The sequence below is a fragment of the Sphingopyxis sp. sgz302558 genome (assembly GCF_057220455.1).
Map to the genome: position 1 here is coordinate 355738 of NZ_JBXPUZ010000003.1, position 55477 is coordinate 411214.

At 63.4% G+C, this 55477-nt stretch carries 52 protein-coding genes and 1 pseudogene (2 of these 53 running past the window's edge); 26 read left to right on the forward strand and 27 right to left on the reverse strand.

The features are described 5' to 3' along the window. Positions 1–64, reverse strand: partial view of a prephenate dehydratase gene (locus AC2TC0_RS12375; protein ID WP_484717827.1) — the start only. Its footprint begins 824 nt before the window's first position; 64 of the gene's 888 nt are visible here — the first part of the coding sequence; its start codon is at positions 62–64; the stop codon falls past the left edge of the window. A 142-nt stretch (positions 65–206) separates the two neighbouring features. Here AC2TC0_RS12375 and AC2TC0_RS12380 point away from each other — a divergent pair, with 142 nt between their 5' ends. Continuing rightward, positions 207–824: a c-type cytochrome gene (locus tag AC2TC0_RS12380; protein ID WP_484718127.1), complete on the forward strand. Its 618-nt coding sequence runs from the start codon at positions 207–209 to the stop codon at positions 822–824. A 114-nt stretch (positions 825–938) separates the two neighbouring features. On the opposite strand, the gene AC2TC0_RS12385 is transcribed toward AC2TC0_RS12380, so the two are convergent. Both AC2TC0_RS12385 and AC2TC0_RS12390 read right to left on the reverse strand, forming a co-directional pair. Further along, positions 939–1802 (reverse strand): LOG family protein, encoded by an 864-nt coding sequence (locus tag AC2TC0_RS12385; RefSeq protein ID WP_484717828.1) that lies wholly within the window; start codon positions 1800–1802, stop codon positions 939–941. A 58-nt stretch (positions 1803–1860) separates the two neighbouring features. Then, positions 1861–2529 (reverse strand): extensin family protein, encoded by a 669-nt coding sequence (locus AC2TC0_RS12390; RefSeq protein WP_484717829.1) that lies wholly within the window; start codon positions 2527–2529, stop codon positions 1861–1863. 192 nt (positions 2530–2721) lie between these two features. On the opposite strand from AC2TC0_RS12390, the gene AC2TC0_RS12395 reads away from it, so the two are divergent. Both AC2TC0_RS12395 and AC2TC0_RS12400 read left to right on the forward strand, forming a co-directional pair. After that, a complete protein-coding gene (locus AC2TC0_RS12395) occupies positions 2722–3327 on the forward strand; it encodes a ferric reductase-like transmembrane domain-containing protein (RefSeq protein ID WP_484717830.1) in 606 nt (201 codons plus the stop codon). A gap of 3 nt (positions 3328–3330) precedes the next feature. Continuing rightward, the gene (locus AC2TC0_RS12400) at positions 3331–3651 is read left to right on the forward strand and encodes a PepSY domain-containing protein (RefSeq protein WP_484717831.1); all 321 of its coding nucleotides are present in this window, start codon (positions 3331–3333) and stop codon (positions 3649–3651) included. Between the two features lie 226 nt (positions 3652–3877). Here the strand turns inward: AC2TC0_RS12400 and AC2TC0_RS12405 are convergent, their stop codons facing one another. After that, complete coding sequence (locus AC2TC0_RS12405) at positions 3878–4600, reverse strand: cistern family PEP-CTERM protein (RefSeq protein WP_484717832.1); 723 nt, start codon at positions 4598–4600, stop codon at positions 3878–3880. Between the two features lie 319 nt (positions 4601–4919). Between AC2TC0_RS12405 and AC2TC0_RS12410 the strand changes: the two genes are divergently transcribed. The 3 genes from AC2TC0_RS12410 to AC2TC0_RS12420 all read left to right on the forward strand — a co-directional run bounded on the left by AC2TC0_RS12410 (position 4920) and on the right by AC2TC0_RS12420 (position 8922). Beyond that, a complete protein-coding gene (locus AC2TC0_RS12410; RefSeq protein ID WP_484717833.1) occupies positions 4920–6044 on the forward strand; it encodes a phosphoserine transaminase in 1125 nt (374 codons plus the stop codon). Positions 6045–6169: 125 nt separating this feature from the next. After that, positions 6170–7750, forward strand: coding sequence for a phosphoglycerate dehydrogenase (serA, locus tag AC2TC0_RS12415; protein WP_484717834.1), 1581 nt, complete (start codon positions 6170–6172; stop codon positions 7748–7750). Positions 7751–7815: 65 nt separating this feature from the next. Further along, positions 7816–8922, forward strand: coding sequence for an ATP phosphoribosyltransferase regulatory subunit (locus AC2TC0_RS12420; RefSeq protein ID WP_484717835.1), 1107 nt, complete (start codon positions 7816–7818; stop codon positions 8920–8922). Positions 8923–9008: 86 nt separating this feature from the next. Here AC2TC0_RS12420 and AC2TC0_RS12425 read toward each other — a convergent pair whose 3' ends face one another. The 3 genes from AC2TC0_RS12425 to AC2TC0_RS12435 form a co-directional block, all read right to left on the reverse strand. Beyond that, complete coding sequence (locus AC2TC0_RS12425; protein WP_484717836.1) at positions 9009–9920, reverse strand: alpha/beta hydrolase; 912 nt, start codon at positions 9918–9920, stop codon at positions 9009–9011. A gap of 115 nt (positions 9921–10035) precedes the next feature. Continuing rightward, complete coding sequence (locus AC2TC0_RS12430; RefSeq protein WP_484717837.1) at positions 10036–10248, reverse strand: hypothetical protein; 213 nt, start codon at positions 10246–10248, stop codon at positions 10036–10038. 39 nt (positions 10249–10287) lie between these two features. Further along, a complete protein-coding gene (locus AC2TC0_RS12435; RefSeq protein WP_484717838.1) occupies positions 10288–10902 on the reverse strand; it encodes an alpha/beta hydrolase in 615 nt (204 codons plus the stop codon). Between the two features lie 117 nt (positions 10903–11019). Here AC2TC0_RS12435 and AC2TC0_RS12440 point away from each other — a divergent pair, with 117 nt between their 5' ends. Next, on the forward strand, positions 11020–12309 hold the full coding sequence (locus tag AC2TC0_RS12440) for an adenylosuccinate synthase (protein WP_484718128.1): 1290 nt from the start codon (positions 11020–11022) through the stop codon (positions 12307–12309). Here AC2TC0_RS12440 and AC2TC0_RS12445 read toward each other — a convergent pair. From AC2TC0_RS12445 to AC2TC0_RS12455, 3 genes are all read right to left on the reverse strand, one after another. Continuing rightward, positions 12306–13601: a spinster family MFS transporter gene (locus AC2TC0_RS12445; protein WP_484718129.1), complete on the reverse strand. Its 1296-nt coding sequence runs from the start codon at positions 13599–13601 to the stop codon at positions 12306–12308. The genes AC2TC0_RS12440 and AC2TC0_RS12445 overlap by 4 nt on opposite strands. Positions 13602–13664: 63 nt before the next feature. Then, positions 13665–15815: a hypothetical protein gene (locus tag AC2TC0_RS12450; protein ID WP_484717839.1), complete on the reverse strand. Its 2151-nt coding sequence runs from the start codon at positions 15813–15815 to the stop codon at positions 13665–13667. Positions 15816–15921: 106 nt separating this feature from the next. Beyond that, positions 15922–18090 carry a hypothetical protein gene (locus AC2TC0_RS12455; RefSeq protein ID WP_484717840.1) on the reverse strand — a complete coding sequence of 723 codons (2169 nt, stop codon included), beginning with the start codon at positions 18088–18090 and terminating at the stop codon, positions 15922–15924. 155 nt (positions 18091–18245) lie between these two features. Between AC2TC0_RS12455 and AC2TC0_RS12460 the strand changes: the two genes are divergently transcribed. After that, entirely contained in the window at positions 18246–19814 is a 1569-nt protein-coding gene (locus AC2TC0_RS12460; RefSeq protein WP_484717841.1) for an amidase, read from the forward strand. Between the two features lie 79 nt (positions 19815–19893). On the opposite strand, the gene AC2TC0_RS12465 is transcribed toward AC2TC0_RS12460, so the two are convergent. Then, positions 19894–20388 carry a DUF2721 domain-containing protein gene (locus tag AC2TC0_RS12465; protein ID WP_484717842.1) on the reverse strand — a complete coding sequence of 165 codons (495 nt, stop codon included), beginning with the start codon at positions 20386–20388 and terminating at the stop codon, positions 19894–19896. Further along, positions 20385–21596, reverse strand: coding sequence for an LL-diaminopimelate aminotransferase (locus AC2TC0_RS12470; RefSeq protein WP_484717843.1), 1212 nt, complete (start codon positions 21594–21596; stop codon positions 20385–20387). The genes AC2TC0_RS12465 and AC2TC0_RS12470 overlap by 4 nt, the downstream gene beginning before the upstream one ends. 104 nt (positions 21597–21700) lie before the next feature. Here AC2TC0_RS12470 and AC2TC0_RS12475 point away from each other — a divergent pair, with 104 nt between their 5' ends. The 4 genes from AC2TC0_RS12475 to AC2TC0_RS12490 all read left to right on the forward strand — a co-directional run bounded on the left by AC2TC0_RS12475 (position 21701) and on the right by AC2TC0_RS12490 (position 26009). Next, entirely contained in the window at positions 21701–23473 is a 1773-nt protein-coding gene (locus AC2TC0_RS12475; RefSeq protein WP_484717844.1) for a PHA/PHB synthase family protein, read from the forward strand. Positions 23474–23669: 196 nt separating this feature from the next. Beyond that, a complete protein-coding gene (locus tag AC2TC0_RS12480; protein WP_484717845.1) occupies positions 23670–24494 on the forward strand; it encodes a phasin family protein in 825 nt (274 codons plus the stop codon). Positions 24495–24922: 428 nt separating this feature from the next. Continuing rightward, positions 24923–25279: an ATP-dependent Clp protease adapter ClpS gene (gene clpS, locus AC2TC0_RS12485; RefSeq protein ID WP_484718130.1), complete on the forward strand. Its 357-nt coding sequence runs from the start codon at positions 24923–24925 to the stop codon at positions 25277–25279. A gap of 16 nt (positions 25280–25295) precedes the next feature. Further along, the gene (locus AC2TC0_RS12490; protein WP_484717846.1) at positions 25296–26009 is read left to right on the forward strand and encodes an SDR family NAD(P)-dependent oxidoreductase; all 714 of its coding nucleotides are present in this window, start codon (positions 25296–25298) and stop codon (positions 26007–26009) included. Between the two features lie 39 nt (positions 26010–26048). Here AC2TC0_RS12490 and AC2TC0_RS12495 read toward each other — a convergent pair whose 3' ends face one another. Next, a complete protein-coding gene (locus AC2TC0_RS12495) occupies positions 26049–27275 on the reverse strand; it encodes a sensor histidine kinase (protein WP_484717847.1) in 1227 nt (408 codons plus the stop codon). 181 nt (positions 27276–27456) lie between these two features. Between AC2TC0_RS12495 and AC2TC0_RS12500 the strand changes: the two genes are divergently transcribed. Beyond that, on the forward strand, positions 27457–28053 hold the full coding sequence (locus AC2TC0_RS12500; protein ID WP_484717848.1) for a DsbA family protein: 597 nt from the start codon (positions 27457–27459) through the stop codon (positions 28051–28053). A gap of 7 nt (positions 28054–28060) precedes the next feature. Here AC2TC0_RS12500 and AC2TC0_RS12505 read toward each other — a convergent pair whose 3' ends face one another. Beyond that, on the reverse strand, positions 28061–28849 hold the full coding sequence (locus tag AC2TC0_RS12505) for an energy transducer TonB (RefSeq protein ID WP_484717849.1): 789 nt from the start codon (positions 28847–28849) through the stop codon (positions 28061–28063). Positions 28850–28929: 80 nt separating this feature from the next. On the opposite strand from AC2TC0_RS12505, the gene murA reads away from it, so the two are divergent. Continuing rightward, on the forward strand, positions 28930–30213 hold the full coding sequence (gene murA, locus AC2TC0_RS12510; protein ID WP_484717850.1) for a UDP-N-acetylglucosamine 1-carboxyvinyltransferase: 1284 nt from the start codon (positions 28930–28932) through the stop codon (positions 30211–30213). A gap of 93 nt (positions 30214–30306) precedes the next feature. On the opposite strand, the gene msrA is transcribed toward murA, so the two are convergent. From msrA to AC2TC0_RS12530, 4 genes are all read right to left on the reverse strand, one after another. Next, positions 30307–30972 (reverse strand): peptide-methionine (S)-S-oxide reductase MsrA, encoded by a 666-nt coding sequence (gene msrA / locus AC2TC0_RS12515; protein ID WP_484717851.1) that lies wholly within the window; start codon positions 30970–30972, stop codon positions 30307–30309. A 299-nt stretch (positions 30973–31271) separates the two neighbouring features. Next, complete coding sequence (locus AC2TC0_RS12520; protein WP_484717852.1) at positions 31272–32480, reverse strand: pyridoxal phosphate-dependent aminotransferase; 1209 nt, start codon at positions 32478–32480, stop codon at positions 31272–31274. Between the two features lie 93 nt (positions 32481–32573). Next, a complete protein-coding gene (gene pabB, locus AC2TC0_RS12525; protein WP_484717853.1) occupies positions 32574–34376 on the reverse strand; it encodes an aminodeoxychorismate synthase component I in 1803 nt (600 codons plus the stop codon). Between the two features lie 13 nt (positions 34377–34389). Next, positions 34390–34926, reverse strand: a complete 537-nt coding sequence (locus AC2TC0_RS12530) for a hypothetical protein (protein ID WP_484717854.1) — start codon at positions 34924–34926, stop codon at positions 34390–34392. 143 nt (positions 34927–35069) lie between these two features. On the opposite strand from AC2TC0_RS12530, the pseudogene AC2TC0_RS12535 reads away from it, so the two are divergent. Continuing rightward, positions 35070–36787: pseudogene (locus AC2TC0_RS12535) on the forward strand (long-chain-fatty-acid--CoA ligase). An 84-nt stretch (positions 36788–36871) separates the two neighbouring features. Here the strand turns inward: AC2TC0_RS12535 and AC2TC0_RS12540 are convergent. After that, positions 36872–38167 (reverse strand): NADH:flavin oxidoreductase/NADH oxidase family protein, encoded by a 1296-nt coding sequence (locus AC2TC0_RS12540; protein WP_484717855.1) that lies wholly within the window; start codon positions 38165–38167, stop codon positions 36872–36874. A 119-nt stretch (positions 38168–38286) separates the two neighbouring features. Between AC2TC0_RS12540 and AC2TC0_RS12545 the strand changes: the two genes are divergently transcribed. From AC2TC0_RS12545 to AC2TC0_RS12565, 5 genes are all read left to right on the forward strand, one after another. Further along, positions 38287–38700: a MerC domain-containing protein gene (locus tag AC2TC0_RS12545; protein ID WP_484717856.1), complete on the forward strand. Its 414-nt coding sequence runs from the start codon at positions 38287–38289 to the stop codon at positions 38698–38700. 46 nt (positions 38701–38746) lie between these two features. After that, complete coding sequence (locus AC2TC0_RS12550) at positions 38747–39211, forward strand: Fur family transcriptional regulator (RefSeq protein WP_484717857.1); 465 nt, start codon at positions 38747–38749, stop codon at positions 39209–39211. A gap of 87 nt (positions 39212–39298) precedes the next feature. After that, positions 39299–39973, forward strand: coding sequence for a lysoplasmalogenase family protein (locus AC2TC0_RS12555; protein ID WP_484717858.1), 675 nt, complete (start codon positions 39299–39301; stop codon positions 39971–39973). Between the two features lie 59 nt (positions 39974–40032). Continuing rightward, on the forward strand, positions 40033–41553 hold the full coding sequence (locus AC2TC0_RS12560) for a fumarate hydratase (RefSeq protein ID WP_484717859.1): 1521 nt from the start codon (positions 40033–40035) through the stop codon (positions 41551–41553). Then, entirely contained in the window at positions 41550–42014 is a 465-nt protein-coding gene (locus AC2TC0_RS12565) for an SAM-dependent methyltransferase (protein ID WP_484717860.1), read from the forward strand. Before AC2TC0_RS12560 ends, AC2TC0_RS12565 begins: the two co-directional genes overlap by 4 nt. On the opposite strand, the gene AC2TC0_RS12570 is transcribed toward AC2TC0_RS12565, so the two are convergent. Both AC2TC0_RS12570 and AC2TC0_RS12575 read right to left on the reverse strand, forming a co-directional pair. Then, positions 42002–42826, reverse strand: a complete 825-nt coding sequence (locus AC2TC0_RS12570) for an SDR family NAD(P)-dependent oxidoreductase (protein ID WP_484717861.1) — start codon at positions 42824–42826, stop codon at positions 42002–42004. The two genes, AC2TC0_RS12565 and AC2TC0_RS12570, sit on opposite strands and share 13 nt — an antisense overlap. Positions 42827–43001: 175 nt before the next feature. Beyond that, on the reverse strand, positions 43002–44129 hold the full coding sequence (locus AC2TC0_RS12575) for an aminotransferase class V-fold PLP-dependent enzyme (RefSeq protein ID WP_484717862.1): 1128 nt from the start codon (positions 44127–44129) through the stop codon (positions 43002–43004). 64 nt (positions 44130–44193) lie between these two features. On the opposite strand from AC2TC0_RS12575, the gene AC2TC0_RS12580 reads away from it, so the two are divergent. Then, a complete protein-coding gene (locus tag AC2TC0_RS12580; RefSeq protein WP_484717863.1) occupies positions 44194–44469 on the forward strand; it encodes a hypothetical protein in 276 nt (91 codons plus the stop codon). Positions 44470–44586: 117 nt separating this feature from the next. Here the strand turns inward: AC2TC0_RS12580 and AC2TC0_RS12585 are convergent, their stop codons facing one another. From AC2TC0_RS12585 to AC2TC0_RS12605, 5 genes are all read right to left on the reverse strand, one after another. Beyond that, the gene (locus AC2TC0_RS12585) at positions 44587–45717 is read right to left on the reverse strand and encodes an MBL fold metallo-hydrolase (RefSeq protein WP_484717864.1); all 1131 of its coding nucleotides are present in this window, start codon (positions 45715–45717) and stop codon (positions 44587–44589) included. Further along, positions 45714–46373: a DUF1013 domain-containing protein gene (locus AC2TC0_RS12590; RefSeq protein WP_484717865.1), complete on the reverse strand. Its 660-nt coding sequence runs from the start codon at positions 46371–46373 to the stop codon at positions 45714–45716. The genes AC2TC0_RS12585 and AC2TC0_RS12590 overlap by 4 nt, the downstream gene beginning before the upstream one ends. A 110-nt stretch (positions 46374–46483) precedes the next feature. Continuing rightward, positions 46484–47494 carry a glycosyltransferase family 4 protein gene (locus tag AC2TC0_RS12595; protein ID WP_484717866.1) on the reverse strand — a complete coding sequence of 337 codons (1011 nt, stop codon included), beginning with the start codon at positions 47492–47494 and terminating at the stop codon, positions 46484–46486. After that, entirely contained in the window at positions 47494–48366 is an 873-nt protein-coding gene (locus AC2TC0_RS12600) for a UDP-2,3-diacylglucosamine diphosphatase (RefSeq protein ID WP_484717867.1), read from the reverse strand. The genes AC2TC0_RS12595 and AC2TC0_RS12600 overlap by 1 nt, the downstream gene beginning before the upstream one ends. Before the next feature lie 259 nt (positions 48367–48625). Then, positions 48626–49603 carry an NAD(P)H-quinone oxidoreductase gene (locus AC2TC0_RS12605; protein ID WP_484717868.1) on the reverse strand — a complete coding sequence of 326 codons (978 nt, stop codon included), beginning with the start codon at positions 49601–49603 and terminating at the stop codon, positions 48626–48628. A gap of 92 nt (positions 49604–49695) precedes the next feature. Between AC2TC0_RS12605 and AC2TC0_RS12610 the strand changes: the two genes are divergently transcribed. The 4 genes from AC2TC0_RS12610 (at position 49696) to AC2TC0_RS12625 (ending at position 53551) form a co-directional block, all read left to right on the forward strand. Continuing rightward, positions 49696–49893, forward strand: a complete 198-nt coding sequence (locus tag AC2TC0_RS12610; protein ID WP_484717869.1) for a DUF1192 domain-containing protein — start codon at positions 49696–49698, stop codon at positions 49891–49893. 231 nt (positions 49894–50124) lie between these two features. Further along, positions 50125–52470 (forward strand): ATP-dependent Clp protease ATP-binding subunit ClpA, encoded by a 2346-nt coding sequence (clpA, locus tag AC2TC0_RS12615; RefSeq protein ID WP_484717870.1) that lies wholly within the window; start codon positions 50125–50127, stop codon positions 52468–52470. A 458-nt stretch (positions 52471–52928) separates the two neighbouring features. After that, the gene (locus tag AC2TC0_RS12620) at positions 52929–53156 is read left to right on the forward strand and encodes an AbrB/MazE/SpoVT family DNA-binding domain-containing protein (RefSeq protein ID WP_484717871.1); all 228 of its coding nucleotides are present in this window, start codon (positions 52929–52931) and stop codon (positions 53154–53156) included. After that, positions 53153–53551, forward strand: a complete 399-nt coding sequence (locus AC2TC0_RS12625) for a type II toxin-antitoxin system death-on-curing family toxin (protein WP_484717872.1) — start codon at positions 53153–53155, stop codon at positions 53549–53551. Before AC2TC0_RS12620 ends, AC2TC0_RS12625 begins: the two co-directional genes overlap by 4 nt. A gap of 369 nt (positions 53552–53920) precedes the next feature. Here AC2TC0_RS12625 and AC2TC0_RS12630 read toward each other — a convergent pair whose 3' ends face one another. Next, positions 53921–54520: a thermonuclease family protein gene (locus tag AC2TC0_RS12630; protein WP_484717873.1), complete on the reverse strand. Its 600-nt coding sequence runs from the start codon at positions 54518–54520 to the stop codon at positions 53921–53923. Positions 54521–54749: 229 nt separating this feature from the next. Here AC2TC0_RS12630 and nhaA point away from each other — a divergent pair, with 229 nt between their 5' ends. Then, positions 54750–55477: the 5' portion of a Na+/H+ antiporter NhaA gene (nhaA, locus tag AC2TC0_RS12635; RefSeq protein ID WP_484717874.1), read on the forward strand. The gene runs 553 nt beyond the window's last position; the window shows 728 of its 1281 coding nt (coding positions 1–728); its start codon is at positions 54750–54752; its stop codon lies off the right edge, out of view.

A 55477-nucleotide genomic window follows, 5' to 3' on the forward strand; every position in this document is an offset into this window, starting at 1 on the left:
CGGCCAGCGCCGCCGCCGCCATGCTGTCCACCAGTCGCTGCGCCGATGCCGAATAGCTGGCCATAATCCCATGTTCCGCCCGATTAAGAGCCTGCGCGTTAGCGGGGCGTGGATTAACGCGCAACCGCGCTTGCGCGGGGGTGGCTAGGCCTTTATGGGGGCGCGAAATTGCCTAAAGGAACACAAGCGTGAGCGACGACAATCGCATGAACACCATCGCGGGCTGGGTACTGGGCGCAGGCATTGCCGCGCTGGGCCTGTCCATTGTGACCGGCATGGCCGCCAAGAGCCATGCGCCCGAAAAGCCTGGCTTTGCGATTGTTGGTGAAGCCGCCGGTCCGGTCGAATCAGGTCCGCCGCTGGAAGCGTTGCTTGCCGCCGCCGATCTGGCGAAGGGCGAAGCGACATTTGCAAAATGTGCGACCTGTCACACGATCAATGCAGGCGGCGCCAATGGCATTGGGCCCAATTTGCACGCCAAGTTCGGCAAGCCGTTGGCCAGCAAGCCAGGGTTCAATTATTCAGCGGCGCTGAAAGAAGCAGGCGGCACATGGGATTTTGCCAGGATGGACGCCTGGCTCTCCAGCCCGCGTAAATTTGCCAATGGCACGACCATGTCGTTCGCGGGCCTTTCCGACCCGCAAGATCGCGCCAATCTGATCGCATGGATGAACACGCAGGGGTCGAACCTGCCCTTGCCTGCGGTACCGGCAGCACCGGCGGCTGATGCGGCGGCGGCGCCGGCGGATGGTGCGGCAGCGCCTGCGGCAGATGCAGCAGCACCGGCCGCTGCGCCTGATGCTGCCGCTCCGGCGGCGAAGTAAGCCTAAATCTCTTCATCCCGGGCTTGATCCGGGATGACAAGCAACGCGGCCTGTTATCCCGGATCAAGTCCGGGATGACTATAAATTGTCCGTATGGGCGGCGGGTTCGCTGCGTTAGCCCTCGACCCCGTAAAATTCGGTCACGATTGCCCACGCTTCTTCCGCGGTTTCGACAAAGCGGAAGAGATCGAGGTCGGGCGCGCTGATGACGCCTTCTTCGACCAGCGCCTCGAAATTGACGACGCGGGTCCAGAAATCCTTGCCGAACAATATGACCGGAATGGGCTTGATCTTGCCGGTCTGGATCAGCGTCAGCAGTTCGAACATTTCATCGAAGGTGCCGAAGCCCCCGGGGAAGACGCACACCGCCCGCGCGCGCAACAGGAAGTGCATTTTGCGCAGCGCGAAATAGTGGAACTGAAAGCTGAGATCGGGCGTGACGAAGCGGTTGGGCGCCTGTTCGTGCGGCAGGACGATGTTGAGCCCGACCGAATCGACGCCGACATCGTGCGCGCCGCGATTGGCCGCCTCCATGATCGACGGACCGCCGCCCGAGCAGACGACGAAGTGGCGCTTGCCATTGGCGTCGGGCGGGAAGGCGCTGGCGAGCTGCGCGAGTTTGCGCGCTTCGTTATAGTAGCGCGCCTTGGCCTTTAAGCTGCGCGCAATGTTGCGCGCGGTGTCGTCGGTGGCCGCGGCCTCGAGCGCGTCGGCAGCCTCGGGCTCCGGGATGCGTGCCGAACCGTAGATGACGAGCATCGATTCAATCTTGGCCTCGTCAAGCAGCAATTCGGGCTTGAGCAATTCAAGCTGGAAGCGCACCGGGCGCAGATCCTCGCGCAGCAGGAAGTCGGTGTCCTGGAAGGCGAGCTTATAGGCCTCGCTCTGCGTTTGCGGGGTTGAGACGTTAAATTTGGCGAATTCGCGGCTTTCCTGCGCTTTGTGGAAAGCCGAGCGGTGGGGCATTTTGTCGGTCATAAGGGTGCGCTAGCCGCGCGATGCGAAAAAGCCAAGACGGGGAGGCAAAGCACCGCAATCAGCGGCAATAGCCCTGACCGCTCATGTCAAAGTGGAAATGATTGTGATGCGCGGCATTGTAATCGGGACCAAGCACCGTGCCGAAGCGTTTGCAGGCCGAGGCGTGGAGCGCACGCAGAAATTCGCGCTCATCCTCGGCGCCCTTCCACCCGTCGAGCAGCGTGATGCGGCGGCCATCGTCGAGCACGAACGCCGCGACATCGACGGCATTGGCAGTGGCATGCTGTGACAGACGGCCCGACCGGCCGCCATAGATGTTACGGCAGCTGTATGTGCCGAAGGTTTCGATGCGAACGACCTCGCGCCCCAGAAATTTGCGCGCGGCGGGGCGGACGGCATGCTGCGCCCAGGCGGCAAAATTGCGCGCCAACGGACAGGTCATCGCACCCAAATTGCTGGTGGGTGTGCCGATGTCGAGCAGCTTCACGCTGTCCATCGCGCTGCACCCGCCGCCGAATTCCTGGTTGGCAAGCGGGGTGAAGCGCACGCCCGATTTGCCGAGGTCGGCGATGCATTGCCTGGATTCGGGCGAGGTAAAGGCGGGGACGGCGCTGGTTTGCGGCTTGGCCGCCGGACGCTGCGCTGGCCGGTCCGCACCGCCAACGCACGCCGCGAGGAGCAGCGGCGCTGCAAGCGCGAGGAGGCGGATGGCGCGGGTTGCGAACATGGTGAAGCTGAGGCTGTCAAATCATGGTTAACAGATGGTTAAGGGCGAGTCGGTAACGCGGCGAGCTGTGCAGCAATTGCTTTGCCTATCGTCGTCCCGGACTTGATCCGGGACGACGATAGGGATGGATATTATTGCGAACGATTATCAACAAGCTTGACCGCCCCGACCCCCTGCCCTATCGCCGCCGCCATGAATTCGCTCCGGTCCTTGCGTGATTCCCTGCCGCTGTTCTGGCTGCTGCTGGCGCTGCCCGGGCTGTGGCTGGCGGCGCAGTGGGCGCGCGGGGCCATTGAGCCCATCGATCTGATCGCCCCAAGTGGCGAATGGAGCGCGCGCGCGATGATTGCGGCGATGCTGATCGGGCCGCTCGCTGGCGTCATTGGCCAGCGTGGCTGGCTCCGCTGGCTGCTGGCGCGGCGGCGCGCGCTGGGGGTGGCGGCATTCGGCTATGCGGCGCTGCACCTGATATTCTACGGGCTTGATATGGGCGAGTTGGCCGCAATCATTGACGAGCTGGTGTTGCCTGCAATCTGGACCGGCTGGGCCGCGCTGGCGTTGATGTTGCCAATGGCGCTGACCAGCAACCAGACGGCGATGCGCGCGCTGAAACGCGCGTGGAAGGCCGTGCAGCGGCTAGCCTATCCGGCGGCGCTGCTGACGCTGCTCCACTGGCTGTGGGTCCATGATGGCGCGACTGTCGCGCTGGTTCATTTCGCGCCGCTGACGTTCGTCTGGCTCAGCCTCGCGGCGAAGCGGCTCTTTTCCTCGCCTCCCCTCAAACAAGCAGGAGCTTAACCCATGAAAACCCTCTCCCTCTCGCTCGCCGTGGCGCTGGCCGCCGGTATTGCCGCCGTCAGCGCGACGCCCGCCGCCGCAACCGGCAAGATTACCTGCAAGGCCGGGCCGCAGTCGGGCTGGAAAAGCATGGACGCACTGACCGCGCAGCTCACCAAGGATGGGTGGACCGTGCGCAAGGCCAAGGTCGATGGCGGCTGTTATGAAGTATATGCCACGCTGCCCACCGGCGAACGGGTCGAGGCCTATTTCCACCCGGTGACGTTCGAGAAGCTGTATGTCGAACAGCGCGGCAAGGTGCTGTTCCGCAAGGACGGGTATTGAGCGAGACCGCCCTCCCCTTCAGGGGAGGGCTTGCGAGACTTGGCAGCTTGCTGCCTAGTCGCAGCGGGTGGGGATTGTCGGTCGGACACTGCGCAAGGCCGACAGACCCCACCCCAACCCCTCCCCTGAAGGGGAGGGGCTTTATGCAACTGGTCGCGCCGTCCAAGCATGAAAAAGGGCGGAGGGAGCGAACTGCTTCCCCCGCCCTTTTTTTGTTCGTTGCCGATCAGGCGTAGGTGACGCGCACGCCCTGTGCCTTGCGGCTGCGAAGCGCGCCGCCGATCAGGCCAAAGCCGAGGATCATCATCGCCCAGGTGGCGGGTTCGGGGACGAGGCCAAAGGGAACGCCGCTGGCCGACGTAGCGCCACCTGGCTCTACCAAGCTTTGATAGCGGACGCTAAAGTCCGACAACGCAATTGATGACTGGGGTTGGCTAAAGTTCAAAGTGAACAAGCCCGCGGTCGATTGGCCATTTGTGAGACCATTGCTGCCGTTGTTGCAATTATTGGTTTGCCCAGAATCCTTGAGGCAGAATGCGATATTGGGAAGCGCATTCGGCTGATTGCCAGATGCCAAAGTGTCAAAGACACCCGAGATCCCGCTGACACTCGAAAATCCCGGATTGGCATTAAAGCCAAACACAGAAAGCCGCGACGAGACAGGTGCCACCGACGTGTTTTTCAAAATGTAGCTAAAATTGTAACTATTTCCGACAACGCTTACCAACGTCAGTGCAAGTTCAGCAGTTAAGCCAGTGATCGCCGGAGAACCATTACCGCTGAATCCGTTGAAGTTGAAAACAGCCGTGTTCGTGCCCGGTGCAGGCGTGAAGGTGGCGGTGGTCGTTCCCGGCGTCGGGCCGCTCACGACGGTCACGGCGGCGTGCGCGGAAGGAATCGCGAGCAGGAGTGCGCCAGCTGCGGCGGATTTAATCAATTTGTTCAACATTTTCTGCCCTTTGCAACACGGAGCGGCCGTTTACGACTCTGCAACCGAATGTTGCGACCCATTTGGTAAGGAATTGTTTACCTTGCTGAACAGTCAGAGTCGAATCCTCGATCGGGAATACATGTGTTATTTTGAAACATAATGGCCAAGCGGGCTGAGCGGCAGAAAAGTTCGGGTCACCCCGCCAGAACGCCGCGATCAGCCCGATTGTGATCGGCGGTAGACGCATTTCGTTTGACAAGCGCGGGGCTGCCCCTAGACGCGGCGACGGGCCACGCGGTCCCAACGCCGCGCGAGCTCTCTGCAAGGAGAGATACTAGTGACGAATATCGTGAAGCCGCAGGTGCGCCCTGCGCGCCCGTTTTTTTCCTCCGGTCCCTGCGCCAAGCCGCCGGGCTGGTCCCCTGACAAGCTAGCCACACAATCGCTCGGCCGGTCGCACCGTGCCAAGATTGGTAAGTCGCGCCTGGGCCTGGCCATCGACCTGATGCGCGACGTGCTGCAGGTGCCCGACACGCACCGCATCGGTATCGTGCCAGCGTCCGACACCGGCGCCTATGAAATGGCGATGTGGACGATGCTGGGTGCCCGGCCCGTGACCACGCTGGCGTGGGAAAGCTTTGGCGAGGGCTGGGTTACCGATGCCGCCAAGCAACTGAAGCTCGATCCCAATATCATTCGCGCCGATTATGGCGCACTGCCCGATCTGGGCGCGGTTGATTGGTCGCATGATGTGCTGTTCACCTGGAACGGCACGACGAGCGGCGTGCGCGTGCCCGATGGCGACTGGATTGCCGATGACCGCGCGGGCCTGTCGTTCAACGACGCGACCAGCGCGGTGTTCGCCTATCCGATGCCGTGGGACAAATTGGATGTCACCACCTTCAGCTGGCAGAAAGTGCTGGGCGGCGAAGGCGGACATGGGGTCATCATCCTGGGCCCACGCGCGGTCGAACGACTGGAGACGCACACCCCCGCATGGCCGCTGCCCAAGATTTTCCGCCTGATGGCGAAAGGCAAGCTGGCCGAGGGCGTATTCAAGGGCGAAACAATCAACACGCCGTCGATGCTGGCGGTCGAGGATGTGATCTTTGCGCTGGAATGGGCGAAGTCGCTCGGCGGCCTTGAGGCGCTGATGGCACGCAGCGATGCCAATGCGGCGGCGCTGGACGCGATCGTCGCCGAACGCGATTGGTTGGGGCACTTGGCGGCCGATCCGACGACACGCTCACGCACCTCGGTGTGCCTGACGGTCGAGGGGGCGGACGAAGATTATATCAAGCGCTTCGCCGCGTTGCTGGAGGCTGAAGGCGCGGCATTCGACATCGCCGGTTACCGCGATGCGCCGCCGGGCCTGCGCATCTGGTGCGGGGCGACGGTGGATACCGCCGATATCGTCGCGCTGGGCCCATGGCTCGACTGGGCGCGCGCTTCGCTCAGCTAAACCCCTACCCCGCCTGCCCTGGCTCCCGACGGGTCGCTGTCGAAGGGCCGTTCTTTCTTTCACCGTTCAAGGCAAGGACAGGGCTTCGACAAGCTCAGCCCGGACGGAAAATGAGGTAATTGAAAATGCCAAAAGTTCTCATCTCCGACAAAATGGACCCCAAAGCGGCGGCAATTTTCCGCGAACGCGGGGTCGAGGTCGACGAAATCACCGGCAAGACCAAGGACGAGTTGATCGCCATCATCGGCGATTATGATGGCCTCGCCATCCGTTCGGCCACCAAGGTGACCGCCGAGGTGCTGGCCGCCGCGACGAACCTGAAGGTCGTTGGGCGCGCCGGGATCGGCGTTGACAATGTCGACATTCCCGAGGCGTCAAAAAAAGGCGTCATCGTGATGAACACGCCGTTCGGCAACAGCATCACCACCGCCGAGCACGCCATCGCGATGATGTTCGCGCTGGCCCGCCAAATCCCCGAGGCCAATGCGCTGACCCAGGCGGGCAAATGGCCCAAGAATGACTTCATGGGGGTCGAGCTGACGTCGAAAGTGCTGGGTCTGATCGGGTGCGGCAACATCGGCAGCATCGTCGCCGAGCGCGCTATCGGCCTCAAAATGAAGGTCATCGCGTATGACCCCTTCCTGACGCCCGATCGCGCCGTCGAACTGGGCGTCGAGAAGGTCGATCTCGACGCGCTGCTCGCGCGCGCCGATTTCATCACGCTGCACACGCCGTTGACCGAGCAGACGCGCAATGTGCTGTCGGCGGCGAACATTGCCAAATGCAAAAAGGGCGTGCGCATCATCAACTGTGCGCGCGGCGGATTGGTGGACGAGGACGCGCTGAAGGCGGCGCTCGACAGCGGCCATGTCGCAGGCGCGGCGCTGGATGTGTTTGCGACCGAACCTCCGGCGGCTGACCACCCCTTATTTGGCACGCCCAATTTCATCTGCACGCCGCACCTTGGCGCATCTACCGACGAAGCGCAGGTCAATGTCGCCATACAGGTCGCCGAGCAGATTTCGGACTATCTGCTGACCGGCGGAATCACCAACGCGCTCAATGTGCCCAGCCTGTCGGCGGAAGAGGCGCCCAAGCTGAAACCCTATATGGCGCTGGCCGAACAGCTGGGCAGCCTGGTGGGCCAGCTGGCGCACGACAATTTGACCAATATTTCGATCGAGGTCGAAGGCGCGGCCGCCGAGCTGAACATGAAGCCGATTACTGCCGCCGTGCTTGCCGGGCTGATGCGGCAATATTCGGACGCGGTGAACATGGTCAACGCGCCGCACATGGCGCGCGATCGCGGGCTGGATGTGCGCGAGGTGCGTCACGATGTGCGCGGCGATTACCAGACGCTGCTGCGCGTCACGGTGGCAACGTCGAAGGGCAATCGTTCGGTTGCCGGTACCTTGTTCAGCAATGGCGCGCCGCGGCTGGTCGAGCTGTTCGGTATCAAGGTGGAGGCCGATCTGGACGGCCATATGTTGTATATAGTGAACGAAGATGCGCCGGGCTTTATCGGGCGGCTGGGCACACGGCTGGGCGAAGCGGGGATCAACATCGGCACCTTCCACCTGGGCCGCCGTACTGCGGGCGGCGAGGCGGTACTATTGCTGTCGGTTGATGAGCCGCTGCCGGAGCCGTTGCTGTGGGAGCTGTGCAACGTCCCTGGCGTAAAGACCGTCAAGGCGCTGCGGTTTTAGCTTTGTCCCCTCCCCTTTGGGGGAGGGGCTTATCAGGCCGCCAGACAGTCGCTAAGTCCCGCAATATGACCAACCCTCTCTCCCTCCTGCCCGAAGGTCTGCGCGACCGGTTGCCGCCGCAGGCGGAGGCCGCGTCGCGGGTGACGCGCGCGATGATCGATGCGCTGCGCAGCCATGGCTATGCGCGGGTATCGCCGCCGCTGGCGGAGTATCGCGAGACGCTAAGCGGTGGTGACGGCGCAGAAAGTGGCCAAGATTTGTTGCGCTTCACCGACCCAGTATCGCAGCGCACGCTGGCGTTCCGGCCCGACATCACGCGGCAGGTGGGGCGGATTGCCGCAACGCTGTTGGCCGGGACACCGCGCCCCCTCCGGCTCTGCTATGCCGGGCAGGTCGTCAAGCTGCGCGCCAGTCAGTTACGCCCGGCGCGCGAGATGCTGCAGATCGGTGCCGAGCTGGTCGGCAGCGAAAGCGTGGCAGCTGCGGCCGAAATTGTGGCGATCGCCATCGACGCACTCGAGGCAGCGGGGATCGGGCCGGTGACGGTCGATTTTACCTTGCCCGACGCGCTCGAGCGGCTGGCCGGGCCGAACATTGACCGGGACCGGCTGTCAGCGATTGCGACGGCGCTGGACGGCAAGGATGCGGGCGCGCTGACGGCGCTGGATGCCGCCGAGTGGTTGCCGCTCCTCGCCGCTACCGGCAATTTTGCGAGTGCCCTGACGGCACTTGGCGCGTTCGATACGCGCGGCGTGTTGGCCGACCAGATTGCGGCACTCGAAACCATCGCCGCGCGCATTGATGGGCGCGCCCGATTAATGCTGGATCCGACCGAACGGCATGGCTTTGCCTATCAAAGCTGGTTCGGCTTTTCGCTGTTTGTGCCGGGACAAGGTGATGCCATCGGACGCGGCGGTACCTATCGCATCGACGGCAGCGGCGAGCCTGCGGTGGGATTCTCGCTTTATCCCGATCCGCTAATCGATACCGGGCTGGGTGCGGAAACCGGAGCAGCGCGGCGGGTGTTTCTGCCGCTGGGATATGATGCGGCAGCAGCGGCAAAGTTGCGCGCCGAGGGGTGGGAAACGGTGGCCGCCTTGTCCGATACCGATAATGCGGCGGAGCTGGGCTGTTCGCATGTGTTGGGTGCTGATGGACCTGTTCCCCTGTAGCATCGCCCCTGCAAAGGCCGGGGTCGCTCGAAACAATGTGCAACGTCGCCAGAGGCCCCTGCCTGCGCAAGGGCGATGAAGATTGTTTACCCCACCACCGCCCGCACCAACGCATCAACCTCGGCCTGCGCTGGATAGTCGGTTTTGCCGAAATCGCGGTTGGCAGTCATATGATTGCCCGCGATGCCCTTGACGCTGGCCTGGGCCCCGCCGCGGGTTAACGTCGCAGCCAGAGCGTTTGATTGTGCGCGCGCGTCGTCGCGGCTGTTGACATAAATCATCAACCAGCGCGGCGCATCGCGGCCTCCGGCATGGGTGATGGGAGACAGCGCCTTTTGCCGTTCGGGATCGGAACCGAAAGCCGGAATGTAGGTGCGCTTGGCCATGAACGGCGCAGCCTTAATCTGTGCGGGCACGTCGTAGCAGGCGCCGTCGATTGGGATGACCGCCTTGATCGCGGTAAAGGCGTCGCCCGCATATTGGGGGTCGCTCGCCACCAATGCCGCCAGGTGCGCGCCCGCGCTGTGGCCCATGAGGATGATGCGGTTTGGATCATAGCCGTGCTTGGCCGCTTCGGCGCGCGCCTTGCGGATCGCCGCGCCGACGTCTGCGGCCTGCGTTTCCACGGGCGCTTCGGGCAGATAGCGATAGCCGATGGAGCCGAACCACAAGCCCATACGGCTGGCCCAGGCGGGTTTTTCCGCGACCTGTTTGTGGCTGCCCATCGCCCAGCCGCCGCCGTGGACATAAAGAACGAGGGGTTGGCCTTTGCCACCGCTGGCGGGGCGATAGAGATCGACGCGCTGTTTGTCAGCGCTGCCATAGCTGAGCGTCGCATCGACTTTGGCGCTGCCCATTGTTTGGCCCATGCGCCGTTCGACCAGACGTTCGCGCATTCCTTCGCGGCCGTCGCGGTCGCGCAACCGTTCGCGCTCCTGCGCCGCCGCTGTGCCCAGTGTCAAAGCCGTCAGCGATACCAGCAACACCCATTTGCGCATCGATTGTCCTCCAGCGCGCGGCCCCGATTCGGGGCTCTTGTGTCGCCAAGGAGTGAACTCGCTTTGTCGCAACGCTTTGCCGCCACGCGCGGCAATTGTCGCAGAATGTCGCATCCTATCGGACGGCGGCAGCACGGACGATAGCATCCACCTCTGCCAGGGCCGGGTAATCCGATGCTCCGAATGTGCGGATCAGGCCCATATGATCGCCCGGCACAGCTTTTGTCACGACATTCAGTTTGGCCTGTTCCAGCGCCGCGCCCAGCAGCACCGCTTGCGCCGCCGCGCCGCCGCGCCCGCGGACATGGATGAGCAGCCAGCGGGGCACATCGCCAGGACCCGCTTGCAACGCTGGCGATAGCGCGGCCTACCGCTTGGCATCGGCGCCAAAGGCATTGCGGAACAGGCGCATCACCTCGCCCTGCCCGCTCGCCAGTTGGACCGGCACATGAAAGGCGCTGCCATCAACAGTGATGACGGCGCGGATCGCGCTAAAGGCTGTTCCGGCATAACGCGGGTCGGTCGCGACGAGCGCCGCAAGGTGCGCGCCCGAGCTGTGGCCCATCAGGATGATGCGGTCCGCGGCATAGCCGTGGCTGCGCGCCTCGCCCTGCGCCTTGCGGATGGCGGCGCCGATATCGGCGGCCTGCGTTTCCACGGGGGCCTGCGGCAAATAGCGATAGCCCACCGAGCCGAACCAGATGTTGGTCCGGTTCGCCCAGTCGGGCAGGCCATAGACCGATTTGTGGCTGCCCGCCGCCCAGCCGCCGCCATGGACATAGAGCACAAGCGGCCGGCCGCGCCCGCCGCGAACTGGGCGATAGAGGGTTATCTGCTGGCGGGCGGCAGGGCCATAGCTTAGCGTGGCCGAAGGCGCAGGGGCCGTTTCCTGATAGCCCGTGGGGGCTGGTGCGGCAGGCGCGCCTCGCGATGCGGCTGGACCGGCGGCCAGCGCGAACAACATCAAGGCGAGCAATCGCATTATCATGGCTCGGCAATAGCATGGCATTGCTGGATGCCGACAGCCCCCTTGCCCTTGCTCCGCAATCCGCTAAAGCCGCGCGCGGCCCGATGAGGCCAGCGCAAGCAGGACAATATGATGGCGAATGTCGCGGTGATCGGTGCCCAATGGGGTGACGAGGGCAAGGGCAAGATTGTCGACTGGCTGGCCAGCCGCGCCGATGCGGTGGTGCGCTTTCAGGGCGGCCACAATGCCGGGCATACGCTGGTGGTGGGCGAGCAGGTGTATAAGCTGTCGCTGCTGCCGTCGGGGATCGTCACCGGCACGCTGTCGATCATCGGCAATGGCGTGGTGCTGGACCCATGGCACCTGCGCGACGAAGTCGCCAAGCTGCGGGGTCAGGGCGTCGAGATTACGCCGGAGAATTTTGCCATTGCCGACAATTGCGCATTGATCCTGCCCATTCACCGCGACCTGGACGCGCTGCGCGAAACCGCGGCCGGCGCGGGCAAGATTGGCACCACGGGGCGCGGCATAGGCCCCGCCTATGAGGATAAGGTCGGGCGCCGCGCGCTGCGCGTGTGCGATCTGGCGCACCTCGACCAGCTTGATGCCCAGCTCGACCGGCTGACCGCGCATCATGACGCGCTGCGCGCCGGGTTCGGCCAGCCGCCGATTGATCGCGCGGCGCTGGTCGCCGAGCTCGCCGAAATTGCCGATTTCGTCCTGCAATTCGCCCAGCCGGTGTGGAAACGGCTGAAAAAGGTGCGCAAGGCGGGCGCACGGATATTGTTCGAGGGCGCGCAGGGCGTGCTGCTCGACATTGACCATGGCACTTATCCGTTCGTGACCAGCAGCAACACGGTGAGCGGCACAGCGGCCAGCGGGTCAGGCCTTGGCCCGGGCGCGGTGGGCTTTGTGCTGGGCATTGCCAAGGCCTATACGACGCGGGTGGGCAGCGGCCCCTTTCCCACCGAGCTGGCTGATGACACGGGCGAGCGACTGGGCCAGCGCGGGCATGAATTCGGCACGGTGACGGGGCGCAAACGGCGCTGCGGCTGGTTCGACGCGGTGCTGGTGCGCCAGGCGTGCGCGGTGGCGGGCGTGACGGGCATTGCGCTGACCAAATTGGATGTGCTCGACGGGTTCGAGACGATCCGCATCTGCACCGGATACCGGCTGCGCGGCAAAGTGCTCGATTACTTCCCCGCGCACGCCGCCGATCAGGCCGCCGTCGAGCCGATTTACGAGGAAATGGCGGGCTGGCAGGAAACGACCGCGGGCGCGCGCAGCTATGCCGACCTGCCGGCGCAGGCGATTAAATATATCCAGCGCGTGCAGGAACTGATCGAAACGCCGATTGCGCTGGTGTCGACCAGTCCGGAACGCGAGGATACGATTTTGATCCGCGATCCGTTCAGCGATTAACCCGTCTTCAGCTCCGCATTCAGCCGCAAGCTGGCACGCCAGAAGAAATAGGCGGGGATGAAGCCCAGCCAGGCCGCGCCGAACAGCACCCAGCGCACGCTTTCGGTGCCCGCCATCGGGGTGAACAGGTCGGACAATGCGCCGAAGATGAAGGGGCCAAGACCGAGGCCGATGAGGTTCTGGCCGAACAGCATCACCGACGCGGCGACGGCGCGCAATTCCTTGCGCACCAGCCCCTGTACGCAGGCGTAGGCGGGGCCATAATAGGCCGCGTTGAGGATGGTCGGCACGAGGATGAGCAAGCCCGCCACCCACCAGATTGGCGCGCCATAGCCGAGGAACTGGATCGGCGCGGCGACCGCCATACCGATGGCGGGCAGCGTCAGGATATGGCGCCGGTTGACCTGGCCAAAACGGTCCGCTGCCCAGCCGCCGAGCCAGGTGCCGAACACGCCGGCGAGACCGAGCGAGGCGGCCCCGATCAGCCCGACCTCGGTCGTCGACATGCCGTGGCTGCGAATGAACAGCGACAGCGTCCACAGGCCTTTGCCATAGGACAGGAAGGCCGCGAACGAGGCCGCGACGAGCAGCAGCACATAGGCACGCGACCGGAAGATTTCGGCCACCGCCTGACGGACCGGTACCTGCGGCGGACCGGCAGGGGCAGCGTCGCCGCGCACCAACCCCAGACGGCGCGGCTCGCGCATGAGCAGCGGCAGGAGCAACGCTAGCAAAATGCCGGGCACGCCGACCAACATCAGCGCATAGCGCCAGCCCCAGATGTCGTTGACCACCCCTCCAATCACCAGCCCTAGCAGCGTGCCGATGGGTACCCCCATGCCATAAAAGGCAATCGCCGAGGCCCGCTTTTCGGGCGCAACCGCGTCGCTGATCAGGCTGTGCGCGGCGGGGGTGCAGCCTGCCTCCCCCACGCCCACGCCGATGCGCGCCAAGGCCATTTGCCAGAAATTCTGGGCAAAGCCGCACAGCACCGTCATGCCCGACCAGACCGCCAGCGAGACCGAAATCAGCGAAACCCGGTTGGTGCTGCCGCGATCGGCATAGCGCGCGATGGGGATGCCCAGCACGGCGTAGAACACCGCAAAGGCTGGCCCTGCGAGCAGGCCGAGCTGCGTGTCGCTAAGCTGCAAATCCGCCTTGATCGGTTCGGCAAGGATGTTGAGTATCTGGCGGTCGAGGAAGTTCAATATATAAACCAGCAACAGCACCCACATCATCGTGCGGACCTGCGCCGGGGCCAGCCCGCCACCTGCTGTCTGCGTTGTCATCATCATCTCTCCCGCCCGCCAAGTTGGCGGGCGGGAGTGGCGGTGTCAAAGGGCTTTGTTGGAGAGCTAGATTACTTCGTCGATGCTGAAGGCGAAGGGCTTGCCAGCCAGCACACGGCCGGTGCCGTACTGGAACGGCTGGCGCGCCGGATCATCGGGGCCAGCAAAGGGCCATTGTTCGAGCCAGAAGCTATCGAGCCGCCCGGGCTGATAGGTCGCAGGGTAATTCGGGATGTACATGCCGTAGACGTGGACGGTCTTGCCCTCGTAATCGAGCACGGTCAGTCCCTGTGCCTGCAGCGCGCGGTCCTTGCCGGCCCCGAAGAAGCCCGCGCCTTGCTGGGTGATGACCAGAGCGACCGGATCGCGCAGACGGCTGTCCCTGAGCACCGCATGGCGATCGCCCTTGTAGCTGTACACCCCGACCTCGCGGGCGCCGCGGCTGACGATGTAGAGATCGTCAGTACGGACCGCTCCGGCGATTGGCGTGGTGATCTGGACCGGGTTGCGGCCCACTTGCCATTGGCGCACCGTTGCAGTCGGCATAGCGGGGCTGCTTGCCGGATCGATCAGGGATCGGACGTCGTACTGACGGATGGTGCCGTCGAGCGATCCCACGGTGAGCAGCGTCGAGAGGTGGTTCCAGCTCAGCCGATCCCAGCCCGACAGCGTGTTGGTTCCCGTGCGGATCTGGCGCGCGAACACCGCGGTCGGCTGCACCACATTGAGCGTGCCGAGCACCGTGGGGCGCTGTTCGGGCTTGTGCGCGAAGCTATAGGGCCACTGGTTGTCGCCTGGACCCTGGTTGCTGTTGGCGGTCTCGTTCCACTTGGCCTGCGTGGTCAGGTACTGGTCGCGGTAGAAGCGCAGCAGCGGGCGCAGATCGACAATCGCCACCTTGTTCTCCGCGCGCGAGCCAACCACGGCATAGCCGGCCGAAGCGAGCAGCCGCCAATATTCGGTCTGCGGAATGAAGGCGTCGAAGGCCAGATTGCTGCGCGCGAACCACTTATCGCGCTCGGCTTGGGTGTTGAGCCCCGTGCCGCGCCACTCGTTGAAGCCGCGGAACTTCATGGTGCCGGTCGAAAGCGTCACCGACAATGTATTGGGTGCAGCCATCGGCAGGTCGACAAAGCCGAGCAGCTTCAGCGAACGGACATTCGGCCAGCTCTGAACGCCCCAGCCGTAGCGACCGGTGTCCTGCGGGCCGATGTTGGCAGGGTCCTCCGGGTTGACGGCGATCACCCCCAGCTGTCCCTTGCGTGCCGTCGCATCCCACACGGTGACGAACAGAAATTCGTTCATCGCCGACAGCGCCAGCGCGGTCGGCACCTTGCCCGCGGGCAGACGCAGCGTCGGTTCGACGAGATTGCCGATCCCGCTGTAGGAATCGTTACCCGTCCCAGCCGCCGCGATCAGGCCATTCTGGAATGCGAGGAAGCCGGTCACCGAGTTCTGGATATCCCCGCGCGCCACCGCCACGGCCGGGAGCGGCAGCGTGGCATCGCGGCGGCGCAGGTTGGCGACCGCAGGAGTGGTTGGCGCGGAGATGTTGTTGCGGTTCCACCAGTCGCCATACCATGAAGCATTCATGCGCATGCAGAGCGCCTGGGTCGAACCGTCGCTGGCCCGGGTCGCCATCGCGCCGTCCAAGGCGCGGGCATTGGCGACCCCGGCGGACAGCTCGGCGGGTGCATTGGCATCGGGGCTGAACAGCATCTGGCCCGACCAGATCCAGCCGCCGCCGCCGCCAAAGCCATTGCCGTAGCCATCCGGGGCGTCGCTCTGGATTAGCTTGTCGGAGGTCTGGCAGAACCTGTCGGCGAGAGCGCGGTTGAGCCCTCCCTTCCAAAGTCCATTGGGTTCGGGCTGGTAAATCGTCGCGGCAGACTGCACTTCGTTGAAATCGATGGCGTTCGGCCCAAGGCGATACTTGACCATTTCCTCGGTGTGATAGGCGTTGGCAACGCGCGCATATTCGCTCCAGTTGATGGTGCCATCATTGTTGAGGATCAGCTCGCGCCAGCTGCCGATGGGCGCGACCGCTTGGCCCGTGGCCGCGGGAGTGGTGGTTGTGGGCGGCGGTGTCGGCAGCGCGATCGCTGCAGCGCCATCATCGCCGCCGCCGCCGCCGCATCCGGCGAGCAAGGCTGCGCATCCCGTCATGGCTGCGACCCGGAGGCTTTGCAGCAATTTGCTCACGCTAACGTTACGCATCTTCGGTCCTTCCTGTGTCATTATCAATTGCATGGCTGCGATATTCCGAACCGGGGCAGGCAAGGGATGGCCCCGCCTGCCCCGGACGCCCCGGGGATGCGTGGCGTCAGATGATTTCCTCTTGATCGACCGCAAAGGGCTTGCCGGGGAAGGCGCGCCTCGAGCCAAACAGGGCATCGACCGGACCGGAGGGTGCGCGGAACGGATAGAGTTCCCCGTTGGATCGCGCCGGCCGGGGATTGACCGCATAGGTCAGGATCGCCTTGCCGTTGTAGTCCATGATCGAGATGAAGGGCGCATTGACCGCGCGGCCCGCGCCGTTGCCGCCGAAACCGCCCTGATTGAACGACACCGATCCCGTGACCGGATCGACCAGACGGCTGTCGGTAAAGCTGTATTGCACATCGCCAGTCGGCCAGGCGAAGGTGATACGGCGGTCGCCCCGGCTCACCAGCCACAGATCATCCGAAGCCGTTGACGTCGCGTTGACCTGCGCGAAGTTGGGATTGCGGCCCGCAGCGAAGCTGAAAAGCGGGGTCGCCGACACGGTCTTGCCCACCGGCGAGGTCGGGAAGGTCAGCCCCTGCACATTGAACCCGCGCACCGTCCCGTCCATCGTCGCAACATAGGCGCGGCTGCGGGCGAGGTAGCGCTCGGGCTCTACCCCCGACCAGTCCTCGCGCGGGGAGCGCCGGACATATTCAAAGTAATCAAGGCTGCGGGTGTTGATATAGCCATTGGCCATGATCCCTGCGCTGACGCCGGTCGGCTGTGCCATGCTGAGCGTGGTTGTCACCACCGGGCGCTGTGCGGGCTCGGCAGTGAAACTGAACGGGAACTTCGCGCCGTCAGTGAGTGAAGCGTCGAGCGTGCGGTTGAAGTTCGCCTGCGTGGTCAGATAAAGATCGCGGTAATGTTGGTAGAGCGGCGTCATGTCGACGAAGCTCACCCGGCCTTCCGCGCGCGAGGCCACCACAGCATAGCCGCCCGAGGCCAGCTGGTGCCACATCACATCGCCAGCCGGATAGACCGGATTTACGCCCCGCCACAGATCGCGAACTGACTGCCGCGACAGATCCCCGCGCGCGGGATCGTCATTGTCCCCGAAGCCGCGCGTATTCTGGAGATAGAGGTTGTTCGACACGTCGAGGCTTGTCGGCGCGGCGAAGGGCAGGTCGACGAAGCCTAGCAGTTTCATACCGCGGTTCGTCCATGCCCCCGGGGTGCCCCAATACCAACGCGTGTTCTGCGTCTGGCTCGGACTGCCGACCGCCATCTGCCGCGGCCGCAGCGCGATGAAGGCGAGCTTGCCGGTAACCGTGTTGGTGTCCCAGATGCTCACCACAAGGAACTCGTTGTAGGGCGTCACCGCCATCGCCGTCGGAACCATGCCTGCAGGCAAGCGGATGCCGGCCGGGTCGAAGAATTCGGGTGCCGAATTGCCCACGACGGTCGGCAAGATGGTCCCGTCGCGGAAGGCAGCAAAGCCAACCTGGCTCGAATTGGCGCGACCGCGAGCGATCGCGGTGGGCACCAGCGGCAGGTCAGGGCGACGGGTGGCGACCGCCTCGCGCACCTGCGGGTTGGCGCGCGCGGCAATGTTGTTGCGCACCCAGAAGTCGCCGTCCCACTGGCCGAACATCCGCATGCAAAGCCCGCCAGAGGGTTCGAAGACAAGGCCGTCCGCCCCCTTGAAGTTGCCGATGCCGAAGCGGAAATCGGCGTCCTGCGGATTGTCCGGAAGATAGGCGAAGGCACCGCCTACCAGCCACGCGGGTCCTTCCATGCCGCGCGCCCGTGCTTCCTGGTCGCTGCGCGGCAGATCGGCGGGCGCGGCGCATTTGGCGCGCTCGGCGGCGTTGTTTTCGGCAAAGGTGCCGAACGGCCACAGCCCGAACCCGCTGGTCTGGTCCGGCCCCCACAGTGTCGCGGCGCTGTTGGCGCTGTTGCCAAAATCCGCCGCCGTCGGCCCGAGGCGATAGTCCATGATTTCGGGCGTGTTGTAATTATTGGCGACCCGGCGGTATTCGCTGGGGATGATGGCACCAGCGCTGTCGATGATCAGCTCGCGCCAGCTGCCGATGGGCGCGACGGCCTGACCGGTGGCCGCGGGCGTTGATACTGGCGCTGGCGTCGAGGATGTTGGCGGCGGCAGCGCTATAACCGCTTCGCCATCACCCCCGCCCCCGCCGCCGCATCCGGTGAGGAGCAGGGCCAAGGCGAACGGCAACGCGCGCCGCCAATTGTATGAAATTGCTGTGGTTTCGATACGCATTTGCTGGTCCTCCGCGCTGCGAACGGCGCAACGAGGAAACGTCCGAATCCGTTAATGAAACGTAGCGGACGCTTCAAAATGGCAAGATGGGAAAAGTCGCGGCGCTTGTGCAATTTGCGCTTTCCACCTTGGATTGCGCGTGCCAGCTTGGGTGGATGCTCCGCTTCCTGACCTTGCTCGCCGCTGCCCTGATGCTGACCACCGCCCACGCGAAGCCGTCATTGCCCAATGTTGAAGGGCGCGATGCCGCCGGTTTGCAGGCCGCCATGGCCGCAGGCGAGGTGACAAGCGAAGCGCTGGTCGCCGCCTATCTCGATCGCATCGCGCAGATCGACGACGCCGGGCCGCAGATCGATGCGGTCATTGCGCTGTTCCCCGATGCCTTGGAACAGGCACGCCGCCTTGATGCCGAGCGCGCGGCGGGCAAGGTGCGCGGGCCGCTGCACGGCATCCCGGTGTTGATCAAGGACAATATCGAAGTGGCGGGGCCAGTGCCCACTACGGCGGGATCGCTCGCGCTGAAGGACAATGTCACGGGGCGCGACGCGTTTCTGGTGGCGCGGTTGCGGCTGGCGGGCGCAGTGATCCTGGGCAAGACCAACCTGTCCGAATGGGCCAATATCCGGTCGGGCGATTCGACCAGCGGGTGGAGCGCGGTCGGCGGCCTGACGCGCAATCCGCATGACCTGACGCGCAGCGCATGCGGGTCGTCATCGGGCAGCGGTGCGGCGGTCGCGGCGTTTCTTGCCCCGCTGGCGATTGGCACCGAAACCGACGGGTCGATTGTCTGTCCAGCCGGAACCAATGGCGTTGTCGGGTTCAAACCGACGGTCGGGCTGGTCAGCCGCACCCACATCGTGCCGATCAGTTCCAGCCAAGACACGGCAGGGCCGATGACGCTGACCGTCGCCGATGCCGCCGCGGTGCTCACAATAATCGCTGGTACTGACCGCGCCGACAAGGCGACCGCCATGGCGCGCGAGGTGCAGCAGGATTATGTCCGCGCGCTGCGCCCCGACGCGCTGAAAGGGCGGCGGCTGGGCGTGATGATGGACCGGATCGGCGGGCGGCCGGATGTGCGCGCGCTGCTGGAGGCGGCACTGGCCACGCTGGAGGCTGAAGGCGCGGTGATCGTGCGCATCGCCGACACGCGCACCGGGCTAGAGGAACTGGGCGGCGCGGAATTCGAAGTGCTGTTGACCGAGCTGAAAGCCGATATGGCGACCTATCTGGCGAGCCTGCCCGGCGCGGGATTGCCCAAAACGCTGGCCGATTTGATCGCGTTCAACAAGGCCAACCCTGCGGAGCTCAAATGGTTCGGGCAAGAGACCTTCGAACTGGCTGAGACGAAAGGCGGGCTGGACAGCGAGGCCTATCGCACCGCGAAGGAAAAGGCCGCGCGACTGGCGGGGCCGGAGGGGATCGATCAGCTGCTCAAGGAGCATAAGGTCGATTTCCTGGTCGGCGTAACCAATGGCCCGGCGTGGACGATGGATCTGGTCAATGGCGACGCATTTTCAGGACCTTCGTCAAGTCAATTGCCGGCGGTGGCGGGATATCCGCACCTGACCGTGCCGATGGGCGCGGTCGAGGGGCTGCCCATCGGGATTTCGTTCATTGGCGAAAAGTGGAGTGATGGCGAAGTGCTGGCGGTCGGACACCGCTATGAACTGGCGAGCAAAAAGCGGGTGACGCCGGGGTATCGGCTGGGGGTGGGTCCTTAAGCCTGTGCTCCAAGTACCCTTATTGTCGCAATCCCGGATCAAGTCCGGGATGACGAACCATTGGGTAGAGTGAGCATGCCTAACGCTGTCCTTTCCTTCGCTGCCAGCCCATCTCTTCCAGTTCGAGCAGCTCAATCGGCACATGGATGGTGCGGATGGCAAGGCGGACCTCAATGAGGAACAGGATCAGCGAGGCGAGCAGGAGGAGCATCGCCAGCGCGAACACCGCCGATACGGCGAGGCCCAGATCCAAGCCCAACAATTCCTGAACGAACAGCAGCGCGACCAGCAAGCAGACGGTGATGCCGCAGCCCACCGCCGACAAGATGCTGTTGTTGATAATGTCCATGCGCCGGTCGGCTGCGCGCAGTTCGAACACCAACCGTTCATGCTCCTTACCCTCGGTCTCTGCCCAGCGGGTGATGAGGTCGCGGCTCCGGTCGACGACGCGCGCCAACCGTCCGGTGAGCACGTTCAAAAGCGCGCCGGTGGCAACGAGCAGGAACACCGGGGCGACCGACAGTTGGATGGTCTGGGCGATGACTTCGCCCTCGATCACCGGGGTCATCGTCATCCGTTCATCACCGACGGCGTATTGACCCCGCGCGCGGCCAGGAATTTGCGGATGTTGCGCGCGGCTTGGCGAATGCGTTGTTCATTTTCGACCATCGCGATGCGGACAAAGCCCTCACCATCTTCGCCATAGCCGACGCCGGGGGCGACCGCGACATGGGCTTCGGTGAGGAGTTGTTTGGCGAATTCCAGGCTGCCCATGTCCTTCAGCGCCGGCGGCAGCGGCGCCCAGCAGAACATCGAAGCGCGCGGCTTGGGGATGTCCCAGCCGGCGCGGCCAAAGCTTTCGACAAGCACATCGCGGCGCTTTTGATAAAGCTCGCGGTTGGCAGCGACAATGTCTTGCGGGCCGTTTAATGCCGCACAGGCAGCGGCCTGAATCGGGGTGAAGGCGCCATAGTCGAGGTAGGATTTGACGCGGGTCAGCGCAGCAATCAGCCGTTTATTGCCGACAGCGAAACCCATCCGCCAACCCGCCATCGAATAGGTTTTCGACATGGAGGTAAATTCAATCGCGACGTCCTTCGCCCCCGCCACTTGCAGGATCGACGGGGTTGGTTGGCCGTCGAAATAAAGTTCGGAATAGGCAAGGTCGGAAATGACCCACACTTTGTTGGCCTTCGCCCAGGCGACCAGTCGTTCGTAAAAGGCCAGATCGACCGTCTCGGCCGTCGGGTTCGATGGATAGCCTACCACCAAAATGCTGGGGCGCGGAACGGTGAACGCCATGGCGCGGTCAAGCGCGCGCCAGTAATTTTCGTCCGGAGTCGTCGGAACGCTGCGGATCGTCGCGCCGGCGATGATGAAGCCAAAGGTGTGGATGGGATAGGCCGGGTTGGGCGCGAGCACGACGTCGCCGGGGCCGGTGATGGCGGTGGCGAGGCTGGCGAGCCCCTCCTTCGACCCCATGGTGACGACGACTTCGCTCTCGGGATCAAGCTCTACCCCGAAACGGCGTGCGTAATAATTGGCCTGGGCCCGGCGTAGGCCGGGAATGCCCTTGGACTGCGAATAGCCGTGGGCGTCGGGCTTGGCGGCGACTTCGCATAGCTTTTCGATGACGTGCGGCGGCGGCGGCAGATCGGGGTTGCCCATACCGAGGTCGATGATGTCTTCGCCGCTGGCGCGGGCGGCCGCGCGCATCGCATTGACTTCGGCGATGACATAGGGCGGCAGGCGCTTGATGCGGTAAAATTCATCGTCGGACATGGTGCGGTCCAATTTTCCTTTGCTGGCGACCCGCGTATCCCTCGCACGTGGGTGTGGCTTGCGCTATAGGCAGCACGGGGTCAGCTTGCCAGCGGGAACGACATATGGCCGACGAGCGGAAAGATAGCCCGTTTCCGGGAATGGAGGCCTTGCCGACGGCCGAGGATGTCCAGCACTGGACGGAAGTGATGATCCGCGCGCAAACGATGTTGGCCGAACATGCCGTGCGCATGACGCGTGCGCCGACGCAGGCGCCCGACCTTGGCGCGCTGTTTGATCCCGCGCGCTGGCAAACCTTGCCCGGCGTGGCGGCGATGACACAGGTTGCCGCGCAAAGCTGGGCGCAGGGCATGGAAAATTGGCAGAAGTTACTGGGCGGCGATTTTGCCGCTTTTGTGCCCGCCCCACCCGCCGACAAACGCTTCGCCGCGCCTGAATGGACCGACAATCCCGTCTTTGCCGTGCTGCGCCAAAGCTATGCGGCGGTTGCCGAACAGATGCTGTCGGCAACCGAAGCATTGGACGGCATCGACGCGCAGGCCAAGGCCAAGCTGCGCTTTGCGACGCAAAATCTGGTCGATGCAATGGCGCCGACCAACGCCGCGCTGACCAACCCGCAAGTGATGGAACGCGCCGTGGCGACGCGCGGCGAAAGCCTGCTCAAGGGGCTGGAGCATCTGCTGGACGACATGGCGCGTGGGCAATTGACGCACGTCGACCGCAGCGCATTTCGTGTCGGCGAGAATATCGCGGCGACACCCGGCAAGGTGGTGCATGAAACGCCGCTGTACCAACTGATCCATTATGCACCGACGACGCCGGAGGTGCTGAGCATCCCGCTGGTCGTCTTCCCGCCGTGGATCAACCGCTTCTATATTCTTGACCTTAACCCGGCGAAAAGCTTCGTCAAATGGTGCGTCGACAACGGCATTTCGCTGTTCATGGTATCGTGGAAGTCGGCCGACGCCAGCATGGCCGATGTGGTGTGGGACGATTATATTGCGGCGCAGATCGACGCGATTGACGCGGTGCGCGCGCGGCTTGACGTTCCCGCGGTGCACACGATCGGCTATTGCGTCGCCGGAACCACGCTGGCCGCGACGCTGGCGGTGCTGGCGGCAAAGGGCGACGCGGACAAGTTGGCGTCGGTCACCTTCTTTACCGCGCAGGTCGATTTCGAGCTGGCGGGTGACCTCAAACTGTTCGTCGATGACGCGCAGCTAGCGCTGCTCGAACAGCTCTCAGCACCGGGATTCCTCGACGGGCGCTATATGGCTGCGACCTTTAACCTGCTGCGCGGGCGCGACCTCATTTGGAATTATGTCGTCAACAATTACCTGCTGGGCAACGACTATCCCGCGTTTGATCTGCTTTACTGGAACGGCGACACCACGAACCTGCCAGCGAAGTGGCACCGCCAATATCTGACCGAGCTGTACCGCGACAACCGGCTGGTGGTGCCGGGGTCGCTGTCCGCGCAGGGCGTACCCATCGACCTGCGGAAAATTGAAACGCCCGCTTTTGTTCAGGCGGGGCGCGAGGACCATATTGCCCCGGCGGAGAGCGTGTGGCGCATCATGCACCATTTGTCCGGCCCAAAGACTTTTCTGCTCGCGGGATCGGGACACATTGCCGGGGTGGTCAATCCGCCCGCTGCACAGAAATATCAGTTTTGGACCGGCGACAGCGATGCGGCGAGCTTTGCCGACTTTGTTGCCGGAGCAAGCGAGACCAAGGGAAGCTGGTGGCCATACTGGCTGGACTGGTTGCGCCGGCATGGTACGGTCACCGTTCCGTCAAAGGGTGCGCGTATTCCTGGCGGTAAGGGCAATCCGGCAATCGATGATGCCCCGGGACGCTATGTGCGGATGCCGTAGCTCCTCAATCGTCATCCCGGACTTGAACCGGGATAACAAACGGACGTGGGCGCGTTGTCCCGGATCAAGTCCGGGGCGACGAAGTCGTTGAAAAGTTGAGGCCGCAGCATTTTTTTGTGCAGTGCACCAATTTGTGCTTGAAAAGTCCGAAACGCTCCTATATTGTGCACTGCAGCATTTAAGGAGTTTGTGACCCATGGCCACGAAAATTGACACCGCCGAAAAGGCCTTTGAAGCCGCCAGCGCAGAAGCCGCCGCCGTGACCAAGGCCGTTGTTGAAACCGCCAAAGAAACCACCAGCGACGCCGCTGCGGTGGTTACCAAGGCTGCCGCGCCTGCCGTCAAGGCAGTGAAGGCCCCCGCCAAGAAGGCCGCTCCGGCCAAGGCCAAGACCGCCGCCGTCAAGGCCAAGCCGGTCGTCGCCAAGAAACCCGCAGTGGTGAAGGCCGCTGCCAAGAAGGCCGCCCCCGTCAAGGCGAAGATTGCCAAGGCTGCCCCCGCCAAAAAGACCGCCACCCCGAAGCTGGCCGTGACCTCGCCGGTCGCCGCCGCCAAAGAAGGACTGAAAACCATGAACGACACCGTCAAGAAGTTCGCCGACGAAGCCAAAACCCGCTTCGAAACCCTGACCGCCGACATGAACGGCCGTTCGAAGGAAGCGATGGAAAAGGCCAGCAAGCTGGCTGAAGAAGCCGTCGAATTCCAGAAGGCCAACATCGAAGCGCTGGTCGAATCGGGCAAGATTGCTGCCAAGGGCATGCAGGCGCTGGGCGAAGAAGGCGTTGCCTTCGGCCGCAAGAGCATCGAAGAAGTCACCGCGTCGCTGAAGGGCTACACCGCTGTCAAGACCCCGGTCGAATTCTTCCAGCTCTATGCTGAAAACAGCAAGAAGGCCTTTGACACTGCCGTCGCGCAGACCTCGAAGACCAGCGAAATGGTCGTGAAGCTGGCCAATGACAGCTTTGCCCCGATTTCGAACCGCGTTTCGGAAATCACCGCAAAGGTGAAGGCGGCCGCGTAAACCGCGCTGCTTTCCCCCGTCGGCGCGCGCTCCTCTCCCTCCCAAAGCGCGCCGGCCTTGATCGAGCCGTCCGTCCCCACCGGGGCCGGGCGGCTCTTTCTTTTTGTCCTAGGGTCAGGACCCATTAAATACGCGTTCGAGGTTTGAGGCCATTTTGCTCAGGGCTAGAAGGAAAGGCGAAGGGATATGAAGATATCTCAAGACTTTCCGACGCCGCCATGGGCAAAATGGGTCAAATCCGAAGGACGCCGAAATGGCTTCGACCTCGAAGCGAAATGCCCTTGCGGGTAGCGATGCTAGCCGACGGCGGGCACTTCCCTCCGATGCCTTCGCCATTTCGACGCCTCGAACGCGTATTTAATGGGTCCTGACCCTAGCAGCCCCTTGATTGCAACCATGCGCATGCGATATCCATTGCTGCTTCGATGATGCACTATCCCTCCCTCTTTCCACGCGGCATGGCCGATAAGCGTGACAACGATGTCGGCGCGCCCGGCGTTGGCGTTGCCACGCGTACGCGGACGAAGGCGAAAAAGCCGTCGATGTACAAGGTGTTGCTGCTGAACGACGATTATACGCCGATGGAATTTGTCGTCGGCGTGCTGCAGCGCTTCTTCAACATGGACATTGAAACCGCGACGCGGGTGATGCTGCACGTCCACCAGCAAGGGTTCGGCGTGTGCGGCGTGTTTACCTATGAAGTCGCCGAAACCAAGGTCAACCAGGTGATGGACGCCGCGCGCGCGAGCCAACATCCCCTGCAATGCACGCTGGAAAAGGCCTGAGGCCGTTAGCGCCGCGGTGATCATCGGCGCCGGCGATGCCACCGGGGGCGCGATAGCGCGGGCCTTTGCCGCCGAAGGCTATGTGGCCTGCGTCAACCGTCGCCCCAAGAGCGCCGTGGCGCTCGAGGCGCTGGCTGCCGACATTCGCGCCAGCGGCCATCAGGCGCGTGCCTTTCCCGGCGATGCGCGTGTCGAAGAGGACATGGTGGCGCTGTTCGATGCTGTCGAAGCCGAGGTCGGCCCGGTCGAGGTCGCAGTGTTCAACATCGGTGCAAACGTGAACTTCCCCATCGCCGAGACGACCACGCGGGTTTACACCAAAGTTTGGGAAATGGCCTGCCTGTCGGGCTTTCTGATGGGGCGCGAGGCAGCGAAGCGCATGACCCCGCGCGGTCGCGGCACCATCATCTTCACCGGCGCCACCGCGAGTTTGCGCGGCGGCGCGGGCTATGCCGCCTTTTCGGGCGCGAAAGGCGCACTGCGCATGCTGGCGCAGAGCATGGCACGCGAGCTGGGACCGCAGGGCATCCATGTGGCGCATGCGATTATCGACGGCGCGATCGACACCGAATTCATCCGCGAGCGCCATCCCGATTTTGACAACGCCCGCGCGGCGGACCTGATCTTGTCGCCAGATGCGATCGCCGCGCAATATGTGATGCTCCACAAGCAGCCCAAGAGCGCCTGGACACATGAGCTGGATTTGCGCCCGTGGGGCGAGAGGTGGTAGTCCCGCAAAGGGAATTCGACCTGGCGCGTCATCACCGCGCTAGAAGCGCACCCGGAAAGTCGCGCCCGGTCCAGCGATCGACTCAATCTCGCCATCGATGCTTTCGGTCAGCGCAGCGATAAGGCTCATGCCGAGCTGGTCGCTGGCGTCGTTGCTGATGGTGAAGTCTTGCGCAAGGCCGACGCCTTCGTCCTGAACTTCCAGCACGCGCACGTCTCCATCACGGATCAGTCGCACCTGGATCAATCCGCCCCCCGTACCATAGGCATGTTTCGCCGCGTTGCTGATAAGTTCGGTTACGAGCAGCGCCAGCGATGCAGCATGATCCGTGGCAATGTCCATTGATGTGGTCGAACAGTCGATCACCACATGGTCGAGCTCCGCGCCGACCGTTTCGCAAACATCGGTGACCAGCGCGCCAAGATCAATCGTGTCCCCTCCAGCATCGCGCCAAAGGCGATCATGCGTGCGTGCGACAGCGATGACGCGGTCGGACGCATCGCCCAGCGCATCTGCCTCAGCCGCTGACTTGCTTGACCGCGCCTTCATGGTGAGCAAGCTGGACAATATGGCGAGGCTGTTTTTGACGCGGTGGCTGGCTTCCTGAACCAGCATCTTTTGGTAATCGAGCGCCTGAGACAGACGGTCTTCAGCGACCTGCCGATCGAGGGCCACGCCGATGAAATTGGCGAGTCCCTGCAGAAAGGCCAAATCGGCGGCCTCAAACTCGCCCGCTGAGGAACTGTCGACTTCCAGCACCCCCCAGCGCCCACCACCATATGTGATTAGTACATTGATCGCGCGCTTGACCCCATGTTCGAGCATCAATGCAGGGGTGCGGAAATTTTCTTCGCGGTCCAAATGGTTGGAAATGACCGGCGACCCGGTCTGAAAAGCATAACCTGCTGGCGATTCAAGATCGGCGCTGAAGGTAGCCACGCCAACCACGCCATCGCGCCAGCCTTCGCCGGCACGGACAATTAGGTCGCCTTCGGCTTTCCGATATTCGAGGATCTTTGACAGGCTGGCGCGCATCCCAAGCGCAGCGGCGTGGACGGCGCTTTCGAGCAATTCGGGGATGCTGGAGGATTGCAGCGCTTGCATGCCGAAGTTGGAAAGTGCCGCCTGTTGTTCGAGCCGATAGGCCAGCATCGCACCCGCGTCCTCGACCGCTTCGGCGAAGGTTTGCGGCGCTTGTGGATTGTTGCCGGCATTTTCGACGACTTCGTCGCCATCCATCTGCAATTCCACCTTTTCTCCCACCATGTTTGCGCGCCTTCTGCATTACAAATCAGCGACGAACAACGGCGTGATCGATGCTTTCCTTGCTTAAAGCAATCCGGCATTAGCTGCAAATGAACCACTGCCCGGTTTGGCCAGTTCGTGCAAAATGAAGGCTATTGGGATAGGATCACAACGTCAGCATATTCGATAGGGCTTCTTGATAATGAAAAGCTTCCAATTCCTGTTCGATGTCGGCGGCCCAAACGGCTATCTGGTCCACCGCGTGCTTCCCGCCTTTTGCGCCGAACATGGCGCGCGCGCGGAATATGTGCCGGTACTGCTGGGCGGGCTGTTCAAGGCGACCGGCAACCGCCCGCCGCTGATGCGTTATGCCGATGCGCCCGCCAAATGGGCCTATGAGCAGCTGGAGTTTGACCGCTTTATTCAGGCGCATGGCATCGACAGATTCCGCATGAACCCCAATTTCCCGCCCAACAGCTTGCAAGCGATGCGCGCGATTGTTGGTGCCAAGGCACTCAACTGCCAGGAGGAGGCGATCGAGGCGTTCATGGTCGGGGTGTGGGAGACCGAACTCAACTTGGGCGACCGCGATGCGGTGGAAGCGCACCTAAACGCCGCAGGTCTCGATGGCGCAGCGCTGCTCGCGCGGGCCGATGAACCCGAGGTCAAGGCCGAGCTGATCGCCAACACCGAAGCGGCCGTGGCGCGCGGTGCGTTTGGCATCCCGACATTTTTCGTCGGCGACGAGATGTTTTTCGGCAAGGAACGGCTCGCGCAGGTCGCGGCTGCGATGGGATGAAACGCGGCTATTCGCCCATTTTCCAAACTAGATTTTGCTCGGCCTTGAATTCCACCGGTTCGCCATTGGCATCGGTTGCAGGCAGATAAGTCGACCGGCGCGCGACGCGGCACGATGCCGCATCAAGGTCGGCATGGCCGCTGCTAACGATTACGACACAATCGTCGATGCGACCGTCGGTTCCGATCGTCACCCCCACCCGGCTGGTGCCCTCACGCGCCTCGCTGAGAGCCTTCGGCGGATAATCGAAGCTGGGATTCCCACGTGAGCGAATGCTGACCGGCTGGTTGGGTAGAAGCGGCACAAAGGTCCAGCTCCGCTGCATGAACGGCGCATTGGCCGGGGCAAAGGGCTGGGGGCTTTCGGCTAGGCAGGTTACAAGCGGTGCGGCGTCCGCCGGCGACAGTGACAGTTTCAGCCCGGGGCCACCCCGTTCAACCAATTCCAACGTGCCGCCCTGCGCGAGTATCGCGAGCTGGTCCGGGGTGAACGCCAGCCGAAAGCTGATCACCCCCTTTTCATCGACCGGGCGCTCCAGCCTTCCGCCTGCGAGCGGTGATCCGGCGACGCGGATGAAGGCGAGCTTGCCGAAAGCCTGCGCCTCGTCCCCCGTTACGGCGATACTGAGCTCGATCACCGGTCCACGCCAATTCTCGATGTCGCTGGCCTGCAGTGTCACCTCGCGCGGCGGCATCGCCGCAAGCGCTACCGAAGGACATTGTACCGACGGCTGAGGCAGCGGCTGGGCCATTTCGGCTTGTGCAGCTGCAACAGCGAGGATGAGGAGCATTGCCATGGCCCAATCCATAAGCGCCCGCCAGAAGCGCTGCAATCGCTGCCGCTTGCGCCGCAAGACACTTCGGTTAAAGAACAGCGATGGATCAAATCGTCATTCGCGGCGGCCAGCGCCTGTCGGGCCGCATTCCCATCTCCGGAGCCAAAAACGCCGCACTGACGCTGTTGCCGTGCGCGCTGCTGACCGACGAGCCGCTGACGCTGCGCAATTTGCCGCGGCTCGCCGACGTCGACGGCTTCGGGCATTTGCTCAACCAGCTTGGCTGTTCGACCACCATCGAAGGGTCGCGACCGGAGGATTTCGGGCGGGTGATGACCGCGCGGACGACGACGCTGACCAGCACCGTCGCCCCCTATGACATCGTCCGCAAGATGCGCGCGTCGATCCTGGTGCTTGGGCCGCTGCTCGCGCGCGCGGGCGAGGCGACGGTCAGCTTGCCCGGCGGCTGCGCCATAGGCAACCGGCCGATCGATTTGCATTTGAAGGCGCTGGAGGCATTCGGCGCGCAGATCGAGCTCGCCTCGGGCTATGTCAAAGCTGTGGCTCCCGGCGGGCGTTTGGCGGGCGGCAAATATAGTTTTCCGGTCGTGTCGGTCGGCGCGACCGAAAATGCCGTCATGGCGGCGGTGCTTGCCAAGGGCACCTGCGTGCTGGGCAACGCCGCGCGCGAGCCGGAGATTGTTGACCTGTGCAATTGCCTGGTGGCGATGGGCGCACATATCGACGGCATCGGCACCGAAACGCTGACCATCGAGGGCGTCGACCGGCTGCACGGCGCAACCTATCGCGTCATGTCCGACCGAATCGAGGCAGGCAGCTATGCCTGCGCCGCGGTCATCACTGGCGGCGATGTGGAACTGGTCGGGGCGAAGGCCGACGAGATGACCGCAACGGTGCAGGCGCTACGCGAAGCTGGCGCGACGGTCGAGGAAGTTAAAGGCGGGCTGCGTGTCGCGATGTCGGGCCGCGCGCAGCCGATCACGCTGTCGACCGCGCCCTACCCGGGCTTTGCCACCGATATGCAGGCGCAATTCATGGCGATGGCGACGCTGGGCACCGGCGCGTCGCTGTTCACAGAGACGATTTTCGAGAACCGGTATATGCACGTGCCCGAGCTGGCGCGGATGGGCTGCGATATCGAAGTACGCGGGCGTAGCGCGGTGGTGCGCGGGGTGGACCATCTGGTCGGTGCGCCGGTGATGGCGACCGACCTGCGCGCATCGATGAGCCTGATCATTGCCGGACTGGCCGCGCAGGGCGAGACGCAGGTCAACCGCGTCTATCACCTCGACCGCGGTTATGAGCGGCTGGAAGAGAAATTGCAGGCCGTGGGAGCAGATATTGAGCGGGTAAGTTCGGGGTAGGCGGAGAATAGTCCCCCGCTTGCACCTCGCCCGAAAGGGAGGATAGGGTGAGGCACAAGCGGGGGCGTAGCCAGCGCGAAGGCTGGCGGCTGATCAAGCCGCCGGCTTCGCGCTCACCAATTCGGGGAATAGTTTTTTCAGCGCTGCCAGCTTGGGCGCGTCCCAGCGACGGATGTAGCCGTGGTTCGGGTTGAGCTTCATAAAGTTCTGGTGATAGGCTTCGGCCCTGTAAAAGGCCTTGTAGCTTTCCACCGGTACAACAATCGGCTTGGCAAAATATCCACCCTTGCCAATCTGCGCGAGATAGCGGGTGGCCACGGCGCGCTGCGTGGCGTCCATCGGCACAATCGCGGCGCGATATTGCGTGCCATAGTCCGGACCTTGGCGGTTCTTCAGCGTCGGGTCGGCGACCACCGAAAACAGCACGCGCAGCAGCGTGCCATAGCTGACGACGCTAGGGTCATAAACCACACGCACTGCCTCGGCATGGCCGGTCGTGCCGTCATGCGTCAGTTCATAAACGGCGGTTTCCTTTGCGCCGCCATGATAGCCTGACTCTACCGAAATCACGCCCTTGACGCGCTCGAGCACGCCTTCGACGCCCCAGAAGCAGCCGCCCGCCAGCACGGCGGTGGCGCGGGTCGCCTTGACCGCCGGATCATATGCGGCGGCGGGCAGCTTGACGACGCTTTCGGCCTGCGCGGGGACACAGGCGGCGACCATGGCGGCGGCGGCGAGCGCGGTTGACAAGCGGCGCATCACAACACCTGCCCCAGCAGCACGCCGAGGGTGCCGAGCATGAAGCCGGCTGACAGATTGCGGAACAAGTCGTTGGATAGGAGCGACACCATGGTTGTGGCCTTTTTTGCCGTTGAGGAGAGATTGGTCTGGCCGGGGTTCGCGGGGAACCCGGCCAGTGGTTACACCTTTGCCAAAATTGTCTTGCCGCGCAGTGAACGGGGTCACAGTTTCGCGACGTCATTGCGAGCGCAGCGAAGCAATCCAGAGCGGCTTGTCACTGCCCTAGATTGCTTCGCTGCGCTCGCAATGACGAGGAACTATTTCAGCGCCGCGCACGCCTGCTGGATGCGCAGGCAGGCTTCTTTCAGCACCGCCTCGCTGGTCGCATAAGACACGCGGAACGCGGGCGACAGGCCGAATGCTTCGCCAGGGACCGCCGCCACGCGCGCGGCATCAAGGAAATAGTCGATCAGCTTGGCATCGCTATCGATTTTCTGCCCGTCGGGCGTGACCTTGCCCATGCAGCCGCTGGCGTCGGGGTAGACATAAAACGCCCCCTCGGGCAGCGGACAATCGAGGCCCGGCGCATCGTTGAGCATCGCGACTACCATATCGCGACGTTTGCGGAAGGCGGCATTGCGTTCATCGAGAAAGGCCTGCGACCCGGTCAGCGCGGCGACTGCAGCCGCCTGGGCAATCGAGCAAGGGTTTGACGTCGATTGCGACTGCAGTTTCCCCATCGCTTTGATCAGCCAGCTTGGGCCGCCGGCATAACCGATACGCCAGCCGGTCATGGCATAAGCCTTTGAGCAGCCGTTCACCGTGAGCGTGCGATCGGTGAGGTCGGGACAGACTTGCAGCATCGTCGCAAAGGCGAAATCGGCGTACCAGACATGCTCGTACATATCGTCGGTCAGCAGCATCACGTGCGGATGGCGCAGCAGCACCTCGCCGAGCGCCTTCAATTCGTCCGGCGAATAGGCCGCACCCGACGGGTTTGACGGCGAATTGAGGATCAGCCAGCGCGTTTTCTTGGTGATCGCCGCATCAAGCTGGGCAGGGGTAATCTTGTAGTGCTGCGCGGCACCCGCCGCGATCACCACGGGTACGCCGCCCGCAAAGGCGACAATGTCGGGGTAGCTGACCCAATAGGGCGCAGGAATGATCACTTCATCGCCGGGGTCGACCGTCGCCACCAGTGCGTTGAACAAAGTGTGTTTGCCGCCGACGTTGACCGTAATCTGGTCGGTTCCATAGTCGAGGCCATTGTCGCGCTTGAATTTGGCGCGGATCGCTTCCTTGAGCGCCACCGTGCCGTCGACCAACGTATATTTGGTTTGCCCCCGGCGAATGGCCTCAATCGCGGCTTCCTTGACAAAATCAGGGGTGTCGAAATCGGGTTCACCCGCCGACAGTCCGATGACGTCGACCCCCTGCGCCTTCAGCCCCGCCACCCGCGCGGTCATGGCGAGCGTCGCCGACGGCTGGATGCGGTTGAGGGCAGCGGACACATGCGGCGCGGACATTTGCGGGTTCCTTCGGACAGAATTCGGGCAAGGAAATTGCGGACGCCGCGCCCTTAACGCGCGCACCGTTGCGCCGCAACCGGCTGGGCAGAATTAATCCGTGAGCTGTGCCGGCACCAACCCGCGCACGGCGTTGCCGATGAAAAACCCACCTTCCAGATCAGCTGCACGCAAATGCGATTCGACGGCCTGGCCACGCTCAATCAGCTCGGCGCGGAGCACACCCGGCAGCAGACCCAGGTCTGCAGGCGGGGTCAGCAGCTTGCCGTCGCGTTCGACAAAAATGTTGGTCATGCTGCCTTCGGTGACAAACCCCTCGGCATTGACGAACGCGACTTCGGGCGCGCCGCTGTCAACGCGCGCCTCGTCATAGAAATCGCGCGCCGAGGTTTTGTGGCGCAGGCGGAAATCATCGGCGGGTACGCCCAGCGCAGCGATGCGCACCGGCACCGGTACCTCGGCAAAGGCTGGCACCGGCGATACTTCAATGGCCACCGCGCCAGCTGGCGACAGCCGCAGCCGAATGCGCGCCGCGGTCTTCAGACGAAAGGTTGCGGTTTGCAGGTTGTTGCGCGCCGCATGGCGATCAAAGCGAAAGCCGAAGCGTTCGGCGCTCGCCTTCAATCGCGCGAAATGGGCATCGAGCCGCATCACCCCGTCAACCGGATCGAATCGCATGGTTTCGATAAGATCGAAACCGCCCCCCGCTGCTGCCACAAACGCCCCCTTGGCCACACATTCGCGCCATTCGGTCCCCGCTTCGCTGTCGGCGACAATCCCTGACCCCAAACCCAGCGTGGCCTTTATTGCTGCGCCGGGCAAGGGGGGAGCGGGCGGAAAAACAACTGTGCGGATGGCGACATTGAATGCGGCGCCTCCGCCGGCCTCGATAAAGCCAATGGAGCCGGTGTAGATGCCGCGCGGTCCCCGCTCGACCTCGGCAATCACCTCCATCGCCCGCACCTTGGGTGCGCCGGTGATTGAGCCGCACGGGAAGGCCGCCGTCAATACATCGACTGCATCGGCGCCCTCGGGAAGGTCAGCGGCGACGTCGGACACGAGCTGGTGGATGGTGGGGAAGCTTTCGACGCGAAACAGCGCAGGCACCTGCACGCTGCCCGGCGCAGCGATGCGCGACAGGTCATTGCGGATGAGGTCCACAATCATCAGATTTTCGGCGCGCTGTTTGGGGTCGCTGGCCAGGTCGGCAGCGAGCGCGGCGTCCTCTGCCGAATTGGCGCTGCGGCGCGCCGTGCCCTTCATCGGGCGCGCCATCACCCGGCGACCGCGCAGGCCAAAAAACAGCTCTGGCGAAAGCGAGGCGATGGCTTGGCTGCCAGTCCAGATAAAGCCGCCGTAACCCGCACGCGCGGTGCTGCGCAGGCGCGCGTATATGGCCAGCGGATTGCCCGCAACTGGCACATCGGCGGCAAAGGTCAGGTTGGCCTGATAAATGTCGCCCGCACGAATGAGGTCGAGCACGCGCGCGATCATGGCATCATAATCGGCGCGCGCGAGCTGCGGCTCGATCGCGCCGAGCCAACCGCCCGCCGGGTCGGGAAGCAGGTCGGCAACAGCGTCGGCATCGATCCGCACAATTCGCTCGAACAGTCCGAACCAGGCGGCGGGCGCGATGGCCCCGGCGCCGACCAGCGGCGCGCGGGCAGCGCTGGCAAAACCGGTCCCGGCGTCATAGGCGACATAGCCAGCCGCGTGCAGCCCGCGTGCCTGTGCAGCACGCAACTGCTCCAGCAATGCCGGGACGCCGATGGCATTTTCGGCAGTTACCGTCGCTACGGGATCGGTGAATAGCCGCGCTGGTGCCGCTGCCACGACCCGCGCATCGTCGAGCAGGACGAATGGGGCGCTGCCCGGATGCGGGAGCGAAATGGTCACAGCGCCAACGGCGTCAGCGGTCGCGCTTCATGCGGATCGCGCGTTGGTCATTCACATTGGCAAAATAGCTGCCCATCGACGCGACGCGGATTTTGACTTTCTGTCCCGGCTTGGGCTCGCGTGGCAGGCGGGTGGTGTCAATCTGTTGCCAAACCGCGCCGTCCTCCATGACGATGCGATATTTGCCCGAGCGGTCGATGCTCGCCGATTTGACCACCGCCTCAATTTCCTTGACCTCTTCCTCTTCGCCGTCGCCGCCGAACAGGCCAATGCGCGGCAACGAAAATCCGAACAGGCCGCGCCGCGTTTCCTTGACCAAGGCTTTGTCGGCAAAGCGGATTTCCTTCTTTTCCTCGGCGACCGCAAGTTCGGCGACGCTGGCGTCAAAGCAGGCAAGCCGCGCCGCGTCGTCGGCGATTGCGCGGCAATCATAAATTTTCTGGACCGGCGCTGCGCGCTTGGCGGATTCGTCGTCATCCTTGGCAAGCGCAGGCGCGGCAAGCAGCAGGGTTGCGGCAGCAATGGTGAGGCAACGGACGGCGGCAGTCATGGCATAATTCTCCCTTGCTTTGCTGATTACTGCGCCGCCCGCCCTGCCGCAAGCGGCGGTGATTGCGCGGATGCTTCAAGCTGTTAACAAGGGTGTCAGTCCCCTCCCCGTCCACACCGGACACCACCGTAGAGTTGATCGCAATGACTGCCGCACCTTGGCTTGCCAACTACCGTCACCCGTGCGGCTGGGACATCGCCCTGCCACCGCTATCGTTACCGCAGATGCTGGCAAACAGCGTCGCGCGGCGCGGCGATGCGCCGATGATCGATTTCATGGGACGGCGCTTCACCTATCGCGAAATGGCGGCGCAAGCAGCGCGCCTGGCCGTGGGGTTGCAGCGACTGGGGATTACCAAGGGCGACCGCGTCGGCCTGTTTTTGCCGAACGTGCCGCATTATGTTGCGGCCTATTATGGCGCGCTGATCGCAGGTGCGACGGTGGTCAATTTCTCACCACTTTATACGGTGGAGGAGCTGGCGGCGCAGGTGGAGGATTCGGGCACGGGCTTGCTCTTTACCCTGTCGGGGGGGGGGGGGGGGGTGGGGGGGGGGGTTTTTTTTTCCCCGTTGCAAAAAAAGCGCTTCCCCCGACGGCGCTTAAGGTGCTCGATCGATCAAGTCTCAACCAATTGGTCGTCGGCAGCGTTGCCGAGGTGTTGCCGCCGGTAAAATCCGCGCTGTTCCGCTTGTTCAAGCGCCGCGAGGTCACCGTGGTTCCTGCTGACCCGCGCATCACCAGCTATGCTGCCTTGCTGGGCCATGGCTCCGAACCAGCGCCTGTCGCCATCAACGCGGAACAGGATATTGCACTGATCCAATATACGGGCGGCACGACGGGCACGCCCAAGGGTGCGATGCTGACGCATCAGAACCTGACCGCCAATGCACGGCAAGTGAACGCCGTCGACCCCGACCATGCCGCGCCCGACCGAATTTTGGGCGTTCTGCCGATGTTCCATGTGTTCGCCAACACCTGCGTGCTCAATCGCACTGTGCTCAACGGCGGGATGATGACGCTGCTGCCGCGATTCGAGGCGGGGGCGGCGCTGAAGGCGCTAAGCCGCACCAAGGCCACGGCGCTGCCAGGCGTGCCGACGATGTATCAGGCGCTGCTGGATCAACCCGATATTGGCAAAACCGATTTCACATCCTTGCGGGTCTGCATTTCGGGGGGCGCGCCGATGCCTGCCGAATTGCGCGAGGCGTTCACATCGCTGACCGGCGCGGCGCTGGTTGAGGGCTACGGCCTCACCGAAAGCGCCGGCGTGGTGTCGACCAACCCCTATGAGGGGCCGGTCAAACCCGGCACCATCGGCCAGGTGCTGCCACGCACCGAAGTAAAGCTGGTCGACAAGGAAGATGCATCGCAGGCCGCGCCCGACGGCGAGCCCGGCGAGTTGGTGGTGCGTGGGCCACAGATTATGCAGGGCTATTGGAACCGCCCCGATGCCGACGGGGATAGCTTCACCGCCGACGGCTGGCTGCGCACCGGCGACGTCGCGGTGATCGACGAGGATGGCTATATCCGTATCGTCGACCGGCTGAAGGACATGATCGCGGTGGGCGGATTCAAGGTTTATCCCAGCGAGATAGAGCGCATACTTTATACGCATCCTGCGGTGAAGGAGGCGCTGGTGCTGGGGGCGCCCGATGCACGGCTGGGCGAGCGGCCAGCCGCGTATGTGACGTTGGAAGAGGACGCTGCGCCGGTCAGCGGCGACACGCTGCTGGCATGGCTGAACCCGCAGCTGGGCAAACACGAACGTGTGGCGAGCGTGTCGGTGCGCGACAGCCTGCCCAAGACCATGATTGGCAAACTGGATCGCAAGGCGCTGCGGGCGGAGTTGAATACCCAATGATCCCCGGCGAAAGCCGGGGTCCAGGGTTTCCAAACGCACCGTTAGCTGTTGCCGCTCTGGATTCCGGCTTTCGCCGGAAAGCGGCTAGATTCGCGCCTTCAGCCACGCCTTATGCGTGCGCTCGACCTCCATCGTCGCGGCGAACACCGACAGACCCGGGTTGGCCGCGCCCGTGCGCCCGAGCGCATAGATCTGGCCGTAAAACCAGTTCTGCCCGGCAAAGCCCTCGATAGTTCGGCCCAGCTTGAAATTGCGCAGAAAGCCCAGCCAGGCCGGAAACAGCCGCAAATCGGCCTCATAACGCGGCAATTCGGCCAGCCCGTTCATAAGCTGCGCGGGCGCATCGGTCATCACGCACATCGGGCGGCCGAGGCCGATCACGTCCGCTGCGCCCGAGCTGAGCACCTCGGCCATCGCATCGCGCCGCCGCAGGCCACCGGTGACCATCAGCGGGACGGTGACACGCGCCTGCATCGCGCGCGCGAAATCGACGAAATAGGCTTCACGCGCCAGCGTCGATTCCTTGACCGCTTGCCCCTCCACCGGTTCGATGCCTTCCAGCCCCAGCAATTTGGGCTGCTCATAGGTGCCGCCCGACACTTCGATCAGATCGACCTTGGCCGCCCCCAGCCAATCGGCGACCTGCAAGGCATCCTCAAATTCAAATCCGCCCTTCTGGAAATCGGCGCTGTTGAGCTTGACCGCCACCGGGAAGTCACCGCCCACCGCCGCGCGCACCGCTGCGACGACATCGAGCAGAAGGCGCGCGCGATTTTCGAGCGGTCCACCCCAGTGGTCGCTGCGCTGGTTGCTGCGTGGGCTAAGGAATTGCGAGAGGAGATAGCCGTGCGCGGCGTGCACCTGGACCCCGGTAAAGCCGCCTTCCCGGCACACGCGTGCAGCGCGGGCAAAGCCGCTAACGACGGCAGCAATGTCATCAGCGGTCATCGCCACCGGCTCGCCAAACTGGCCGCCGGGCAGGCCCAGTTTGACCGCCGAGGGCGCCTTGGGATGCGGATTGACCGCCTTTTGCGTTTGCCGCCCGGCATGGCTGATCTGCGCCCAGAAATGCGCGCCATGCGCGGTGGCCGCGCTGGTCCAGCTGCGCATGGCCGCCAGCATCGCCGCATCGGGCACGGCATCGATGATGACATTGCCCGGTCTTTCAAGATGCTGTGCATCAATCTGCACATTGCCTGACAACAGCAGCCCCGCCCTGCCCGCGCCCCAGCGTTCATAAAGGCGGGTCAACTCTGCCGTCGGCCGCCCTGCGGTATCGGCAAGCCCCTCAGTCATCGCTGCCTTGGCAATGCGGTTAGGCAGCACCGCGCCGCACGGCAAATGGAGCGGATCAGCAAGGTCGATCGTGGCCATGGTCATCCTCTTAAGTTGCATTTCGCAACCATTCTTAACGATCTCGACCTGACCACTCAACCCCGCACGAGAAAAATGATTATGTGATATTGTATCCTGCGTAATGTTATGCCATAGCCTGCGCCATGGCCGCCGAATCAGCCCTTTCCCGCGCGCTTCCCGGCGCCGCTCTTGCCGACTGGCTTGGACATGACGGGCGTATCGACCGTATGGCGATGGGCCTGTCGGGGCTGTGCCTGGTGCATTGTCTGGGCACTGCATTATTCTTTGCGTCGGTGGCGTCGGTTGGCGGGTTGTTCGACGCGCACTGGGTCCATGAATTTGGTCTGATGCTCGCCATTGTGTTTGCGCTGGTGGCGCTGGTGCGCGGTGTGTTTGCGCACGGCTTCCTCATGCCCTTCGGTGTGGGGTGCTTCGGGCTGGGCTTGATGGCGGGTGCGCTGGCGCTGCCACACGGTGGTGACGAGTTGGTGGCGACGATGGTCGGTGTGCTGATCGTCGCGCTTGGCCACGACCTCAACCAGCGCGCTGCGCGCTAAAAGCACGGTCTTGCGCGGGATGGCCATAGGGCCTACCTTGCAGGCCATGGGCAAGCATGATCATTCGCATCACGAAGCCACCGGCGATGAACTTGCCGCTGCTGCGCAGGCTGCGCTCGAAAAGGGCGGCGAGCAGTGGACCGAAATGCGCGCGCAAGTATTTGCCGCCATCGCGTCGCTGGGCCAGCCGAGCAGCGCCTATGACATCGCCGATCTGGTCAGCAAATCGCGCGGCCGCCGCGTCGCGCCCAACAGCGTTTACCGCATCCTCGACCTGTTCGTAGCCAACAATCTGGTCAGCCGCGTCGAAAGCGCCAACGCCTTCGTCGCCAACAGCCACCCCGGCTGCCTGCACGACTGCGTGTTCCTGATTTGCGACGATTGCGGCACGACCAAGCATGTCGACGATGACGCATTGTCAAAATCGGTGCGCTCGACCGCCGCCAAAGCGGGCTTTGCCGCCCAGCGCCCGGTGCTGGAAGTACGCGGCCTGTGTGAGGATTGCCAATAGCATGGGCCGCTGCGCGGCAGCGACTTCCCGGCCTGATATTCGTTCGTGACGCGGGCAAGCCAAGCTAGTCAGATTAAGAATGCATCCATGGCGCGCCATATTTGGCGTCTCGCGATAGTTCTCGGCGTCCTGTACTGGCTTAGTGCGCTGGCCCGGTCTGGCGTGGCATTTCCGCTTTTGGCGGAACTGCCAAAATGGCTGGTCGTGGCGTGGAAGGGCACTTTCTCGGCTTGTTTGGCCCTGTCGGTTTTCTCAGCGCGTAATGGGCAGACGGGTCAGCTCATTGCCACAGCGCTGGCGATCAGCGCCGTTGCGGATGTGCTGCTGGTGACGGTCGGGCTGGTTGCGTCGGGCGCTGCATTCGCGGCAGCGCATGGTTTCGCCACCATGGCTTACGCGCGCGAGCGCGAAACAGACGTTTCGACAGGCCGCCTGGTTATGGCCCTCATGATTCCCGTGATTGCTGTCGCACTTTCGGTTTTCGCGCTTGGAAACAGCGGCACGAACATCGGCATCGGATTCTTCCCCATCATATCGGGAACGATGGCAGCAATGGCCGTGATCAGCCGTTTCCCGCTTTGGCTCAATGGCCTTGGCGCAACCATCTTTGTTGCATCGGATGTGCTGGTTTTCGTCGACATCGGCGTTTTGCAGAATAGCGGAACTTTCGGATGGCTAACCTGGGCCTGTTATGCGGGCGGTTATATTCTCGTGGCGCGGGGAGCGATCGTCTACCAAAGCAGCAGCAAGCGGAGCGGTTGACCACATACACGCGTGCATTATGCACTTGGCCGTAGACCCCAGAGCAGCGAGTCCCCGCCATGACCGTCACAATCCGCGAAGACGACCTTATCGAAACCGTCGCCGACGCGCTGCAATATATCAGCTATTTCCACCCGATGGATTATATCCGCGCGCTGGCCGCCGCGTACGAACGCGAACAATCGCCCGCCGCCAAAGATGCGATGGCACAGATTTTGGCGAACAGTCGCATGTGCGCCGAGGGGCATCGGCCCATTTGTCAGGACACGGGCATCGTCACGGTGTTCATCAAGTGGGGCATGGATTGCCGCCTCGAATCCCCGCGCAGCTTGCAGCAGGTTGTCGATGAAGGTGTGCGGCGGGCTTACCTGCATCCCGACAACAAGCTGCGCGCCTCGATCCTGGCTGATCCGGCATTCAGCCGCGTCAACACGCGCGACAATACGCCGTCGGTGCTCAATGTCGAAATCGTGCCGGGGGCCAAGGTGCATATCGACGTCGCCGCGAAGGGCGGCGGCAGCGAGAATAAATCCAAATTCAAGATGATGAACCCCAGCGACTCCATCGTCGATTGGGTGCTCGAAATGGTCCCGCAGATGGGCGCGGGTTGGTGCCCTCCCGGCATGCTGGGCATCGGCATTGGCGGCACCGCGGAAAAGGCGATGTTGCTCGCCAAACAATCGCTGATGGACCCCATCGACATGACCGAGCTGCTCGCACGCGGGCCGTCCAGCCCGATCGAGGAGCTGCGGATCGAACTGTATGAAAAGGTCAACGCGCTGGGCATCGGCGCGCAGGGGCTGGGCGGGCTTGCAACGGTGCTGGACGTCAAAATTGCCGACTGGCCGACGCATGCGGCGTCCAAGCCCGTCGCGATGATCCCCAATTGCGCGGCGACGCGCCATGCGCATGTGACACTCGATGGCAGTGGGCCTGCCTATCTGGAACCGCCCAAGCTGTCCGATTATCCGCAGATCGACTGGGTGCCGGACAGCGCGGCGAAGCGCGTCGATTTGAACGCGCTGACCCCCGACGTTGTGGCTGGGTGGAAACAGGGCGACCGGCTGCTCCTCAATGGCAAAATGCTGACCGGGCGCGACGCCGCGCACAAGCGCATTGCCGACATGCTGGCAAAAGGCGAGGAATTGCCCGTCAGTTTCAAAGGCCGCGTCATCTATTATGTCGGCCCGGTCGATCCGGTCGGCGAAGAAGTCGTCGGCCCCGCGGGTCCAACCACCGCCACGCGCATGGACAAGTTCATGGACATGATGCTGGAGCAAGGATTGCTGGCGTGCGTTGGCAAAGCCGAGCGCGGCCCGGCGGCAACGCAGGCGATTGCCAAGCACAAGAGCGCCTATCTGATGGCCGTCGGCGGCGCGGCCTATCTGGTGGCGCGGGCGATCAAGGGGTCGCAAGTCGTGGGCTTTGCCGACCTCGGCATGGAAGCAATCTACGAATTCGAAGTCAGCGACTTCCCCGTTACCGTCGCGGTCGACAGCGAAGGGCAGAATGTCCATGTCAATGCGCCGATGCTTTGGAAGAAGCGGATTGCGGATGAAGGGTTGCTCGAACGGGCATGACCCTCACCCTAACCCCCATCGGCTATGTGCGCAGCAGCCGCGATGCGGCGATTGACGATCATTGGGACGCCGAAACCGCGCGGGTCGAGCTCGACGCTTCGCGCTTTACGCCCGATGCGCTCGCCGGCCTCGCTGATTTCAGCCATGCCGAGGTGATTTTCCTGTTCGACCGGGTCCCCGATGACAAGATCGAAACCGGCGCACGCCACCCCCGTGGACGGACGGACTGGCCGCTTGTCGGCATCTTTGCCCAGCGCGGCAAAAATAGGCCCAACCGCCTCGGGCTCACGACCTGCCAGATCGTCGCGGTGGACGGTTTAGCGGTGACGCTGCACGGGCTCGACGCCATCGACGGCACCCCCGTGCTGGACATCAAACCGGTGATGCGCGAATTCCTGCCGCGCGGTGACGTTCGCCAGCCGGCATGGGTCGGCGAATTGATGGCCGATTATTGGGGCTGATCGCTGCGCTGCGCCGCCTTCATGCGCGCAACGGCGATTTGCACATCATACATATCGTCGCCATCGTGGCGCGGGGCATGCGCAGCATAAGCGGCGGCGATTTCCGCCTGCCGCTCGGCAATGCGCACCATGTTATAGCTGTGCGCCACACAATAGGGCGCGCCCGCAGCAATCTGCGGGACGATCCGTGCAGCGAATTCGGCAGCATCCATCCCCATGTTGCGCGCCAGATCGGTCGCTACCCAGCCGGGAATGATGATGCCGGTGGTGATTGTCGCCGGGGCCTCTTTGCGCAGCGCGTCCATCAGGCCGAGGATCGCATGTTTAGAGGCAATATAGCCGCCACCGCCGAAGGGGATCGCTGGAAACAGGCTGTTCTCTGACCCGGTGCAATAGATGGCGGCGGGCTGGCCATCGGCGATGTAGCGCCGACCAAAGGCCTGGATACCATGCCACATGCCCCAGAAATTGACCTCGAACAGCGCACGCTCGGCGGCAATATCCGTTGTCAGAATGCCCTTGCGCGGCCCGCCCACCCCGGCATTGTTGATCAATATGTCGGCACGGCCATTGCGATTCCATGCAAAGTGGGCCAGCGCCTCCACCTGCGCCGGATCGGTGACATCGCCCGCCAGTCCCGCGGCATCAATGCCGTCGCTCTGCAGGTCGGCAACCGCAGCATCCAGGATGGCAACGCGCGGTTCGAACAGGATCGGCCGCGCGCCCTGCCTTCCCATCGCACGCGCCAGCGCGAGCCCGATGCCGGTTGCACCGCCCGTAATGACCACCGTTGCGCCGTCCAGTTTGACCATTGTTTCTCTCCCTTCAGGCCGATGGTACCACGACCTTCACCCGCATCCCAAAGCCAGCCATCCCGGCCCCGGCCCGACTCTGCCAGCGGATCGCGGTCCCGGCGCCCCATTCAATAAAGAAGCAGCCCCTCGCCAATCTGGTAGCGCGGTTGCAGCTCGACCAGAAATTGCTCGGTCAAAGCGCCGCCAGCAGGGCCGCAGCATCGGCTCCATCATTATACAAATGCGGCGTCACGCGCAGCGAGGTACCGCGCAGCGACACATGCACATTCGCCGCCGCCAGCCTTTCGACCAGTCCGCTTGGCACCGCGCCGGGAAAGGCCAGCGACAGAAAATGCGGGGCGCGTTGGTGCGTAGCAGCGGCGGTGAGACCCAGCGCAGCCGCTTGCGCTGCAATGGCGTCGGTCCGCGCGCGCAGCGTCTCCGCGATATTGGCCACGCCCCAACTCTCAATCAGATCAAGCGCAGCGCAGGCCCCCATCAGCAGCGGCGGGTTGGCGCATTCGCCAAAATCGAAGCGTCGCGCCCCCGGCTGGTACGTTTCGGTATAGTCAATCAACCGCGCAAAATCCTGTGACCCGGCGCGATTGAGCCAATTATACTCAATCGGTTCGCCCCCCTGCCAGCGCGGCGCGACATAAAGCATCCCGGTACCATAGGGCGACAATTGCCATTTATAGCCCGCCGCAACAGCGAAATCAGGCTGCACCGCCGCCGCATCAAAGGCCATGGCGCCAAGCGACTGGGTCAGATCCAGCACCAATGCTGCGCCGACAGCCCGGCACGCCGAACCGACCCGCATCAGGTCGACCAGCCGCCCGTCAGCCCAGTGACACTGCGGCACGGCGACAATACCGGTATCGGCATCGATGCTGGCGAGCACGGCGGCGGTCCAATCGTCATCCGCCTCCCGCCGCGCAATTCGCACAGTGGCGCCCGCATCGGCGGCCTTGGCGGTCCAGACATAATAGTTGGATGGAAATTGGTCGCCCAACACCACCAAATTCTGGCCGCGTGCCAGCGGCAGGTTTTTGGCAGCGATGGCAAGACCATAGCTGGCCGACGGCACCAGCGCGATATCTTCGCCATCGGCGCCCATAAGCCGCGCGGCGCGATTGCGATACGCCCCAATCTGCGCAAAGAAATCGGCGGGCCGATACGTCCAGGGGCTGGATTTCAATGCCGCACCCGCGCTCACCGCTGCACTGACTGCGACCGGCAGTGGCCCCATATAGGCGCAATTGAGATAATGGACATCGCGCGGGATGGCGAAAGCGTCACGCTGACAAGGCAAACAGGTCATAGCCCGGGTCTATCGACGGCGGGCACGGCTGGCAATTCGCCGCTGCCCGCGCCATAGCAAGAAAATGATTGTCGCATTTGTCGCCATTTTTTGCGCCGGGATTGCCAATTTCGCGATGCACCGCGCCTTCATGGAAAGCGAAGACCCCATGGTCCAGGCGATGATCAGGCCCTTTGTCGCGCGCGTCGGGCCATGGACCAGCTATGGCTTTGAATTCATCCTGCTGTTGGGTGCGTTGATGTTGGCCGAACGCAACTGGTTTGCCGGGCTGTTGCTCTATGGCCTGTACACAATGTTCAACGCCATGGCGTTTAGCTGGATCCGCAATAGGCCGCGCTGAACTTTGCCTCACGCCAAAAAAAGTGCTCAACAATGTTTCGTCATCCCGGACTTGATCCGGGATAACGGGTCATGGGTACGTTATCCCGGATCAAGTCCGGGATGACGATAATGAAGTTCAAGCCGCAGCGTGATACCACCACACGCCATCGCGATCCTCGCGCATGACCCGGCCCTCGACTTCGAGCCGCTTCAAATGCGCCAAGGCCTCACCCGTCGCCAATTCGGCATTGTGATCGGCAATCGGCCGGTTGAACAACAGATGGAAACTGTCGATCGCGCGGAGCGGCTTTTCGGCAATGGCCTCGGCCAGCTTGTAGAGCCGCATCCGGTGTTCGTCGCGCAGCGCATGCAGGCGTATATGCAGCCCCTTGAACGGCTCGCCATGCGCCGGGCACACGACAAGGTCGGCGGGCAATACGCCTAGCAGCTTGTCGATCGACGTCAGCCATTCGCCTAGCGGATCGGCGTCGGGCTCGGTGATGTTGACCGACACGTTGGATGAAATGCGCGGCAAGACTTGGTCGCCCGACACCAGCACGCCATCGGTTTCATTCCATAGGCAGGCATGTTCGGGGCTGTGGCCCGATCCGACAACAACGCGCCAGCGGTGTCGACCCATCTCCAGCACGTCTCCGTCCTTGATGCGGACATAGCTGCGCGGCAGCGGATGGACGACGCGCGAAAAGCGCCCCCAGCCGCGCGCCTTCATGCCATCGAGCACCGCATCGTCCCACCCCGCCGCGCGTTGGATGGCAACGGCTTCGTCGGGCATGGTGTCGCTGGTATCGGATACGATCATCCGTGCGGTCATCAGCTCGCCGCGCGTCATCCAGAGTTTGACGTCGTGCTTTTTGGTCAGCCAACCGGCGAGGCCAATATGGTCGGGATGAAGGTGTGTGCCAATAACGCGGCTGATGCGTTCGCCCGCCAAAGCGCCCGCGTACAGCGCCTTCCATGCGTCCGAACAGTCGCGCAGCATCAGTCCGGTATCGACCACTGCAACGCCATCGGCGTCATCGAGCAACCAGCTGTTGATGTGCCCGAGCGATCCGGGCATCGGAATGCGCGCCCAGCGCAGCGACGGCGCGATACGGATCGCCTCTCCCAATCCCGGCACGGCCTCGCCCCAAGGATAGGTCAGACCAGCGTGGCTGGTCGCGGTGTAGCTGTCATCCTGCGTCAGCGACGCATCGGGCGATAGCGGCGCGGCGGGAATATCGTCTTCGTCGGGCGCGGCACCGCTCACGCTGCGTCGTCGGCCTCGGCTGCTGCGGCTTCAGCGGCGCGCGCCTCTTCGTTGGCGGCGCGTTCGGCGCGCAATTCTTCGAGCAGCGCTTCACGGTCACCGGCCAGGCGATTGTCTTCAACCGGCTTTACGCCGGCCTTCTTAGCGGCGCGCGCGACCAGCGCGTCGAGTTCGCGCTGCGAGCACAGACCCAGCGTCACCGGGTCCTTGGGGACGATGTTGGCGCTGTTCCAGTGGCTGCGCTCGCGGATTGCCGTAATGGTGTTGCGCGTCGTGCCAATCAGCTTGCCAATGGCGCCGTCCGAAATTTCGGGGTGATTCTTCAAAATCCAGGCAATGCCGTCGGGCTTGTCCTGCCGCTTGCTGACCGGCGTGTAGCGCGGGCCGCGCGTGCGGCGGATGGGATCCTGCACCACGGTCATTTTCAGCCGGTATGCGGGGTCCTTTTGACCTTTTTCAATCTCGTCCATCGACAGTTCGTGCGCGCGCACCGGATCGCGCCCGGTATATTTGGTGCCCGCAGTCTCGTCGGCAATTGCCTGCACTTCCAGGATATGGATGCCGCAATATTCGGCAATCTGCTGGAACGTCAGGCCAGTGTTGTCGACCAGCCAGGCAGCGGTCGCGTGCGGCATCAGGGGGAAGGCTTGAGCCATGATGATTCTCCGTTGCGCCGGCTTGCCCGAGCGCCTGAAACAATAAGGGCCGCCCCTCGCGGGACGGCCATTCGACGGAGCATCTAGACTCTAATGGGGCCGCACGCAAGTCAGGCAGGAACCAGCGGCGCAAGTGCGCCCAGAAATTGCTCGGCGCTGGTGCGCCAGCTGAAGGTCGCACCATAAGCGGCGCAGGCGGCCGGATCTTTGGTCAGCGCGGCAGCGATGGCGACGTCCAGTTCATTGTCGAGGGCGCCGGTAGCCGTGGTCACTATATCGCGCGGACCGGTGACCGGATAGGCGGCAACAGGGACGCCGCATGCCATTGCCTCGATCACCACCAGCCCGAAGGTGTCGGTCAGGCTGGGAAAGACGAAAACATCGGCGGCGCGATAGGCCGACGCCAGCGCCTCGCCATGCTGTGCGCCCAGCCAGACAGCGTCGGGAAATCTGGCCGACAATGCCGCACGCGCCGGGCCATCGCCAACGATGACCTTGGTTCCCGGGGCGTTGGTGGCCAGAAAGGCCTCGAGATTCTTCTCCACCGCCACGCGCCCGACATACAGCATCACGGGTCCGGCAAGGTCCACCATGGCCGGGTGACGCACCCCTTCGGGGCGGAACAGCGCCAGATCGACCCCGCGCCCCCAGTGCACGACATGCTCGACGCCATGTTCCGCCAGTTCGGCGCGGATCGATGGCGTCGCGGTCAGCACATTTTGCGCGGGCCGATGGAACCAGCGGATGTAGCGCCAGATCGCACTCGCCGGGATACCCGTGCGCCGCTCAACATAGTCGGGGAATTGCGTGTGATAGGCGGTCGTGAAGGGCACGCCATTGCGCACGCACCAACGCCGTGCCGACAGGCACATCGGCCCTTCGGTGGCGATATGGACGGCATCGGGACCAAAAGCGGCAATGCGTTCGCCCACTGTCCGCGCGCGCGGAAAAGCCAGCCGGATTTCGGGATAGGTGGGGCACGGCCAGTTGCGGTAAAGGTCGGGCGACAGCACCGCTACCTCATGCCCCATCGCCACCAGTTCGCGCCGCACGCTGTCCAGACTGCGCACGACGCCGTTCACTTGCGGGAACCAGGCGTCGGTTGCGATCAGGATGCGCATCAGGCGGCGGCCGGGAAGGCGTGCGGCTCGGGCGCCGCGACGGGGGCGGGCAGCAGCGGCGTCACCTTGGTGCGTTTCGCCACCTCGTCCGCCCAGTGGAGGATTTCCATCGTGCCGTCATGATGTTCAACCAGCGCGGTGCAACCTTCGACCCAGTCGCCATCATTATAGTAAGCAACGCCGCCAATTTCGCGCATTTCGGCGTTGTGGATATGGCCGCACACCACGCCGTCGACGCCGCGCGCTCCTGCCTCGCGCGCCACCACTTCCTCAAAGCGGGTGATGAAGGCGACGGCGTTCTTGACCTTGTGCTTGGCCACCTTTGACAGCGACCAATAGGGCAGGCCCAGCCGCGTGCGGACATTGTTCACGACCACATTGACGCGCATCAGCCAAGTGTAAGCGGCGTCACCAACGAAGGCGAGCCAGCGGTGCGCCAACATCACCGCGTCAAATTCATCGCCGTGCAACACCAGCAGGCGGCGGCCATCGGCGGTCTGGTGGATCGCCTTTTTGCGGATTTTCACTCCGCCGAAATCCATGCCGGTGAACTGGCGGAACATTTCGTCATGATTGCCGGGAATATAGATGACGCGTGTGCCGCGCTTGGCGCGCTTCATGATGCGCCATACGACATCGTTATGCGTGGTCGGCCAGTAAAAGCGCTTTTTCAGGCGCCACCCGTCGATGATGTCGCCGACCAGATACATATGGTCGCAATCGACATGGTCGAGGAAATCCTTGAGCAGCGGGGCGTTGCAACCACGCGTCCCCAGGTGAATGTCGGAAATCCAGACGGTGCGATAATGACGGCGTTGTTTCTCGTTGCTCTTTTCATTGGCCGCCGAAATTCGGCCTACGTGCGCATTCATGCCGCGTCCTTCGCGTTGCCAAGGCTGGAGCTTGCCTTGGACCCCGCCATTGGCGGTCCAATGTGACAATCGGAATCGTAAAGCGATGACAGGGCGGGGACGATGGTGTGACGGTGGGGTTACGAAAACACCAACCTATCCCCCACCCCCGCCCGTCCTGAGCTTGTCGAAGGACTGTCTTTCTCCTTCACCAGTGCCCAGAAAGAACGACCCTTCGACAAGCTCAGGGTAGACGGAATTGGGGGGCGGCGGTCAGTGCCTAAACCGCCAGCACAATCTTGCCCACATGATCCCCCGCCTCCATCCGCGCATGGGCGGCGGCGGCTTCGGCCAGCGGAAAGCTGCGGTCCATCACCGGTTTCAGCCGTCCCTCAATCACATGCGGCCACACATTGGCGTAAATTTCGTCGGCCAGCAGCGCCTTGAATTCATTCTCGCGCGCGCGCAGCGTGGAGCCGGTCAGCGTCAGGCGGCGGCGCATGATGTCAACGATGTTGATCTCGGCCTTCAATCCGCGCTGGAAAGCGATCGACACATGCCGCCCGTCGTCGGCCAGGCAAGCGAGGTTGCGCGGCAGATAATCGCCACCAACCATGTCGAGCACCGCATCAACCCCGCGCCCGCCGGTCAAGTCCGTCACCCGCGCGGCGAAATCTTCGGTGGAATAATCGATCGCTACGTCCGCACCCAGTGCCAGCGCGGCGGCGCATTTGTCCGCGCTGCCGCACGTCACAAAGACCTTGATATCGAATAGCTTGCACAGCGATATGGCCATCGTTCCGATGCCGCTGGTGCCGCCATGCACCAGCACGCTCTCGCCCTCTTTCACGAACGCGCGCTCGAACAGATTGTGCCACACGGTGAACAAGGTTTCGGGCAGTGCCGCCCCTTCGGCCAGGCTCAGCGCCTCGGGCAGCGGCAAACAGCTCCCTGCCGGCGCAAGGCAATATTCGGCATAGCCGCCGCCCGATACCAGCGCGCAGGTCCGCGCACCCAGCAACGCGCTGTTGACGCCGTCGCCCAGTGCGACAATCTCGCCCGCAATCTCCAGCCCCGGCAAATCGCTGGCGCCCGGCGGGGGCGGATACACGCCGATGCGTTGCAGCACATCGGGTCGGTTAACGCCCGCCGCGCCAACACGGATCAGCACTTCGCCCGGTCCCGGCTGCGGCAAGGGTCGGGTGACGGGTTGCAGCACATCGGGCCCGCCGGGCGCGCTGATGGCGATAGCGGTCATCGTTGCTGGCAAGTCGGTCACGAAGGCATTCTCCCCCCAGAAAGCGCGCCCTTATTGACAGGCGCGGCGGTGCGGTCAACACTTCGCCCGCGATGGACGACGAAGACCTACCCCGCCGCCGCAGCGACGAGCTGACCGCGCTGACCAAACAGGCGCTGGGTCCGTTGTCGGTCGATGAACTGGGCGACCGGATCGCGGTGCTCGAGGCGGAAATCGCACGGACAAAGGCGCATATGGCGGCGGCGAGTGCGTTCAAGACGGACGCCGAGGCGTTGTTTAAGAAGGGGTAGCCTCCCGCTCTTCGTCGTCCCGGACTTGATCCGGGACAACGCGCCTCGGGTGCGGCTTGTTATCCCGGATCAAGCCCGGGATGACGAGGGGTTGGGGCCACTACCCCCTCCCACCCCAAAAAGTTAACGGCGATCCATCGCTTTCCTCTTGCAGCTTGATGACAGCGGGGCCACCTTATCGCTTGCGGGTCCGCCCTCTCCCCTTCGCGGATGCCGCCGAGGAGACTTCGCATGCCGTCTTTTTCCGATGCCTTGGAAAAAACCCTCCACAACGCGCTCAAGGCCGCGTCGGACCGCAGCCATGAATATGCGACGCTGGAGCATCTCCTTTTCGCGCTGGTCGATGACGAGCATGCTGCCGAGGTGATGCGCGCGTGCGGTGTGGACCTGGGCGACCTCCAGTCGGCGGTGGTGCATTATCTCGACACCGAACTCGACAGTCTGAAGGTCGAGGGGCACAGCGACCCCTCCCCCACCAGCGGTTTCCAGCGCGTCGTCCAGCGCGCTATCCTCCACGTCCAATCCTCGGGCAAGGACGAGGTGACGGGCGCCAACGTCCTCGTCGCGCTGTTTTCCGAACGCGAAAGCTATGCCGTCTATTTCCTGCAGCAGCAGGACATGAGCCGCCTCGACGCGGTGTCCTATCTGTCACACGGCGTCGGCAAGGGCAGCGGCAAGCCCGCCGCCGAACCCGAGCCCGAAGCCAAGGAAGCCGGCCCCAAGGAAAAAGGCGAGGGCAAGAATAAGAAGGAAAGCGCGCTCGACCAGTTCACCGTCAACCTCAACGAGAAAGCCAAGGGCGGCAAGGTCGACCCGCTGATCGGCCGCGGGGCCGAGGTTGATCGCACCATCCAGATCCTGTGCCGCCGCAGCAAGAACAACCCGCTTTATGTCGGCGACCCCGGTGTCGGCAAAACTGCGATTGCCGAAGGGCTGGCGCGCAAGATTATCGAGGGCGACGTGCCCGACGTGTTGCTGCCCGCGGTCATCTACAGCCTCGACATGGGCGCGCTGCTCGCGGGCACGCGCTATCGCGGCGATTTTGAGGAGCGGCTGAAGCAGGTCGTGACCGAACTCGAAGCCATGCCCGACGCCATCCTGTTCATCGACGAAATTCACACCGTGATCGGCGCAGGCGCCACGTCGGGCGGCGCGATGGATGCGTCCAACCTGCTCAAACCCGCGCTCAGCGGCGGTTCGATCCGCTGCATCGGCTCGACCACCTACAAAGAGTTCCGCAACCATTTCGAAAAGGACCGGGCGTTGCTCCGACGCTTCCAGAAAATCGACGTGGTCGAACCCAGCCTGGAGGATACCAAGAAAATCCTCGCCGGGCTGCGCGAGGCGTTTGAGAGCCATCACAAGGTCAAATATACCCCCGATGCGATCAAGGCGGCGGTCGAGCTGTCGGCGCGTTACATCAACGACCGCAAGCTGCCCGACAAAGCCATCGACGTGATCGACGAGGTTGGCGCGATGCAGATGCTGGTGCCGCCTTCGAAGCGCAAAAAGACGATTACGGCGAAGGATATCGAAGCCGTCATCGCCACCATGGCGCGCATCCCGGCCAAATCGGTGTCGACCGACGACAAGCGCGTGCTTGAAAATATCGAGACCGATTTGAAACGCGTCGTGTTCGGCCAAAATACCGCGATCGAGATTTTGTCGAGCGCGATCAAGCTGTCGCGCGCCGGCCTGCGCGATCCCGAAAAGCCCATCGGCAATTATCTCTTTTCGGGCCCCACCGGCGTCGGCAAGACCGAGGTGGCGAAACAGCTCGCCCACCTGCTCGGCATCCCGCTCGAACGCTTTGACATGTCCGAATATATGGAACGCCATTCGGTCAGCCGCCTGATTGGCGCGCCGCCGGGCTATGTCGGCTATGACCAGGGCGGCCTCTTGACCGATGCGGTCGACAAAAACCCGCATTGCGTGCTGCTGCTCGACGAAATTGAAAAGGCGCACCCCGACCTGTTCAACATTCTGCTGCAGGTGATGGACAATGGCCGCCTGACCGATCACCACGGCAAGACGGTCGATTTCCGCAACGTCATCCTGATCATGACGACCAACGCGGGCGCGTCGGACATGGCGCGCGAGAGCATCGGTTTCGGTAATTCCACGCGTGAGGATGTGCAGGAAGAGGCGGTGAAACGCATGTTCACTCCCGAATTCCGCAATCGCCTCGATGCCATCGTGCCCTTCGGCTATCTGCCGCCCGAGGTCGTCGCGCGCGTGGTCGACAAGTTCATCCTGCAACTCGAACTGCAACTGGCCGACCGCAACGTCCACATCCAGCTCGACGACGAAGCCCGGGCATGGCTGACGTCAAAGGGTTACGACAAACTCTATGGCGCGCGCCCGATGGGCCGCCTGATCCAGGAAAAGATCAAACAGCCGCTCGCCGAAGAACTGCTGTTCGGCAAACTCGTCCACGGCGGCGAGGTGAAGGTGAAACTGAAGACCGGCGAGGATGCCAAGGTGGGCAATCCGCTGTCGTTCGAAATCGTCCCCGCCCCGCCCAAAGCGAGCAAGGGCAAGGCGAAGGGTGCGAAGGTGGAGAAAGGGGCGGAGTGAGGTTCAAGAGGGGACACGGTATTCCGTGTCCCCTGAGGTTACGGTGACACCTAGGTTACGGTGACACCTCACTTAACCCCCAAACCCCATCACGTACGCTCGGACGGGGACACGCAATAGCATGTCCCCGGGTGTTGCATGGGCTTGGCGTCCTTCGCGTAAAATCAGCCATCGCAATGCCATTTCAAAATCCTCCCCGGAACGGGGAGGTGCCCCGAAGGGGCGGAAGGGTCGCTGGCGGCCTGACGCCATGCCGCGCCACTGCACGCGCCCTCACCCGTCCCCTCCGTCAGTCCTTCGGACTGCCACCTCCCCGTTCCGGGGAGGATCCACGTCAACCTCGTCATTGCGAGCGCAGCGAAGCAATCCAGTGTTGCGCACCCCGCTCTGGATTGCTTCACTACGCTGGCAATGACGAACGGGTTGCATAACGCGCTGGCTTCCGTTATAACCCCCGTATGAACACGCCGCTCAAGATCACCAAGGTCGGCAACAGCGCCGCGGTCATCCTGCCCAAGGAGCTGCTTGCGCGGTTGCGTGTGTCTCTGGGCGATACGCTCTATGTCACCGAAGCGCCTGACGGTATCCGGCTGACCGCCGCCGATCCCGATTTTGCGGCGAAGATGGCGCTGGCCGAGGAGATTATGCGCGAGGATCGTGACATCCTGCGCGTGCTCGCCCAATGAGCGACAAACGCCGCGAGCCGCTGTGGCTCGCGCTGGATATCGCGCTTGCCATTCATGACCGACAGCTGGCTGAACATGGCGGCCTGTCGGGCGTGCGCGATCAGGGGATGCTCGAATCGGCGCTCGCGCGCCCTGTCAATCAATGGGCCTATGGCGAGGATGATCTGGCCTGCCTCGCCGCCGCCTATGCCTATGGCATTGCGCGCAGCCATCCGTTCGGCGACGGCAACAAGCGCACCGCTTGGGTGCTGGCGCGCCTGTTCTTGAAAGCTAACGGCATCGAAATCCGCTTCGCGCCGCAGGATGCCATCGATACTGTCCTTGCACTGGCCGCGGGAACGCTGACCGAGGATCAATTGGCCGATTGGTTCCGCAAACGCACCGTCGCAGGCTAGTTCCAAAGATTCCGCTGTCCTACACGCCCGCGCCCTGTCATCCTCCGCGCTCGGCTCTTTGCAATCGTCAATTCCGTCCGCGCGACGTAACCCCGAACCGATCTTCACAAAAGATACAAAGGATACAGTTTGACTGAATCTGGCGGTATCTTTTGTATCTTTAGCGCCGCGCCATGCGCAGGCGATCATGTGCAATCGCGAGCGAAGTTCCGCAGTTTTCCGGGCTTTTCCGCGTCCTGTTCCCCGGCGAAAGCCGGGGTCCAGTTTCAACAGTACTGACATAGCACAAAGACGCATTGGACCCTGGCTTTCGCCGGGGAACATAATGGATGTCAAAGCATCGCGATGTTTCCTGGTTTCAAGGAAATTTCAGCACCACGGCTGCCGCCCGCTGCCATACCAGCGCGCCAGACCTTCATCGACCAGCACGCCGCCAAGGCTCTCGCCACCACGCGTCACGGTGCGCAGCGCGCGGCCATAATTATCAGAATTACGGTCGATATATTCGAGCGTGAAGGGACCGGCGTTCAGCAGGTCCTGCAACCGCTCGGTCGCCGCCGCGCCCAGCCGCGCTTCTTCGGCGCAGCGCGGCGGGTGCGTTTCGGGAGTGTCGATGTCGGCGATGCGGATTTTCTGGCCCTGAAACCAGAAAGTATCGCCGTCGACAACGCAGTTGGTCCCGCCGCCGCTGTGGCATAGCCCAAAGCGCGCTTGCAATCGGTCGCCTGCGGCCCGCCACCCATTCGCGGCGCTTTCGGCATAGGAAGCGGCGGGCTCGACCGCATTGGCACCCCATGGAACGGGCAATCCCGCCTGAAAATAGACGAGCGCAGCGACGAAGCCCCCCAGCCCCACGAACCGGACATCGGCGAGTGCGGCGCGGGCGCTGCGTTGCCACCCGCGCCGACGCTTGCTGCGCCGATAGCTATCGATGCTGGTCCAGTTGGCCATGCCCGCATCATGCCGCATCGGGCTTACCCAAATCCTAAACCATCGGTGCCGCATTGGCATGGAAATGCGGGTGGACTGCGCCGGGATGGTGCCACCCTGACGGGTATCTGCTCTCTTCGTCCTTCCTGCGAAGGCGGGAGGGATGACTTGGTGGAACGCAGTTGCCGTGTCGGTCCGCTTTTGCGTGACCCGGCCGCCAGCCTTGGTTAGGACAAGTCAGCCAAGCAAAAGCAAGGAGCCGCAACTCGTGTCCGCGTCCAATCCCGCCCACCCCCGTTCAGCACTGCGCGAATTTCTCGAAAGCGAAAGTGCGGGCGGATTGTTGCTGATGGGTGCAGCGGCGCTTGCCATGTTGATTGCCAATTCGCCGTTGGGCGAGATGTATCACCACGCGATGCACGCGGTCACGGGGCCGACCCTCACCCCCAAACTCGGGCCGATGACGGTGCATCTGTGGATCAACGACGGGTTAATGGCGGTGTTCTTCCTGCTCGTAGGCCTCGAGATCAAGCGCGAGTTTGTCGACGGCCGCCTCGCCACCTGGAATCAGCGCCGCCTGCCCATGATAGCGGCAGCGGCCGGGATGGCGGTGCCAGCGCTCATCTATCTGGCGATCGCCGGCAGCACGCCGGGGCTGGCCAATGGCTGGGCAATCCCGGCGGCGACCGACATTGCCTTTGCCATCGGTGTGCTCGCGCTGCTCGGCCCGCGCGCACCGACCTCGCTGAAACTGTTCCTCGTCACCGTTGCTATTGTTGATGATATGGGCGCGGTGGTGATCATCGCGCTGTTTTACACCGCCAGCATCGATTTCACTGCGTTGGTAGCAGCGGGAATCATCTTTGCCGTGATGCTTGGACTAGGGCGCATGGGGGTGAAACGGCTGACGCTGTTTCTGGTGCTCGCCGCCATGCTGTGGTTTGCAATGCTGCTGTCCGGCGTCCACGCCACCATCGCCGGCGTGCTCGCGGCAAT

Bases quoted from the DNA above. Each gene is read 5' to 3' on its own strand.
- AC2TC0_RS12380 (WP_484718127.1), top strand. From the start codon at position 207: ATGAACACCATCGCGGGCTGGGTACTGGGCGCAGGCATTGCCGCGCTG.
- AC2TC0_RS12385 (WP_484717828.1), bottom strand. From the start codon at position 1,802: ATGACCGACAAAATGCCCCACCGCTCGGCTTTCCACAAAGCGCAGGAA.
- AC2TC0_RS12390 (WP_484717829.1), bottom strand. From the start codon at position 2,529: ATGTTCGCAACCCGCGCCATCCGCCTCCTCGCGCTTGCAGCGCCGCTG.
- AC2TC0_RS12395 (WP_484717830.1), top strand. From the start codon at position 2,722: ATGAATTCGCTCCGGTCCTTGCGTGATTCCCTGCCGCTGTTCTGGCTG.
- AC2TC0_RS12400 (WP_484717831.1), top strand. From the start codon at position 3,331: ATGAAAACCCTCTCCCTCTCGCTCGCCGTGGCGCTGGCCGCCGGTATT.
- AC2TC0_RS12405 (WP_484717832.1), bottom strand. From the start codon at position 4,600: ATGTTGAACAAATTGATTAAATCCGCCGCAGCTGGCGCACTCCTGCTC.
- serA (WP_484717834.1), top strand. From the start codon at position 6,170: ATGCCAAAAGTTCTCATCTCCGACAAAATGGACCCCAAAGCGGCGGCA.
- AC2TC0_RS12420 (WP_484717835.1), top strand. From the start codon at position 7,816: ATGACCAACCCTCTCTCCCTCCTGCCCGAAGGTCTGCGCGACCGGTTG.
- AC2TC0_RS12425 (WP_484717836.1), bottom strand. From the start codon at position 9,920: ATGCGCAAATGGGTGTTGCTGGTATCGCTGACGGCTTTGACACTGGGC.
- AC2TC0_RS12435 (WP_484717838.1), bottom strand. From the start codon at position 10,902: ATGCGATTGCTCGCCTTGATGTTGTTCGCGCTGGCCGCCGGTCCAGCC.
- AC2TC0_RS12440 (WP_484718128.1), top strand. From the start codon at position 11,020: ATGGCGAATGTCGCGGTGATCGGTGCCCAATGGGGTGACGAGGGCAAG.
- AC2TC0_RS12445 (WP_484718129.1), bottom strand. From the start codon at position 13,601: ATGATGACAACGCAGACAGCAGGTGGCGGGCTGGCCCCGGCGCAGGTC.
- AC2TC0_RS12450 (WP_484717839.1), bottom strand. From the start codon at position 15,815: ATGCGTAACGTTAGCGTGAGCAAATTGCTGCAAAGCCTCCGGGTCGCA.
- AC2TC0_RS12455 (WP_484717840.1), bottom strand. From the start codon at position 18,090: ATGCGTATCGAAACCACAGCAATTTCATACAATTGGCGGCGCGCGTTG.
- AC2TC0_RS12460 (WP_484717841.1), top strand. From the start codon at position 18,246: ATGCTCCGCTTCCTGACCTTGCTCGCCGCTGCCCTGATGCTGACCACC.
- AC2TC0_RS12465 (WP_484717842.1), bottom strand. From the start codon at position 20,388: ATGACGATGACCCCGGTGATCGAGGGCGAAGTCATCGCCCAGACCATC.
- AC2TC0_RS12470 (WP_484717843.1), bottom strand. From the start codon at position 21,596: ATGTCCGACGATGAATTTTACCGCATCAAGCGCCTGCCGCCCTATGTC.
- AC2TC0_RS12475 (WP_484717844.1), top strand. From the start codon at position 21,701: ATGGCCGACGAGCGGAAAGATAGCCCGTTTCCGGGAATGGAGGCCTTG.
- AC2TC0_RS12480 (WP_484717845.1), top strand. From the start codon at position 23,670: ATGGCCACGAAAATTGACACCGCCGAAAAGGCCTTTGAAGCCGCCAGC.
- clpS (WP_484718130.1), top strand. From the start codon at position 24,923: ATGCACTATCCCTCCCTCTTTCCACGCGGCATGGCCGATAAGCGTGAC.
- AC2TC0_RS12495 (WP_484717847.1), bottom strand. From the start codon at position 27,275: ATGGTGGGAGAAAAGGTGGAATTGCAGATGGATGGCGACGAAGTCGTC.
- AC2TC0_RS12500 (WP_484717848.1), top strand. From the start codon at position 27,457: ATGAAAAGCTTCCAATTCCTGTTCGATGTCGGCGGCCCAAACGGCTAT.
- AC2TC0_RS12505 (WP_484717849.1), bottom strand. From the start codon at position 28,849: ATGGCAATGCTCCTCATCCTCGCTGTTGCAGCTGCACAAGCCGAAATG.
- murA (WP_484717850.1), top strand. From the start codon at position 28,930: ATGGATCAAATCGTCATTCGCGGCGGCCAGCGCCTGTCGGGCCGCATT.
- msrA (WP_484717851.1), bottom strand. From the start codon at position 30,972: ATGCGCCGCTTGTCAACCGCGCTCGCCGCCGCCGCCATGGTCGCCGCC.
- AC2TC0_RS12520 (WP_484717852.1), bottom strand. From the start codon at position 32,480: ATGTCCGCGCCGCATGTGTCCGCTGCCCTCAACCGCATCCAGCCGTCG.
- AC2TC0_RS12530 (WP_484717854.1), bottom strand. From the start codon at position 34,926: ATGACTGCCGCCGTCCGTTGCCTCACCATTGCTGCCGCAACCCTGCTG.
- AC2TC0_RS12540 (WP_484717855.1), bottom strand. From the start codon at position 38,167: ATGACCATGGCCACGATCGACCTTGCTGATCCGCTCCATTTGCCGTGC.
- AC2TC0_RS12545 (WP_484717856.1), top strand. From the start codon at position 38,287: ATGGCCGCCGAATCAGCCCTTTCCCGCGCGCTTCCCGGCGCCGCTCTT.
- AC2TC0_RS12550 (WP_484717857.1), top strand. From the start codon at position 38,747: ATGGGCAAGCATGATCATTCGCATCACGAAGCCACCGGCGATGAACTT.
- AC2TC0_RS12555 (WP_484717858.1), top strand. From the start codon at position 39,299: ATGGCGCGCCATATTTGGCGTCTCGCGATAGTTCTCGGCGTCCTGTAC.
- AC2TC0_RS12560 (WP_484717859.1), top strand. From the start codon at position 40,033: ATGACCGTCACAATCCGCGAAGACGACCTTATCGAAACCGTCGCCGAC.
- AC2TC0_RS12565 (WP_484717860.1), top strand. From the start codon at position 41,550: ATGACCCTCACCCTAACCCCCATCGGCTATGTGCGCAGCAGCCGCGAT.
- AC2TC0_RS12570 (WP_484717861.1), bottom strand. From the start codon at position 42,826: ATGGTCAAACTGGACGGCGCAACGGTGGTCATTACGGGCGGTGCAACC.
- AC2TC0_RS12575 (WP_484717862.1), bottom strand. From the start codon at position 44,129: ATGACCTGTTTGCCTTGTCAGCGTGACGCTTTCGCCATCCCGCGCGAT.
- AC2TC0_RS12580 (WP_484717863.1), top strand. From the start codon at position 44,194: ATGATTGTCGCATTTGTCGCCATTTTTTGCGCCGGGATTGCCAATTTC.
- AC2TC0_RS12590 (WP_484717865.1), bottom strand. From the start codon at position 46,373: ATGGCTCAAGCCTTCCCCCTGATGCCGCACGCGACCGCTGCCTGGCTG.
- AC2TC0_RS12595 (WP_484717866.1), bottom strand. From the start codon at position 47,494: ATGCGCATCCTGATCGCAACCGACGCCTGGTTCCCGCAAGTGAACGGC.
- AC2TC0_RS12600 (WP_484717867.1), bottom strand. From the start codon at position 48,366: ATGAATGCGCACGTAGGCCGAATTTCGGCGGCCAATGAAAAGAGCAAC.
- AC2TC0_RS12605 (WP_484717868.1), bottom strand. From the start codon at position 49,603: ATGACCGCTATCGCCATCAGCGCGCCCGGCGGGCCCGATGTGCTGCAA.
- AC2TC0_RS12610 (WP_484717869.1), top strand. From the start codon at position 49,696: ATGGACGACGAAGACCTACCCCGCCGCCGCAGCGACGAGCTGACCGCG.
- clpA (WP_484717870.1), top strand. From the start codon at position 50,125: ATGCCGTCTTTTTCCGATGCCTTGGAAAAAACCCTCCACAACGCGCTC.
- AC2TC0_RS12620 (WP_484717871.1), top strand. From the start codon at position 52,929: ATGAACACGCCGCTCAAGATCACCAAGGTCGGCAACAGCGCCGCGGTC.
- AC2TC0_RS12625 (WP_484717872.1), top strand. From the start codon at position 53,153: ATGAGCGACAAACGCCGCGAGCCGCTGTGGCTCGCGCTGGATATCGCG.
- AC2TC0_RS12630 (WP_484717873.1), bottom strand. From the start codon at position 54,520: ATGCGGCATGATGCGGGCATGGCCAACTGGACCAGCATCGATAGCTAT.